Genomic DNA, 57545 nt, shown 5'->3' on the forward strand with positions numbered 1-57545 from the left:
AGCACGGCGACGAGCGGGGCTCAGAAGTTTCCCCGTGCGGCTTCCTTCAAGATGAGTTTGTCGAGCGTCAGGTCAGACACCGCACGCCTCAGCCGATCATTTTCTTTTTGGAGGCGTTTCAGTTCTTTCAGTTGATCTACACCCATTCCGCCGTATTGCTTGCGCCAGCGGTAATAGGTTTGTTCAACAACTCCAATCTGTCGGATCGCATCCAGACGCGGCATTCCTTGCCCCGTCAGAACTTCAACCTGTCGTAACTTTGAGACAATCTCTTCCGGCTTCAGTCGCTTGTTTGCCATTCTTAGTCCTCCGTTTCCTAACCTTAACGGTGGACCCATTCAGATGGGGAGGCTCATTAATGCAAATAGTGCAAACATTGGACGTTTCCTATCCCCCCTCAGCAACACTTGCAGAGTTTTGGGGCAAAAGTTTGCGGGAAGACCGGTGTGAATTGAACGCTGCGACAGGCAAAGCGAGCAATGTCGAGCCTACGAAAAAGCGTAATTGGTGTCCTAGTTTGGCACCCCAATCGTAAATCCGTGCTAGCCCTCAGGTTCCGGTGTGCTCCACATAATTTTCGAGACATACCCTGAAACGGAATGACTGCGTGCGCTTCGTAGCGACTCAGCGATGAACCAGAAGTTTCGAAATCCCCATCTCCCCAAAACTTAACTCCTGAACTTAAAACTCGGAATGGAAAGTTGAAAGAGTAAGTTACAGGTGCGTCATGGTTGCTCATCGATACGATGACCATGATTGGACTTTTAACAGCATGGCTAAACTGTACTCGACTAGTCGAAGCGTTTCTCCCGACGAGGGTAATTGCTTCAGAATTGGTTGGAGCTTCCTGTACTTCAGGGTTCAGATATGGGCCACTGGAAGTTCAGTAATCAGTGCCACCATTAGTTTGGGAAAAATGTACTTTCCCGTCATTTTCGACTTTCACGACTTTCCCCCTTTGGCACGTGACGTAGTCTTACACTCGGCCGCTGGCTCCAACATGTGCAGTTTCCCAGCCCGCCCAAAAAGGACGTGTCTTGTTCGATCGGCGATGCAGACCGAAGTACACGAAACTGGCTAAATCCAGCCTCAAAGCTAACCCACTTTTTGTGATTCAACGGTTGCCAAAGGATTGTTATTGGTTTGGTGTCAAGACGTTCGCCGTGCGCACCACCTGAGGAAAGCCCGACTTATATTTATCTTAACTCTTTTGCGCGCATGTTTGGAGTGGGCTAAAACTCTACTTCCCAAATCTTCCGATCTCCGGTTTCGATCAGCTATCCTACAGGGACTTTAACAAGTGGAGGACTCAGAGCCGGAGTAGAAACTGAAGCCTTTTCGTACGCTGTTCGTCGTATATGCGATTGTTAGGGCTAATTGTAGCGCTCCAAATTTCAATCTTGGGAGACAAATTTCGGTCAGTAGAACTATTATTCTCTTCATTGCATGGAGTATTTCCCTTTCTTGCTCTAACAATTCGCGGTCGGCAACTGCAGAGCATGTATGCAGTCCGTAGATTGCAGATATCTTAAAGTAGGTTGACCAAATGTCAGAATGTGTAGCGTTGATTTTGACTTCATGTTACGAAGCGATCATCGCCTCTTAAGAGGCTTCGACAATTGAGGACACAGCGCCAGCTCCAGCATCGATTGGAACGGTATATGCAGTTCTTCCTCCCCAAGTTGTCGAGTAGATTAGAGCCCGCTTCGACCGCACGGCTTGCGGAGGTGCTCACTTCGAAACTCGTTGACGGTATCTATGCGCGATTTCATTTTCTCAGCAGCAATAGTCCAAACGCCGCCCAAGACTTGTTCCAGTCAACAGAATCGGATCGGTTTGGAGCGGAGGCCGTTAAAATCAACAAGCACAGCGCAAGTTACGTGATCGTTCCTTCGTTCAGGCTTTGATTGAAGGCGGTACCTCTCTCCACAGCGACACTGGAATGTGCTGGATCTGGTGACGAGACTTTCTTAGCAATGCCTTCGCCTATTGAGCTGCCTGCAGATCCACATCCATGGCCGCAGCATGCTTCCGAACAATAACCAACGGGTTCATGACTTTGTGTAGTGGATCGGCGTTCGTATGCCAAATCGGTGCCGAGTTGTCAGCAATGGCTCTTTGGTCGATATCCTTGAAAGGCACCTTCCCGGCTTAGGCAAAACAAGCTGCTCAAGAGAAGAAAACCAGCGTCCGACTGACTATTACCTTTCAATTAGGCCTTGCCCGCTCCGAATGCTTCTTCGGGAATCGTTCACAATGTGTGGTTTGATTTCCACTCTTCTCGTCGGAGGCGTTCCCATTCTTTGATAGGTGCTCGGCCCTACCGTGCCAGCGCTTGCCATTGGATTGCTTCCTCACGGGCCACTTTGAGAGATACACCACGCTTTACGATTGGATCATGTCCACCAAAGCCCTTCTCGCGTCTACGTCCACAAACCGATACTCGGAGTACCCACTGCGTTCCGCCATCATCACGATTGAGGAGCCATAAACCGCCACCATCTGAATACTTTCCAAAAGCAGAATTCTTGATTGTGGCATGGGTACGCTTGTCCAATGTATTCAATTCTTATTCCCCAGTTATCTACCCTCAATATATGATATCAGACAAGACATATTGAAACAGATTGAAAAGGGAATATCCTTAAAAATTGCGCATTTTTCAAAAAATACGACACAGCCTGAGACTACCTGATATAGTAGTTCAATGCTGTGCTGATAGCACAATCTTACCCTCAAATTACCCACAATGAAACGCGCTACAAACAGCGCAAATTGTCTGTTTGTTTGCCCTTAATCTCCCCTGTCTAGTCATTCCCTGGTCTTAATTTCGCCTCACTGCCCCGCGATCATCATCTGAAATCGGGCCATTCGGTCCAGTGAATTCGGGTCTAGGCAAGAACATCCGCAACAGGAAATGCGAAAAAAGTAGGTGGGAACATGAACGCAACGACAAAATACAGTCTGGTCATTCCATTCATGAATGAAGAAGAGGTTCTGCCTCTGTTGATGGACCGTCTGGACGGCTTTATGGCCGATCTTGATGGCGCCGCCGAAGTGGTCTTTATTGATGACGGCAGCCGCGACAACAGCGCCGCACTTGTTGCGGAACGCGCCCGTCAGGACGGACGTTTCAAGATAATCCGTCTGTCGCGCAATTTCGGCCACCAGATCGCCGTGACCGCAGGCCTGAACGAAGCCTCGGGTGATGCGGTGATTATCATGGATGCTGACCTGCAGGATCCGCCAGAAGTGGCGCATGATCTGATTGCCAAGTGGCAAGAAGGCTATGAAATCGTCCACGCCCAGCGCCGCCGCCGCGATGGCGAGACCATGTTTAAGAAAATGTCGGCGAACCTCTACTATCGCATGCTGGCCAAACTCTCGTCGGTTGATATTCCGCGCGATGTTGGCGACTTCCGCCTTGTGGACGCCCGCGTGGTTCGGGCCATTCGCGCCATGCCCGAGCGCGACCGCTTTCTGCGTGGCATGTTCGCCTGGGTAGGATTCCGCCAATGCCTGGTTCAATTCGATCGTCCAGAGCGTCAGGCAGGGGAAACCAAGTATCCCCTGAAAAAGATGCTGCGCCTGGCGATGGATGGTGTCATCAGCTTTTCAGATGCCCCGCTGCGCATGGCCTTATGGCTGGGGGCATTGGTGTCGCTTGGCGCGATGCTCTATGGCGCCTACATTTTCTCGCTCGCGCTGTTCACAGACCGTCTCGTGGATGGCTGGGCCTCGACCATCGTGATCTTGTCTTTCCTGTCGGGCATGAACCTACTGATTTCTGGCGTGATTGGGCTGTTCGTCGGCCGCATTTATACCGAGGCCAAACAGCGGCCTTTGTACTTTGTGTCAGAAAGCATCGGCCTGACGGATGTTGTACGTTTGCCTGACCAGCGTCCCGAAACTCGTCACGTGTTTCGCACGCCCTATCAAGCACACGGCTAAGTTGCTACCTTAGGTTCAATCATAACAAACGGACGGTTCATCATGAGCAGTTTCGCACCTTTCGGACAAATCATACGCTTTGCCGGCGTCGGTGTTACGTGTTCGGTGATGTATTTCGTGCTGGCAACTGGCTTGAACAGCTTGCTTGGGCTGGACACAATCAGCGCCTCATTTCTAGCCTATTTGCTGTCGGCAATCTTTGGTTACACGGCACATCGCCGCGTGACCTTTGTGAGCGACGGCGCTGTGCACCAAGAGGTCACACGCTTCTTTGCCGCCACCGGCGTTGGAGTCACAATTTCGCTGATTGTACCGATGATGCTGCACAACCACACGCCTGTGTTGTCTTTCTTTATGGTGTTTCTGATCGTGCCCGCGTGCTCATTCGTGATGATGAAGTTCTTCGTATTCCGCACATGACAAAAGATCTGATTGCACCGCTGGCAATCCTTGTTGCCGGGGCCATCATGCTGAGCGGCACGATGCTGAACCACGACACCAGTTGGTACTTGATTTCGACCGGATGGTGGCTCGACGGGCTGCCGATCTATGAAGAGATCCTTGAACTGAACCCACCCTGGTCGTTCTATCTGGCGGCTCCGCCGGTTTGGGCCGCAAAAACGCTCGGCATCTCGGCAACCACAAGTTTTCAGATTTACACGTTGGCCTTGATCGTTGCGTCGATCTGGATGGCAGGTCATATTCTGCGCGGTGATGCCAGCATTCCCGATCTGACGCGCCGCATTTGGCTGGCTGCAGCCGCCGCCGCTCTGGTCTGGGTTCCAATGAAAGACTTCGCTGAACGCGAGCATCTTTTTGCAATTTTCTATTTGCCCTTTGTCGCCATGTCGATGAGCAGCACCCAGCGCACCCGCCGCCAGCGTGGCTGGATCAGCCTCTGGGCGACATTGGGTGTTGCGCTGAAACACTATTTTGTTTTGATGCCGCTCTTGCTGTTGATCTACCGCCTGATCGCTGAACGCAGTTGGCGTCCGATCCTGCGCATCGAAACCTTGCTGCCAGCAGCCTTGCTGATCGGCTATGTCGGCGCATCCTGGGTTGTGCACCCGGCCTATTTCGACAAGATCATTCCGCTGACACTCGCGGTCTATGGCACTTCGAGCCTGCCGATTGACATCCTCTTGGGCAAGGCTGCCCCGGTGCTGTTCTTGTTCCTCTGGCCTCTGATCATGGCCGGACTGGTCCATCCTGATCGCCGTGCAGCGCTGGTGGCGGTGCTGACCGCCCTTGGCGGGATTCTTGTGTTTTTCATCCAGGCCAAGGGGTGGAGCTATCACCGTGTCCCTGCAGACGTTTACACCGTTCTGGCGCTGGTCTGGGTTGGCACTTCTTTGGCGCGGACGCGACAACACTGGATGCCCGCCGCCCTTGCGGTACTGGGATCTCTGTCGATTTTGGTGCCAGCAATCGCAAGCGGGCCTTACGACATCAGCTTTGCCCAAAAGGTCGAACGCCACTTTGCTTGTGCGCCTGGAGAACGAAGCTTTCAGGCCTTTAGCTCGGTGGTTTCCTCGGGCTATCCGTTGGCCAACTATGCGCAGGCAACGCCGTCGAACCGCGCGCCGACCCTTTGGTTAATACCAGGGGCGACATACAATCTCAGCCAGGCCACCGACGACGCTCGCTCTAAGTATGAAGAGATTTTGGCCTATGCAAAAGACACAGTTCTGGCCGATTTTTTCCGGGCCCGGCCGCAACTGGTGTTGGTCGACGTAAGCAAGGAAAAATTCTATTTCGGCGACATTGACTTCGACTACATCGACTTTTTCAGCGAGGATGACGCTTTTCTTGAGGCTTGGCGCGACTATCAACAGGTCGGGCAGGTCGGCGACTTTGAAATCTACCACCGCCCGGGCTGCTAAGTCGGGTCAGAACAGCGCCGGACGCATCGTGTCCGCTGGCGTAACCTCGAGCCGTCTCAGCACCGTCGCGGCAATCCCGAGCTGGCTGAGTTCCTTGCCGTCTTCCGGCAAGCTCTCGGCCTCACCGAAGTAATAGAACGGCACCTCGCGCATGATCTTTTCCATGCCGCCGTGATGTTTTTCAGCGTTCATCCCATGATCTGCGGTCACAATCACCTCATACCCCAGATCGCGCCACGTGGGGATCGCACGGGACAAGGCGTTGTCGATCATCCAGACCTGCCAACGATATTCGGCGCTGTCTCCGCCAAAGGTATGACCCAATGTGTCGGCGGCACAGCTGTGCAACAAAAGATAGTCGGGCTGATGCGTCTCGGCCAGAATGGTCACCTGCGCACAGAGGTCGATCTCAGCTGGCGCCATCGCATTGACCGGGCCATAGCCCTCCATCGAATAAAACCGGGCGTGTTGAATATCCGTGTCCGGGTCACTGTGTTCGACCGATCGCAACCGATCCCACGGACGGTCGACATAAAGCTTGTGAAAGTACTCTTGCGCCACGGCCGCCGTGGTCTTTCCGGCCGCGCGGGCCACCGAAAAGATGTTGGCGCTGGTCGATGCGCGCATGCCTTCGTTCGACACGATGCCATGCTCATGCGGCCACAGGCCGGTATGGATGCTTTCGTACATCGGCCCCGACAGGCTGGGGGTCGCGGTGATCATTTTCCAACGACGGGCCTGCCCCAGTTCGACGGCCCCTTCCAGATATCCGCATTGCGACGTGGCCGCGTCATATCCGCTGCCGTCCATGATAACGAGAATGACTTTTTTGTTCATAACCCTGCCCTGATTAAGCTGTTGTCTGAAGATGCCGGATCACGAACGCGTAAATCTGGCCCAGACGCGGCGTGCAAATGTCGCGTTTGACAAACTCATGACGGTGACCAATCCGCGCGCTAAAGGTCTCGGTAAGGGGAATGGCGCATGGGTACAAAGGCGTCGACGATATCCATCACGGAATACACGAGCAGTGCCACAATCACCCAGCTGGTATATGACCCCGCCAAGACGCCAAAAGGGATCAAGCCAGACAGCCCCGAGACAAAGGCACCGGGCAGATCAGACATTCTGAAAGGACCGGGCGGGCCTTCGCCAATGCGCTTTTTGATCTGCTCTCGTACCAGACGCGCAAGCAAGCGACCCGCGACAGCAACCACGCCCATCAGCGCCCAGAACGTTCCGGTTTCAAGATACCTGTCGGCAATCAACCCAACCGACGCATAGATACAGATATAGTGGAACATACCGACGAGGTAATCCATATCGGCCCCAAACACGGAAGACCGCCCAGTGGCGCGGGCCAATGTCCCGTCTGCGCAATCCAGAATTTGAAACAGCGCGCCCAGAATGACAACGGACCAAACCGCCAAGGTCAATGGGAGCCAAACCGCAAGTGCAGGCATAATGAGTGACAAGACAAATCCCAGCCCTGTAACCATCAACGGTGTCCAACCAAGCCGCAGGAATACCCACACAAACAGCTGGCTTGGTACGCGGAACAGAAACGCAATAGCCCATTCACCCCGCCATTCCTCAAGCACGTGCTGATCTTTGAGGTCTTTTACGATTTCCCGAAGCGAAAGCTGGATCGCCATCTGTCTGTCCTGTCGTTATACCGCTTGCTTAGCACAGGATCGGGCGATGTCACGAGGACAAGTTCGTGGCGAACCAGAGCATTGCCTAACCTCGGCAACAGACGTTTTCCCTTGCAGCCAATGATGCGGGACGCGATGCTGGTCCGAACGTCAAATGACATGAGAAATGCCTGATGCAACCTTCGCTGTTTTCAGACCTGAAAGATCTGCGCGACAGCGAAACCGGCACCATAACACCGTTTAAAACCCAGCTCATCAAATGGGTTGGCAACAAGCAGCGTTATGCAGATCAGATCATTTCGCATTTCCCGCGCACTTATGGCACTTATTTTGAACCGTTCCTGGGATCCGCCGGCGTGCTGGCAAACCTTGCACCTGCGCGGGCCGTGGCCTCGGACGTTTTCCGTCCGTTGATGGACATCTGGCAATGTCTGGCCGACACCCCGGACGAACTAAAAGACTGGTACGCAACACGCTGGGAGTGGGTTCAAAAAGGCGACCCACTAGAGCGCTACGAGCAGATCAAAGCCACCTACAACGCCAATCCAAATGGCGCCGACCTCTTGTATCTGAGCCGTGCTTGCTATGGCGGGGTTGTGCGGTTTCGCAAAAAAGACGGCCTGATGTCGACTCCAATGGGCAGCCACCCTGTCATCAAGCCCGAGAAATTCGCGCGGCGGGTCGAAATGTGGAAGCCCCGCGTCGCGGGCACCCGGTTTGAATGCCTCGACTATCTTCAGGCATTTGATCAGGCTCAGGCCGGTGATCTGGTTTATTGCGACCCGCCTTATGCCCATTCTCAAAGCATTCTCTATGGCGCTCAGCGCTTCCGGTTAGAGCATCTGATGCAGGCCATAGCCGAGGCCAAAAACCGCGGTGTCTATGTCGCACTTAGCATTGACGGCACAAAAAAGTCAGGGAACACCTATTGCGACATTCCTTACCCGAAAAATCTTTTCGAAAGTGAGCATTTCGTCAATATCGGACGGTCGATGCTGAAGCGGTTTCAGATGGATGGTCAAACCCTCGAAACCGAGGTTGTACGCGACCGTTTGATGCTGACGTATTAGCCACATTCCCGTCACATTTGACCGATTTGGACGGCAGATTAAGACATACATGCCATACGCACGAATCAATTTGTTCCGAAGCTGGGGACATTTATCGGTTCTCGGCATGACTGTTTCCCGAATAGCAATAACCTCGGGATTATTGTTGCCACAGAAGGCTGACGTAAGGTCAAGGATTAATGGTTCCGGATTGGAAACGTTGCACGACTTAAAAGTCGCCCGCTCACCACTTGTAAACAGGTGAAGCAACCCTTCAACCAAATTTCTTCACTTAAATCCAGATGGTTACTCCTCTTCTTTTTTCCAAATTCGGAAACAATGCCACGATTCAGATTGATCGAGATCTCTCTTGGACAGATCAAAAGTAGATCATTAAGTACAAAAAAAGGCGAAATGTGGCATCTTTGGGTTTTGTTAAAGGCGCGATTGAAGCATGTTTAGGTCACGCCTAACTGGGGGGCGACATGTGGCTCGGGGCGGCCAACCAAAAATTTGATGCATCTGCGTGGTGCAATCGTACGAATTGCGAGCTGCGGACACCTTGTCCGTCGGTTTTGCGGGTGCGCCGAATGCGGCACGCGCTTGAGAAGAGGTTACTATGGCTGATCTTAGTGGTCCTGGTGTTGTCGCGGGCACTGAGAACGACGATACCATCAACGGCGGATACACCGATGGTGATGGTGATTCCGTAACAAGCGGAAATGATGTTGTTTTTGGCCTTGGTGGAGATGATTCCATCGAAGCTGGAGACGGTAACGATACCATTCATGGTGACAGCGGGGCCTCTGGGTCGGGCTCTTCGACCAAAGTAATCGACTTCAACGACCTCGCTGCGGGCACTCTGGTGTCTGATCAGTATGCTGGCGTTTCGATCGAATCCTACCACTCCGGCACGCCGACGATGATCTTTGACACGTCGAACCCGACTGGCGGCGACACAGATCTGGCCACAAACAATCTGGGCGGAGTTTTGATCCTGTCAGAAGACGGCGACAGCTCGGATCCGGATGACAATTCTGATGGCGGCAAGATGGTTTTCAATTTCGACGATCCGGTCGACGTGAACCAGCTGACCTTCCTCGACATCGACGAAGACTATGTAAAGGTTAAGTTTTACGACGCCAACGGCGACAAAATCGGCGAAGTCAAAACTTACGGTGGCGACGACAATTCCCAGATCATCCAAGACTATGACATGACGGGTGTCAGCAAAATGGTCGTTGAGATGAAAAGCTCGGGAGCGATCGACAACCTGACATACACCAGCGATGCGCCCTCGGGCCCAGGTGATTTCGGTGACGACGTGATCTTTGGCGAAGGCGGCGAAGACCTGATCTATGGTGAGGGCGGCAGCGATACCATCGACGGCGGAACCGGTGACGATACGATCTATGGTGGTTACGGCGACCAGGAAGCTGGCGGAACACGCGAAAGCTTCAATTGGAGCGAACTGACCGAAGGTGGTTCAACGGTTTCAGATGGGGATGATCCGACCAGCGGTCAGACTCAGGATACAGGCTCCGTCGAGGTCACATATACTGTCCTTGAATACGATCACGGGAAACCTCGTTTCGAAGACGACACACAGAACGTCGGCGGAATTGACGACGGATCCGAAACCATTGATTCCTCTAGCTCATTGGAATCGCGGACAGATGATGACGGTGACAAAGACGTTGTTCAGCTTGAGTTTTCTAGTGCAGTTTCGAACGTCGACTTCCGTGTGAACGACATCGACCACGACTCTGTGGTCACCATTCTGGCGTTTGACGCGGACGGGAATGCAATTCCGGTCACATTGACCGCAAGCGGCAACACCGACCTTGATCTGGAAGATACAGATAGCGTTGCAGGAGACGATACAGCGCGCGCAACAGGCAATTCTGGCTCAAACACCGAGGACGACAACTCCATCCTGGTTGAAATTGCCGGACCAGTCGCGACCATCCAGATCATTCACGAAAATGATGGTGGCGATAATAGCAACGTCAATATCACCGACGTCTTCTATGACACGCCGGTTGTGTCTCTTGATGGGTTGGACGAAGGGGATCTGATCCTCGGCGGCGAAGGCGACGACTTGATCTTTGGCGAAGAGGGTGATGACACCATCTATGGCCAAGACGGATCTGACACTGTCGAAGGTCAAGACGGTGATGACATCATCTATGGCGGCAGCGGCGACGGCATCCCGACAACCTCTCATGAGATCTTTGAGTGGTCAGAGGAAACCGACTTTGCCGATGGTCAGGATGTGTCGGGCTTTACCCAAGACACTGGCAGCGCCAATATCACGTTCTCAACCGTGAGCCAAAGCTCTGGCGTTGACACCGAATACGACACCTCCACGCAGGACGTAAGCGAGCTTGACGCCGAAGTTGGCGCCAACTCTTCCTTGGTGTCCGTTCTGAATGATGATGCAAATTCAGCGACTTACGCTTGGGCATCTGACACTCCCATCGAGAATGTTGAATTCCGCATCAACGACATCGACGGCGATGGCCGGGTTGTTGTGCGTGCATGGGACGAGAACGACAACCCAATCGAAGTCGTGCTTACTGACGCGGGTTCTGGCCTTGCACTTTCGGATGCCGATGGCGTTGCCGGAGCGGAAACCGCTACCAGCATCGACAACGACTATACCGATAACGACAACCCCGAGCATTCGGTCCTTGTGACCATTCCTGGCCCGGTTTCCCGTTGGGAAGTTCAGCACGAACAGGACGGCGGAAACAATTCCGGCGTCACCGTGACGGACATCACCTTTGACGTGACAACAATTGTGACCGACACCGATGACGGCGCAGGTGACTCGCTGGTTGGCGGTGATGGCGATGACTCGATCTACGGCGAAGGCGGAGACGACACCATTGAAGGTGGCGACGGCTCTGACTCGATTGAAGGCGGCGAAGGCAATGATCTCATCGAGTCGGGAACGGGCGATCTTGCGGATCAACTGCCCGACCTCGGTTTCCCGGGTTACGGTCCTGTCCCGCCAATTGCAGCGGACAGTGATCCCGATGATGACCGCGATTATGTCGACGGCGGCGCTGGCAATGACACCATCTCGACCGGTGATGATGCCGACACAATTCTGGGCGGCACCGGCAACGATGAGATCGATGGCGGCGTTGACGCCGATGATATCGACGGCGGTGAAGGCGACGACACCATCATTGGTGGCGAAGGTTCAGACACCATCGACGGCGGCGACGACGACGACCTGATCTATGGCGGTCTCGACCCCATCTTCCCTGACTCGTTGAACATCAAAGATGACGACGATACCTTTGGACCCGATCCCGAGCCTGACAATGGCCGCGACCTGATCGACGGTGGCGCCGGTAACGACACCATCTTTGGTCAGGACGACGATGACACCATCTTTGGTGGCACCGGCAATGACTGGATCGATGCGGGTATCGACGACGACAGTGTCGATGGCGGCTCGGGCGTTGATATCATTTCTGGCGACCACGGCGACGACACCCTGTCCGGCGGCGACGACACCGACCTTGTCCTTGGTGGTATCGGCGACGACGACATCAGCGGTGACGCCGGTCGTGACATCCTTGGTGGTGGCGAAGGCAGCGACACCGTCGACGCCGGTACGGACAGCGACTTTGTCTACGGCGGCGACGGCGCGGACAGCGTAATTGGTGGCGACGGCAGCGATGTTGTTGCTGGCGGCGAAGGTGACGACGAGATCTATGGCGACGGCACCACGGACGAAGGCAACACCGCTGGCGGCGCAGCTGACCTCTTGTTCGGTGGCGAAGGCGAAGATACCCTCGTCGGTGGCTCGGGCGACGACATCCTTGTTGGCGGCGCTGACGCCGATGACATGAGCGGTGGCGATGATCGCGACGTCTTTGTCGAAGTTGGCGTGGGCGACCATGTGGACGGCGGCGAAGGTGGTGACGACTACGACACGCTGGTCATCAACGGCAACGCGATCATCGAATATGATGAGAGCGATCCGACCTGGGATGGCGTTACCAGCGAAAGCGGCACGATCACCTACTTTGATCTGACGACGTTGATTACGATTGGATCTTCGACCTTTGAGAATGTCGAGAATGTCATCTACGTCGAAGACCTTCCGAACCCGGAAGAGTTCCTGCAGTCTCTGACGTCTGGCGACGATGTCCCCACGGTTCTCGCAACCTCTGCTTCAGATGTGTTTGAACCCACCAGCGGCCCCGGCGTTGTCGAAGGCACCCCTGGACCTGACCTGATTGACGAGTTCTACGCCGGCGATCCGGATGGAGATGTCGTTGGCCCAGGCGACGACACGATCTTGGGTTTCGACGGCAATGACACCATCGAGGGTCTGGCAGGCGATGATGATATCATTGCAGGCGATGGTGACGACGTGGTCGATGGCGGCGACGACAACGACATTATCCGTGGCGAAGGGGGCAACGACAGCCTCGAAGGCGGTGATGGTTTCGACCAGATCTCGGGTGGCGACGACAACGACACTATTGATGGTGGCGCCGACTCGGATGTTCTGGACGGCGGCGACGGCGACGACTCGATCACCGGCGGCACCGGCAATGATGGTCTTTACGGCAATACCGGCGATGACTTCCTGGATGGCGGCGATGGCAGCGATCTGGTCGTTGGTGGCGCGGGTGACGATACCATCGAGCTTGGTGGTGACGATGGCGACATCGACCTGGCCTTTGGTAACAATGACCAGGACACTTTCCAGAACCTTGGCGGTGGCGACACTGTTATAGGTGGCGAAGGTGGCGATGACTTTGACACGATCAATCTGGACGGCTCAATCCCGCCGGGTGGGTCTTACGTCGTAAACTACGACGCGGGCGACCCGACCTTTGATCCGGTCACTGGCAAGAGTGAAAGCGGCACGATCACGCTGCTCGATTCGAACGGCGATCCCGCTGGCACGATCACCTTTGGCCAGATCGAGAATATCGTCTGCTTCACCCCCGGCACTGTGATCCTGACCACGTCGGGCGAAGTTCCGGTGGAACAGCTCAAGGCAGGTGATCAGGTTGTGACCCGCGACAACGGCCTGCAGACCATCCGTTGGGTAGGCAGCAAGGCCCTGTCAGGCCGCAACTTGCTTCAGCGTCCAAATCTGCGTCCGGTGATGATCCGCAAAGGCTCGCTGGGACCGAACCTGCCAGAGCGCGACATGATGGTCTCGCCCAACCACCGCATGCTGATGGTCAGCCATCAGGCACAGCTTTTGTTTGCAGAAAGCGAAGTCCTGACGGCGGCCAAGCACATGACCCACTTGGATGGTGTGCATCAGGTGCAGGTTGGTGGTGTTGAGTACGTCCACTTCCTCTGTGACAACCACGAGGTCGTGCTGGCCAACGGCACATGGAGCGAAAGCTTCCAGCCCGGCGCCTTCTCGATGGGCAGCATGGATGACGCGCAACGCTCGGAAATCTATGACCTGTTCCCCGAGTTGCAGGATCACAAGGGCCTCGACAACTACACCTCGGCCCGCCTGACGCTGAAAGCGCACGAGGCGAAGCTTCTGGGCTAAAGTCCACATCGATTAATACAAAAGGGCGGTCCATTGGGCCGCCCTTTTTGTTGGCGGGAACGCCGGATGCTTAAAGGCTCCAGCTAAACCCCGTGTCCTTTTCCGACCGCTCCCACAACTTCTGCATGACCATCTTATCATGGGCATACGGTTCCAGAGTTCCCTTCCCAACCGGTCCAACCATTTCCATGCGCCCGGTCGGGCCATAAATGGCCCTTTGCTCCAATGCATTCTCAGTCGCGCACATGACCTCAGGGTAGGCCCCCTTTTCAGCTGACTGTGCGATCGGCAATTTGGCCATGAACCAGAACATGACGCGCGTAATCAGGTTGCCACTCGTCTTGACCAGCGACGTCCTGGAGGCACCGGGATGGCAGACATAAACCTCAACGTTTTTACCGGCCGCTTTAACCCGGTCCTGCAATTCATAGGCAAACATCATCTGCGCCAGCTTGCTATGGCAATAGGTGCGGTTCTGGTGGTAATTCGCGTCCCAGTTCATATCCTCGAACTGTATCGTCTTCAGCCCCATTTTGTAGCCCAGGCTCGCGACGACAACGATCCTGCCCTGCGTTTCCTCGATGCGATTAAAAAGCGCACCGCACAAAACAAAATGGCCGTAGTGATTGGTCCCTAGCTGGCTTTCAAATCCGTCAACTGTAAGCACCTGTTTCGGCACCTGCGCAATGGCAGCATTGCAGATGAGCCCGTCAATACGCGGCACCGTTTTCAGCACCTCTGCCGCTGCCTCTCGGACGCTCGCCAGCACGGCAAGATCCATCAATACAAAACTCACATCCGCGCCGGCGCCAAACTCTTTTGTCAGCAGGTTAATAGCCGCCGCCGATTTGTCGGCATTACGGTTCAGCATCACGACCCTTGCCCCTTTTGATAAAAGGATACGACTGGCTTCAAATCCTGCCCCTGCAGTGGTTCCGGTGATGACATAAGTTTTGCCCTTCAACGAGCCAAGTCGTGCAGGCGTCCAACCTTGCTGCCCAAGTGTTTCGCGTACCAATTCTATGCTCCTTTACTCCGCCTACCTGCATCATTCGGTGCTCTTGGCGGCCAACTTGAAATGACAAATATCTCTCAAAGCCACCACAAAACAGATGAATTTCTGGCAAATACTTGCCTATTCATATCAATAGAGTACAAATTGCATTCATTATCTCTGGAACTCGGCATGAGCAAACAACAAATCCTGCACCTTATCGAAAGCAGGATGCACAACGATGGCATGATCGAAACCGGTATCAGCGGTATTCAGATTTTCCGGATGACGGAGCCCGTACGCTGCGCGCCGGCAGTCTATGACCCCTGCGTTATCGCCATCGTTAGCGGTACGAAAGAGGCGCTCTTGGACGGGCAGCGATACAAGTATGACAGCCAAAAGTACTTGTGTTGTCCAATGTCCATGCCAGTCGAGGCTGGCACGCCCAAGGCTTCTCCCGATAACCCCTTGCTGGGTGTATATATCTCGCTCGATACGCGCGCGATAACCGAACTCGCCATCGAAATGGACATTGATGCCGGTATAGCGCGACAGCCCAGAGTTGGTCGGCGCCCGCAAGCGTTGTCTTTAGCCCGATGGAGCGATGATTTTACCGACGCCCTCCTGAGACTGTTGCAGGTAAGCGAAAATGCCACCGATGCCGCCGTTCTTGGCAGGGGCAGGCTGAAAGAGTTGCACTATGCAATCCTCAAGGGCGAAGCAGGTCTCGCCGCGCGACGCGCCTTTGGTACCAGTAACGATATCGCCCGCACGATCGACCTTCTGTCCTCCCGGCTCGATGAAACGATCTCTATTGACGAAATGGCAGCCCAAGTCGGCATGAGTCGTGCTGTTTTTCACCGCAGGTTCAAAGAGGCAACCACCATGTCACCAATCCAGTTTGTGAAATCCATGCGCCTCAACAAGGCGGCAATGAAAATCGCCAGCGGCTTGACAGTGACCCAGGCCGCAATGGACGTTGGATATGTCAGCACCTCTCAGTTCAGCCGCGAGTTCAAACGTATGTATGGCAAATCCCCCCGGCAATGGTTCGATGCGCAACAATTTCTTGCCGAGCGGGCGCGACTTTGAAGGCCGGAGTTTGTGAGCTTTGTATAGGGGTCTCGCACATGACCCTTTTTTGAACGCTTGCTTAAGTTACACAAAATGATTAACATGTTATCTAATTAAAGCGCGAAACAGAGGAGTGCGACAATGCCAGTCCCAGCCCCGAACCTTTATCCCGACTTCAACATCGTGCGGCTCAGCCATGTGGAGTATCGCGTGACCGACCTTGCGCGCAGCCGGGCCTTTTATGTCGACACGCTGGGTTTGCAGGTCACTTTCGAGGATGACAGCCACATCTATCTGCGCGCGATGGAAGAGCGCGGACACCATTGTATTGTACTGGTTCAGGCAGAGACCGCCGAAGTGGGCGTGCTGGGCTTTAAACTTTTTGATGAGCCGGACCTCGACAAGGCGGCGGAGTGGTTTGCAGCCCGCGATCTGCCAGTTGAATGGGTAGACCGTCCCCATATGGGTCGCACCCTGCGCACCCGCGACCCTTGGGGCATTCCGCTCGAGTTCTACGTCAAGATGGACCGCCTCGCGCCGATCCATCAGGAATACAAACGCTACAACGGCGTCAAACCCCTGCGCATCGACCATTTCAACATGTTTTCGGCGGACGTCGACGCCAGCGTCGCCTTTTATAACAGCATGGGCTTTCGCGCGACCGAGTACACCGAAGACGCAGAAACTGGCCGGGTCTGGGCAGCATGGATGCACCGCAAGGGCGGCGTGCACGATGTGGCCTTCACCAATGGACATGGCCCCCGCTTGCACCACACCGCCTTTTGGGTGCCGACGCCTTTGAACATCATCGACCTGCTTGATCTCATGGCCACCACCGGTTGGGTCGACAACATCGAACGCGGCCCCGGTCGCCACGGCATCTCTAACGCCTTCTTCCTCTATGTCCTCGACCCCGACGGCCACCGGATTGAGATTTACTGCTCGGACTACCAGACCGTCGACCCAGACCTTGAACCGATCAAGTGGGATCTCAAAGACCCGCAGCGCCAAACCCTCTGGGGGGCCGCCGCACCCCGCAGCTGGTTTGAACACGGCTCAACCTTTGAAGGGGCCAAAACCCGCGACAGCGATCTCAAGTCGCAACCGATCATCGCCCCCTGACCCTCTGGACAAACGCCCGGTCCGGCGATTTGATGCGCCGGAAAACAGACGAAAGACACCCCCATGCCCGCACCCCACAACTCATTCAAAGCCGCCCTCGCCGCGAAGCAGCCTCAAATCGGCCTCTGGGTCTCAAACGGCGAAGCTGCTGTGACCGAAATGATTGCAACCGCCGATTTCGACTGGCTGGTGCTGGATGGTGAACATGCCCCGAACGACCTGCGCTCTTTGCGCGATCAGTTGATGGTGGTGGAACCCGCCTCGGCCCACGGCGTGGTGCGCATACCCTTTGGCGAAGCATGGATGGTCAAACAGGCGCTGGATGCCGGCGCCCAGACAATCCTTGTCCCCATGGTCGACACCGCGGATCAGGCGCGGGACATGGCCAGCGCCATGCGCTACCCGCCCTTGGGCATTCGCGGCATGGGCGCCAGCGGCGGGCGTGTCTCGCATTTTGGCAAGATGGCCGACTATGTGCAGACCGCCAACGATCAAGTCTGCCTTCTGGTTCAGGCCGAGAGCCGCGCCGCGTTGAGTAATCTCGAAGAGATGCTGACCGTGGACGGTGTCGACGGCGTATTTATTGGCCCCGCTGACCTCTCCGCCGACATGGGCTACCCCGGCAACGCCGGTGCACCTGAAGTGCAAGAGACCATCGCCGCCACGATCAAAAAGATCGCCGCCAGCGACAAAGCCGCGGGCATCCTCGTGCAGGACCTCGGGTCAGCTCAGAAATACCTCGACATGGGCGCAACATTCGTCGCCGTAGGGATCGACACAGTGATCTTCGCCAAGGCCATCCGCCAACTCGCCACCGACGCCAAGGGCTTGCTCTAGTTTCCACTCCGGCGGATAAAGAGCGCATGGCAGGCCAGACCGACACCATCATCGACGCCATCCTTGGCGACATCGAAAGCGGCACGCTCAATCCCGGCGACGGGATTGACGAAACTGCGCTGGCCACCCGCCTCGGCGTCTCGCGCACGCCCTTGCGCGAGGCCATGATCCAACTGGAAACCGCTGGCCTTATCACCCGCCAACCCCGCAAGGGTGCTGTGGTCTTCAAACCTTCGCTGGAAGAGTTCCTCGCCATCCTCGAAGTCCACGCCAAGCTCGAAGGTCAGGCCGCAGGCCTCGCGGCGCGCCGCCTTTCGACCGATCACGCCAAGGAACTGGAACGCATCGTCGTAGCCTGCGAACACCACGCCGCCACCAAGGGCGACGCCGACCCCGACGGCTATTACCAGCTGAACCTCGACTTTCACCGCATCATCGCCATCGCCGCCGGAAATCCGTTCTTGCTCGAAATGATCAAGACAAACGCCCGCAAGCTCATGGCCTACTACCGCGCCCGCTATCAATATGTCGGCGCCATCGCCGACAGCGCCAAAGACCATCGCGAGATCGCCACGCTGATCACCGCCCGCGACGCCGAGGCCGCCGAACAGCGCATGGCCCGCCACGTGCAGTTCGATCAGGTCACGGCAATGGATTTGCTGGCGGTGTTGAGTTGACGCCCAAAGTCCCCGGGATGGGCACAACCCAGCTTCACAGCATCACCCCCTACTTCACGGTGAAGGACGCAGATCTTCTAATCGCTTTTCTGACGCAGGCATTCAATGCGCGCATCATCAGGGAAAACCGCTATGAGGACGGGCACGTGCAACATGCTCGCCTGCAAATGGGAGACTCGGTGCTGATGCTGAACCAAAGCTCGTCAGATTATCCGCCCAACACGTCCCAGATGCACCTCTATGTCGACGACGTAGACACCACACACGCCACCGCATTGGCGCTTGGCGCAACCTCGATCATGCAGCCCAACGACAGACCTCACGGGGATCGCATGGCCGGGCTGACAGACCCCTGCTGCAACCTTTGGTGGGTCGCCGCGCCGATCATCGCTTGAATTCGCAAAGCGCGTCTTTGAACGCTTTTCACCAAATCTGTGATGCTTTTTATGCTAATGAAGCATCGAAAATGGCCTTTCGCGACTACGCTCACCAAGTATCCGATAGGATAAACCCGCTTGGGAATGGGTCGCTTGGGTCCAGACCAATTTGCGAAACACCGTAAATCCAACATTGACCTGAAACGCGAACGCGGCTGCCCTGATGGTCCCCAACTTGAGCCTCTCCCAACAGTTCGGCCTTAAACTCACCGCCGATGATCGAGCGGGTGATAAGCGTGTCTCCGGGACGGAGTTCACCTTGCGCATGTAAGACTGCGACGGTCGAGTTGGTGCCAGTACCGCAAGGAGAGCGATCGGCGCGTGCTGGCTTGAGCGTCGTGCAATGGCGCATTGCACCATCATCGTCACGGGATCGGAACATAACATAGGCCAGCCCATGCACCTGCGGGATCTCTGGATGCGTGATGTCGGTTTGAGCGGCAATCAAGTCGCGCAGCACGACACCCTTATCCGCCAGTTCACGGGCATTTTCCGGAGCGATTTTCAGGTCAATCTGATCGACATCCACCAACGCATAAAACACACCGCCATAGCACAGATCATAGGTCACTTCTCCCCAATCGATCGTTTCGATCGTGCCACCCGAGAGTGCCACAAAGGATGGAGGCATATCCAGGCTAACGCTGGTGACCTTACCGTCCTTGCAGGTCGCGCAGGCGCGTACGAGGCCCGAGGCCGTATCAAGGGTGACCACTGTTTCCGGCTCGACCATTTCCATCATGCCGGTTTCCAGAATTGCGGTGACGGCACACATTGAGTTTGAGCCTGACATGGCGTGAGCCTGATCGGTCTGCAGCACGATCATGCCAAAGTCGGCGTCTGGATGACAGGCTGGTGGGATCAGCACGAACGAATGGTTTGCAGCGCCGCGTGGTTCGGAGCAAAGCCAGCGGCGCAGGCTGTCGTCCACCTCGTTGATATGAGCCAGCTTGGCCGCCATCGTATCACCTGGGATATCGAGCACCCCACCGGTGATGACCCGGCCGATCTCGCCGGCGCAATGCACGTCAACGGTTTGCAAGGTGCGTTTCCAGCGCATCGTTCAACTCCTCAAAATCGGTCAACACGATAGGGTTTCATGTCGACAGCTGGTTCGCCACCAATGATAAGATCCCCCATCAGATGGGCGCAGGTCGCGGCATAGGTCAGACCCAGATGGCCGTGTCCGGTAGCATAAAACACACCAGGTGTTTTGGCTGAGGCTGACATGACAGGGATGGTGTCAGGGAAAGCAGGGCGGTGTCCCATCCATTCGGAGGAATCTGCGACTTTCAGATTTGGCAATGCCTCTAAGGCGCGGCGCACTGTGATCTTGGCGCGCCGGTAATCCGGGGTGGCGTCCAAGCCTGCCATTTCAACTGTGCCACCCACGCGAATGCCGCCCGCCGTGGGGCTGACCATGAATGCCTTAGCTGGCCAAATGATCGAATGGGCCAACGAGATACCAGGTGCCGCAATCTGAGTATGATAGCCGCGTTCAGTTTCAAGCGGCATGGGTTCGTCCAGCTGTTGGGAGAGCCGTGCCGTGTAAGCCCCGGCGCACAGGACCACATCGTCGGCCTGAAGTACCTCATCATTGTTTAGTCGAACCACGGAGATTCGATCAGAACGGGAGAACCCGGTTACATTGGCCCGGCGAACACTTCCGCCCAGAGCTAAAAACCGGTCAACCAGACGCAACACGAACTGCTCTGGATCGGCTAGGGTGCGGTTGTCAGGCAGCAAAACCGCCTTGGTGATGTCCTTGGTGATTTCCGGCTCAAGCCTACGGATGGCGGCGGTGTCCAACACGTCGTAGTCAAATCCGAACCGATCCAGCATGTCGATGCGTTCCCGGTCGGCTTGGAACTCGACTTCGTTGGCGTAAAGCGACAAGCAGCCTGTCTTTGAGAGTTGTTCACCAATACCGATTTCATTCATCAAGGCCTTCGTGTCGGCTAGCGCGCGGTCGCAAAGCGCTGCGCCCGCGGTTTCCAATCGGCGCACGACCGATGGGCGGCTGGCAGCCAGAAATCGTGCAAACCAAGGAACCAAGCGGGGCATGTAACGCGGGCTGACCCGGATTGGTCCTTCGGGGTCCATCATCCAGCCGGGAATCTGCTTCCATGTTGATGGGCGCGCAACAGGCATAAACTCGGTCACTGCAATCGAGGCCATGTTGCCAAAAGACGCCCCTGATCCAGGGGCATCACGGTCGATCAACGTCACTGAACGCCCACGCTTTTGCAGCTCATGGGCGATAGCGGCCCCTATTGCTCCGGCACCGATCACAACAGTGGATGTGGGAGACGATGCGCTCACAGTTCGCCCCTTACGGCAAGGAAGCCGGAGACAGTCAAAGCCCCGGCCTCATAGGTTACATGGCCAGGATCGGGGCCATCGCGTCTTTCAGGTCGGCTTTTTCGGCATCGGTCAGCGGACCAAGCGGCGCCCGGCATTCGCCCACCGGCAGGCCCTGCAACTCACAGCCATACTTAATCTTCTGCACGAACTTGCCTGATTCAAGGATGTTCATTGCCCGGTAGAGCTTGGTCATGATGTCCTTGGCCTTGACCAATTCCCCGGCTTTGTAAGCCCGATCCAGATCACAACAAGCCTTGGCCAGGAAATTTGATGGTCCGCAAATCCAGCTTTCCGCGCCCCAGAACATGAAATCCAAGGCGATGTCATCCGAGCCGGAAATCAGCTGGATTTTGCCCTCGTATCGGGTGGAGATATCGACCGCGCGTTGCAACACGCCCGAGCTTTCCTTAATCCCGATCACACGTGGGTTGTCGGCGAAATGGTCCATCAATTCGAAAGAAATGTCCGCACCATCCTTGGCCGGATAGCTGTAGAGCACCAGGTTCACATCAACCGCATCCAGAACGGTTTCGTAGTGCTTTATCAACTCGTCCTGCGTGGGCCGGGTGTAAACTGGCGGCGCCAGCAGCACGTTGTCATAACCAATCTCCTTGGCGATGGCGCTCTGTTCGATCACTTCGCGGGTTGCCATGGCGTTGGTACCAGCGATCAGGATTTCATCGTCGTTGGCAAAATCCTTGACGAACTCCAGAACCGCGCGGCGCTCCTCGGTTGATTGCGAGAAATACTCACCTGTTGATCCGTTTGGCACCCAGCCGGTCACGCCAGCCTCACGGAAATGGGTCAACAGCTTTTCAAATGCATTGAAGTCGATCTTGTCGTTCGCATCAAAAGGCGTAACAAGAGCTGGCATGACGCCGGAGAGTTTCACATTGTAACTCATTTTGATGATCCTAGTGTTGGAGGGAAACGGAAACCGGGGCTTCCGGAAAACAGTCAGATAACAGCCCGTTCAATAACGCGCTCGCCCTTGGCAAAACGCTCATACAGGAACGGTGACAGGTCCATCGAGCGAAACTCGCCATAGATGATCTGCTCGGCCACGCCACGCCCAACGGCCGGGCCCTGTTGTGAGCCATGACCCGAAGAACCGTTGGTGAAGTGAAAATTCGACACCTCGTCATGCGGGCCAATCACCACGTTGAAATCAAAGGTGTTGAAGTCGTAGTGTCCAATCCAAAAGTCGATGATCTCGACATCTTTGAACTGTGGAATGCGGTTGGCGATGATTGGGTGGACCTTGTCTTCCCAGATGGTTTCCTCGGCTGAGAAATCATCGACATCGACCGTTGCGTCCTCACCCAGCGGCGGGCAGCCGACAAGGTAATCATCACCGAACTGGCGGAAATGAACACCCGTCGGGTCGATCGTCAACGGCAGATCGCGGTCAAGTGGTTCCTTGGCGCGGAAGATGAAAGTATAGCGCCGCTTGGATTGAATATCGAGTTTGAGGCCGGCCATGTCGGCGACAATCCCGGCCCGGGTGCCCGAGGCATTGACGATGGCGCCGGCCTCGATGGTTTCGCCCGAAGCAAGGGTCACACTGGTCACCTTGTCGCCATCGCGACCAATCGCCGTGACCGTATTTTGAACATAGTCGACACCGTTTGCGATCGATTTCTTAATCAGCCATTCAACCATCAAGGGCGCGTTGTAATAGCCCTCATCAACCGTGTTGAGGCTGCCCGCTTCGATGTCATCGAGTTTGTAGAACGGATAGGCCGCGGCGATTTCCTTGGATGTCACCATCTTGGTGCCCGCGCCACAGTCTTCCTGCACGCTCTGGTCCCGGTGCAGAACCTTGGTCAGTTCGGCGTTATCGGACAGATAGAGATACCCAAAGTTGCGAATATCTAGGTTCGGCACCTCTGGGTCACCACCCAGGTTGTTGCGGAAGTCCCCAATGAACTCTGCTGCATATTGGCCGATCTTGACGTTGATCGGGTTGGCAAATTGCTGGCGCATGCAGTTGTTGGACGCGCCAGTCTGCGCCTTGGCGAAGGTCGGATCGGGCTCGACCACCAGCACTTTGCCTTTGAAGTCAGGGTTCGATGCAAGGAACCATGCGGTGCAGGCCCCCATGGTGGCGCCGCCGATAATCACGACATCATAAGCGCCGTGCTTTGGCTTTGCGGAAAACCCGGGGAGATCCATTTCCCAAGAGGAGTCTTTGGATGTCGGTTTCATGATGTCGTCTCTTCTTCTACTAAACTCAGGATCAGACCGAGCGGGTGATGCCACCGTCAACACGAATGTTCTGACCGGTGATATAGGCGCCACCTTCAGAGGCGAGGAAGCCGACTGTGGCTGCAATCTCGTCAAAGGACTTGCCGTAGCGCTCCATCGGGATCTTGGCCATAAAGTCCGGGTTTTCCGGCAGGCTGTCGATAAAGCCGGGCAGCACATTGTTCATACGCACGTTGTCAGAGGCATAGTTGTCTGCAAACAGCTTGCTATAGGCCGCCAGACCGGCCCGCATCACACCCGAAGTCGGGAAGACCGGATCCGGCTCAAAGGCGGCGAAGGTCGAAATATTGATGATCGTGCCAGATTTCTGTTTGATCATGATCGGCGCAACGATGCGCGTGGCGCGCACGGCATTGAGGAAGTACACCTCCATACCTTCGTGCCAATCGTCATCGCTGATCTCAAGGATCGGAGCGCGTGGACCATGGCCCGCCGAATTGACCAGAACATCCACGCGGCCCCATTTTTTCAAAACCGCATCGACAAGCTTTTGCATGTCGTCGCTGGATTTATTGGTGCCGGTCATACCGATGCCGCCTAGTTCATTGGCCAATGCCTCTCCCTTGCCGGATGAGGACAGAATGGCGACATTGAACCCGTCTGCAGCCAGACGGCGCGCACTGTCTGCGCCCATACCACTGCCACCACCCATGATGATTGCCACTTTTTTGTCAGCCATTGTTCGTCTCCCTGCAGTCGTCGGATTTCCTTTGAAATCAACATGGCGCTTAGTACGCGGTTTGACTAATCAGTATTTCTGCCATAACACTGTAGAAAATCTATTACCTTGCGGGGAATTCCATTGCGAAACCTGCCGCCATTGAACTCTCTCAAGGCCTTTGAGGCTTCGGGGCGACACTTGAACTTCAGGATTGCCGCCGAAGAATTGGGGGTCACTCAAGGCGCTGTTGCACAGCAAGTGCGGGCGTTAGAGGCCCTTTTGAAAGTCAAACTTTTCCGCCGGCACGCGCGAGGACTTGAGCTGTCAGACGAGGGGCGCAGGTATCTTCCGCCAATCCGACGCGCCTTTGACATGATCGCCGAAGCAAGTGAGAACCTTGCACCCAAAGATGTCGTAGCAACCATTAGTTCTACACCGTCGTTCGCTACGCGGTGGCTGGTTCCCAGGCTTGGTGCTTTTGCGAAAGATCACCCCGAGGTTCGGTTGCGCCTTGACGCCTCAAACGCTCTTTCTAACTTCCAATCGGATGGTGTTGATGTTGCAATCCGACAGGGCAAACCACCTTTTGGGCCCGGTCTGACTGCAGAACCGCTGTTTGCGTCTGAGTTGATCGCGGTCTGCCATCCGGAATTGGCAATCGGCAAAACGCCAATCTCATCTCCCGGCGATTTGCTGAACCACGTTCTGCTTGAAGATGCCCACGGCCAATGGCCCCTATTTCTGGAAAGCGCTCTGGGCGGCGGGCAAATCTCTGACATGCGAACGATGAATTTCAGCCAAACTTCTTTGGCCATAGATGCAGCCGTCGCGCGCCAGGGCGTCGCGCTGACCATTCGGGCATTCGTAGAGGAAGATCTTGCATCCAACCGCCTCTGCCAGCCTTTCCCTTTTTCGGTCACTGCCGAGGAAGGTTACTTTGTGGTCGCGCCAAGAGAACCACGTAACGCCAGAGTGGTTTCTGTCTTGCGCAGATGGCTCGTTGAGCAAACGTGAGTAGAATGGTGCTCATTTCTAAAAAGCATTTTTTCGTAGCTTTTTTGAAATTTGTCTTCGTGCTCTTTTCATCACCGCACACGAACGAACGGCGATTTACATGAACGACGAGGAATCCGCTGCATTTTCTCTATGAGGAAGCTTCTATCTCATGAAGTCCAATGACCGAACTCACCGGGATCGCATGGCCGCGCTGACAGAACCCTATGGCAAAACCTGGTGGACCGCCCCACAGATCAGTGCGTAATCGCCAGAAACGACAGCTTGCTGACCAAAGGAGACAATCTGGATGGACCAATTTCAGAAAGCACAAAGGTCTGTACCAAAACCTTGCTCGCCGACAAGATGGCACAAAACTCGAACATGTTCAATTCGTGCGCTTTATGCTTATTTTCAGAAAAACCCTTGCTACATTTTTTGCTGATTTGAAATGCATAGCTTTCTTTCTACCCTCTGGCTTTGGCCCAAAACGCGACAAGTGAAACGAACATAAGCAAACCTTTTTTGCTATGATGCATGGAACGTTTCAGTGGACCAGCCAGCATTGGCCCCTAAGCGTGCTTCTTAGGGACGAAGGTATGAAGTTGTTCGAGTTAACTCCCGTAGGCCTAGGTGACGTAGAACGCTTGAAGACTAGCCTTCTTGCCGAGGCCAAAAAGGATGATGTACCTGAAGTGGTTGAGAAAAGGGGAGATGGTTGGCCTATTCCAAAGAACGGGCTTCGCAAGGCGTTGCAAACAATGAGACTACATCCATTTTAGTCCTAAGCTGTACGGCAGACCTTTCCAAAGGGAACACCGAACTTTCAGATTACCATTGTCGTAGCTATCGATAACAACCCATTCCTTCAGTAAAAGCTCCATGTCGAGGCTCCTGCCCGCGTCGAAAAACGCGGAAGGGCTCTGCTCGCGGTCGAAGGCCAGCATCAGTTGATGGAAGTAAGTACGACAAAGGAAATCGTTGCTGATGTTTTGTTAGAGATCGCTCGTAACTAACAATGCGATGAGTGTGTGCTTCGTAAGCGTAGCAGACGCCTCCTTTACCCCACCGCCCACTCAAAAAACTCTACAATCTGTCGCCCAAACGCATCCCGATCAGCGCGGCTCTTTAAGGACTCCCGCGCCGCTGCCGTGACTTCATACCCCACATAGTCCGCGGTGAACTCCACAAGGTCCGCGATAAACGCATCCGTCATCTCCGGATGATACTGCGTCGTGAAGATGTGGCGGCCTTTCATATAACCACCGACGGCACACCCTGGCCCCGAGGCCACAATCTCGGTCCCCTCCGGCAGCTTCGTAACCTGCTCAATGTGGCTCGCGTAGAGCCCCACCTGCGCGGGCCGATCTCCAAACGGCAACTCCCCGACCGAATCGGTCATCGCAAACCCATGCACCCAGCCTTCCGGATTGCGCTCCACGGCACCGCCCAGCGCCTTGGCAATTGCCTGATGCCCGAAGCATGCTGCAAAAACCGGCATCTCTGCCGCATCCATCTCTCGGATCAGGTCAAACAGCCGCTGGACCCACGCTTCATCATCATGCACCGAGGCCGGGCTTCCGGTGATCATCACCCCGTCAAACGACTGAATATTTTCAGGAAATTCATCATCCTTTACCGAGAACACTTCGCAGGACCACTCCAGGCGCTGCTCTTGCACCAGCACAGTGAATTTCTCCCCATCCTTGGGTCGGGCATTGGCGAAATCACTCTCATCCGTATTGGTCATCAGGATCGCAAGTTTCATTTTTCTGGTCCGCGCATTTTTCGTTTTGCATATTTATGAGTTCCATATATATACATAACAAAGCAAGTAAACAAGCCAGAAAGGGAGGCGGCTCGTATGACTGTCTGGACACCCAAGGACGACGGATTTGCCGATCTGACCAACCACGACACATTCGCCAACGGCGCGCCACACAACACCTTCAAGCGCCTGCGCGATGAAGACCCGATCAGCTGGACCGATTACGATCAGGGCGAGGGCTTCTGGTCGATCACCCGCAACCAAGACATCACCGAGATGAACCGGAACTTCAAAGTGTTCTCCTCGGCCCGCGGCATCCGCATGGAAGACCAGTCTTACGAGGAATACCTCGCGCGGCGCACCTTTCAGGAAATCGACCCGCCCGAACACATGCACACCCGCGTGAAACTGGCCAAAGCATTTTCCAAACCCGTGGTCGCCCAGTTCGAAGAAGACATCCGCGATCTCTGTGCCGAAATCCTTGATCAGGCGCTGGCCAACGACAGCTTTGACGCCACCAAGGACATCGCCCGACAGCTGCCCATGCGCATGCTTGGCCGCATCCTTGGCTTGCCGGACAAGGACCTGCCCTGGCTTGTCGAAAAGGGTGACGCGTTGATTGCCAACACCGACCCGGACTTTACTGACCACGTGTTGGACAAGATGGAGACCGATGAGTACCGTAAGATGCCCTTCAACTCCCCGGCGGGCGCCGATCTCGCGGATTACGCAAAAACCCTGATGGCGGAAAAAGACGCGTCGGGCGACACCTCGGGTATCCTGCATTTGATTCGAGCGCCGGGTAAAGACGGCAGCGTGATCTCGGACGAAGAATTCCGTAACTTCTTCTGTCTCGCCGTCGCCGCAGGCAACGACACCACCCGCTATTCCATTGCGGCTGGCATTCAGGCTATGTGCCATCAACCCGAACTCTTGGGTCAGATGCAGACCGGAGATGATGCTTTTTGGGATCTGGCGCCGGATGAAATCATCCGCTGGGCCACGCCTGCGCTCTATTTCCGCCGCACGCTGACGCAGGATTTCGAAGCACATGGCAAGCAGATGAAAGAGGGCGACAAGGTGCTGTTCTGGTGGGCGTCGGCCAACCGCGACGAGACCGTCATCGACGACCCTTTCCGGGTAAACCTCACGCGCTCGCCCAACAAACACATGTCCTTTGGCCAATCCGGTCCCCACGTCTGCCTTGGCATGTGGCTGGCGCGTCTGGAAGTGCGTGTCTTGTTCCAAGAGCTTTCCAAACGGCTGAAAAAGATAGAACCTAACGGTGCGCACAAATTCCTGCGCTCGAACTTTGTCGGCGGCATCAAAGAACTGCCCGTCCGCGTACACCTGCAATAAGGAGGGCTAGCAATGAGAGACCGTCTGCGCGCCGTATACTGTGACCACCTGTCGATCATGCGAGGCAAGTACCTGCCCGGCTCGAAACTGGCCGACAGTGAAACCCGTTTTTGCCGTTCCACCTTTGGAGTGCATTACGACAAAGACCTTCTGCCTGCCCCCGGCGCGATGATGATGGAAGGCCTGCCCGATATGGAGCTGCGCTGGAAACATGACGACATCCGCGACAGCTGGGATCCTCATACCAAGATCGTTCTAGGCGATCTCTACGACGACGCGGGTGTTCCGCTGGAGCTCTGCCCCCGCGGCACCCTGAAACGTGCCGTCGCCAAATGGGAGGCCAAGGGCCTGACCCCCAAGGTGGGAATTGAGCTCGAAGCCTTTGCGCTGCAGGCCGACGCCGATGGCAACCTGCGCCCCTACGACACGCCGGGCGCGGTGGTCTACGGCACTGGCCCCATGACCGACCCGATGCGCTTTAACGATGCGATCTGGGAAAAAGCGGACGAGTTGGGCTTTCGCCTCGACATGATCACCGCCGAGTTTGACGCGCCCCAATTCGAATACACGCTGACCTTCGACAACGCGGTGCAGGCCGTGGATGACATCGTTTTGTTCCGCCTCATGGCGAAAGAGATCGCGCTGGAATACGGCATCATCCTGTCCTTTATGCCGAAACCCATTGCCGGAGCTGGCGGGTCTGGCATGCACATCAACTTTTCCTTTTCTGATGTCTCGGGCGGCAACGCGCTCTCTTCCGGCGAACGCAATCACCCCGACACGATCAACGATCTATCCAAAGGGTGCCTCGCAGGTTTGTTGCATCACCACAAAGCCTTGGCTGGGCTGATCGCCCCCACCGCCAACAGCTACCAGCGCCTGCAACCTGGCTCTCTCAGTGGTTTTTGGAAGAACTGGGGCGGTGACCACCGCAATGTGACCACCCGTATCAGCTCGGAAGGTGGACCGAAATCGCGGCTTGAACACCGCATGGCTGACGGCACCGCCAACCCCTATACCGCCGTGGCCGCCGTCTTGAGCGCCTCGCTTCTGGGTGTCGAAAACAACTATCCTCTGCAACCGATTGAGACCGGCGACGGTTTTGAAAAAAACGACGCCAAGGAAAGCACTGCGATGGACCTCAAGGGTGCCGTGGCTGACCTCAAGGCCGACACCGTCCTTGGTGACGCTGTGGGTCGCCTGCTCGTCGACAACCATATTTTCATGAAGGAAAAAGAGGTCAGGAAAACCAAAGACCTCGAAGGCGACGCCCTGCGCGACTTCTACGTCTACTTCGTCTGACCCCGCTTTTCGTATTGCCAGAAATACTCCCGCCGGAGGCATCCCACGGGGCCTCCGAACGGAACAGCCGAACAAGGAACTCATCCCATGAAAGCCACCTGGAAACTCGCCGACGGATCAGAGATTACGGCCGACATCACCAATGGCACCAACATGATGCAAGCTGCGGTCGACAACAACGTCCCAGGCGTTATTGGCGAGTGCGGCGGATGCCTCAGCTGCGCCACCTGCCATGTTTATGTAGACGCGGACTGGGTCGGCAAAACCGGCACTGCGGATGATTTCGAAGACGCCATGCTGGACGTGGCCGAAGCTGAACGCACCGACTCCTCGCGCCTTTCCTGCCAGATCGAGGCCAGCGACGCTTTGGATGGTCTGGTACTGATAGTACCGCAGCCCTAAGCGCCCCATTAGGAATCTTCACGGTTTCGTGATAGCCTTTGTTCATCGCGAACAGGGGGAATGCTTCATGAAAGCCTTTTTTACGGCCGTGCTTATGCTCGGCCTTGCAACCATTACGTCCGCAGAAGTCTCGGTCGAGCGTGGCGAATATCTGGTTCGCGGCCCGGCGGGCTGCGGCAACTGCCATACACCCATGGGGCCAAACGGCCCTGATATGGCCAACGAGTTTGGTGGGTTCATGGTCGAAAAGAACCCACAATTCGAAGCCTGGGCCGTCAACATAACGCCCGCCAGTCGCGTGGCCGACTGGTCTGACGCGGAACTGGCGCGGGCCATTCGGGAAGGCATCCGGCCAGACGGCACGGTCATTGGGCCACCGATGCCCATCAGCCTCTATCGCGGTCTTGGTGATGACGATCTGATGTCCATCGTTGCCTTTCTGCGCACGGTGGCACCCAGCGACAACACCACGCCGTTTTCCACCTACAACATCCCGCTACCGCCCGCTTACGGCCCGCCTGTCGACAGTGTCACCGCTCCTCCGCGTGGCGTGACAGTCGATTATGGGGCCTACCTCGCCGGGCCGGTCGCACACTGCACCGAGTGCCACACCACGTTTGGCCCCAAGGGTCCGATGTTCGACACGCATCTCGGCGCAGGAGGTTTTGAGTTTCACGGCCCTTGGGGTGTATCAGTGGCACCTAACATAACCTCGCACGAAGATGGTCTTGCGGGATATTCAGATGCCGATTTGAAACAGATGATCACCACGGGCACCCGGCCTGATGGCAATCGCATGTTGCCTCCCATGGGCTACCACCACTATGCGGCCACCAACGAAGACGACATCGACGCGATCATCCTTTACCTTCGCACGATCCCACCTCTGCCGGACGCCGGCTGACAAGGCTTAACAAAAATAAGCGCCCGCCCCGATCTCCGAGGCGGGCGTTGATCTTTTTGTCGACGGACAAAGCGTCTCGCCAGCTTGCTCGATCTTCCCTATTGCGACACGCCGCCTTCCGAGGACACCTGCTCTTCCACGTGGGCCTGATTGGTCAGCGCCTTGCCGCGTGGTGGGAACTCCTGGAACGTCGCCAGATGCCCCTGGATTAGACGCGCGGCAGGACCAAACGCCCACATCTTGGTGCCCATCCAACGGACATACATGCCGCTTTCATCCGCGGCTTTCTCATAGGGATCGCGACGCAGGTTATACAGAAGCGGCGCAGTCAGCTCTTCTTTCGGGCCGGACCAGCCGTGGTTCTGAACAACAAAATGCGCTTTCCAGTCGTTGTAACGCACAGCCTGAAGATCCGTCCCCTGATAATAGATCAGCTCTTTACGGCTGCTCTTGTCAGCCGCGCCGGTCAGATAGGGCAACTGGTTGTACCCATCCAGATGCACCTTGAACCCTTCGTAGCCTGCCAACAGCTGTGATGGCAGATCCTCGGGACCGCCCGCAGCTGCCACAAAGGTCGGCATCCAGTCCATGCCGCTGAAAATACCGTTCAGCACCTGTCCCTCGGCAACCTTTCCCGGCCAGCGGATGATCGCGGGAACCCGAAATCCACCTTCCCAGGTCGTGCCCTTTTCACCGTGAAACGGAGTGGTGCCACCATCAGGCCATGTCATGGTTTCGGGACCATTGTCCGAGGTGAACATTACGATCGTGTTGTCCGCCACCCCCAGCGCGTCAAGATGCGCCAGCACCTTGCCGACATTGTCGTCCAGCTCTTTCATGATCACGTCCTGAAGACCGCGCCCATTGCCCAGCATCGCTTCGTATTCGGGGCTGAGGTGAGTCCAAACATGCGCCCGCGCCGGTGCCATCCACACGAAAAACGGCGTCTCGGACTCGACGGCCCGCGACATGAAATCCGTGGTGTGGGCCGTGACCTCGTTGTCGAGGGTCTTCTGCCGTTCCGGAGGGGCCGGACCATCGTCGACAATGCGCTGCTTGCCCACTTTGCCCCAACGGGGATCGACGGTCTCGTCCTCTTCTTCGGTCGCAAACGCGTGGATGATGTTGCGCGGGCCAAAGGTGGCCTCGAACTCGGGATCATCCGGCCAATCCGGGTCCGACGTATATTCCATGGCGTTCAGGTGATAAAGCCATCCCCAATACTCGTCAAAACCCTTTGCGGTGGGTAGAAACTGGTTCAGGTCGCCCAGGTGGTTCTTGCCAAACTGGCCGGTCGTATAGCCCATGGACTTCAATAGCATCGGAAGCGTCGGATCATCCGGGTGCAAGCCAACCGGGTCGCCGGGCAACCCAACGGTATGCATCCCGGTCCTGATCGGCATCTGCCCGGTCATAAAGGCGGACCGGCCCGCGGTGCAGCTGGGCTCGGCATAATAATCCGTCAGCCGCGCGCCCTGCGCAGCCAGCGCATCCAGGTTTGGTGTTTCAATGCTTTTGACACCGCCGTGGTAGCTCCCCAGACTTGCCCAACCCACGTCATCCGCCATGATGACAAGGATGTTTGGTCGTTCAATGTCTTGTGCCATGGCCGCCGAAACCACAAGGCTTAGCCCAGTTGCCAATAATAAACTGATCTTCAAAGTGTGTCCTTTCCTTTTACCCAACTGGTACAGTTGAGAAGTTTCTTATTCCTGAATATGTATTGAATTTAGATGTTTGGTCCAGAACAATCAAAGTGACGTAAGGGTCCGGAATCGCAATGCTTTTAACGGGCTGGCCCGCGTCCCGGCACGGCCTTGGTTTTCAGGCTGGTCCGGGCCTTTCTGGCTGCCCACCAGGCACTCGGACCGGTCTGGTCAACGGGAAAGTTCCGCTCAGGCCCTATTTGCCGCCCCCCAGACACACCAACGCCCGCCCCGTTAATCCCGGGACGGGCGTGCTGAACACACGGTACGGCACCGACGCAATACCGACGTTATACCGAGCGCGGTTTGGCCTTGTTTTTTTGGCCCTTAACCCACGAATCGCGCGGAACCGGTCAAATCACACCGTACGCTGCCTTTACGAAACCGCAGCAAACCCCGCGTCCAGCGACGACAGGATCACCTGCACATCCTCCGAAGTTAGCACCAGCGGAGGCGACAGGATGATATTGTTGCCTGAGACCCGCACCATTGCGCCGGACTTATAGGCCACCTCTTGGATAGTGCCGATGGATTGCTTGTCGATTGGCGCTTTGGTTTCACGGTCGCTGACCAGTTCGATGGCGTTCATCAGCCCATGACCACCGCGCACATCGCCAATGCTCTCGTACTTTTCCTGCAAGGCCAACAAACCCGCCATCATCTCGGCACCACGGGCGGCAGCGTTGTCCTTTACGTTCAGTCGCAGGGTTTCCTCGACACAGGCCAACGCGGCAGCCGCCCCCACCGGATGACCCGAGTAGGTGTAACCATGCCCGATCGCGCCTTTGCCCGAAGTGTCTTTCTCAAAGGTCTCGGTCATATGGTCCGCAATCATCACCGCGCCAAACGGGAAATACCCATTGGTGATCGCCTTGGCGGTGGCCATCATGTCGGGCTGCACGCCCCAATGGCGTGACCCAGTCCAGCTACCAGTTCGCCCAAAGGCTGTGATAACCTCGTCCGCAATCAGCAAGATCCCGTTTTTGCTACAGATCTCACGCACACCGGGCATAAAGCTCTCATGCGGCGGGATCACGCCACCAGCCCCGAGGATCGGCTCCATGATCATTGCGGCAATCGTGCCTGCTCCTTGAAAGGCGATCTCTGCTTCAAGCGCTTCCAGACACAGACCCGCCAGCTTTTCCGGGTCGGTTTCATTGAACGGATTGCGATAGGTATAGGGTGCAGGGATGTGGAAACAGCCCGGCAACAGCGGCTCATACATAGTGCGGAAATTGGCATTGCCATTGACCGAGGCGCCGCCTGTGTGGGTTCCGTGATAGCCTTTTTTCAGGCTCAAATACTTGGTGCGCCCTTCCTCACCACGGATCTTGTGATACTGCCGCGCCAAGCGTAGCGCCGACTCCACCGAATCTGATCCGCCCGAGGTGTAGAACGCCCGGCTTAGCCCGTCGGGCGCGTAAAAGTCGCGCAATACTTCCGAAAGCTCGATGATCGCGTCATTCGTCGTACCCCGAAAAATTGAGTAGTAAGGAAGCACGTCCAGTTGCTTGGCAATCGCGTCCTTTACCGGTTGGCACGAGAATCCGAGGTTCACATTCCACAAACCGCCAACCCCGTCGACAACCTCGTGCCCGTCGATGTCGCTGATCCGCACGCCTTGTGCGCCGGTCACGATAACCGGTGGGTTGGCCAGATGGTCCGCCGGATGCGCCATCGGATGCCACAAGGATTTGGCGTTTTTCTCTTTCAGGAAATTGCTGTCTTTCATCGGTTCGGACCTTTCGACATTGGAGTCAGTCGGGCTCTGCCAGCAGAGCCTCAGATTTTAGTTTGAATTCATCAGGAACAAATCCGCCCAATAGGCGGGTCATATGTAACGAGGCGCGCGTGACTTCGCGGCGAATGGTACTGCGCAGCTCGGGAGTCATGCGGGCAACGGGGGCGGCGACGGCCACTGCCCCGAAACAAGACTGACGGGCATCAAAGACCGGGCAGGCGTGGGAATGCACATCTTCCTCAAACCCGCTGACCACCTCGGCCAGGCCAAGTTGGCGGGTTTGAGCCACCTGCTGGCGAATAATGTCCGGATTGGTTTCCGTTTGGGGCGTGCGCCGCTCCAGCGGCTCTGAGAGCACGCGATCCACAAGTTCCGCGCCATTGAAGGCCAGCACAACCAACCCTGAACTGGTCGAATGAAAGTTGATCTGTTCGGCGTCTTCCATGGTCACCCGGGTACCGTGCTGAACGCTGTACACATAGGCCAAGGTCGACAGAACCTGCCCCTGCAGCACCGACATATGGGCCGTTTCTCCGGTTGCCTCGCTCAGATCTTTCAGCACTTTTTGTGCCACCTCACGGGTTGGAACCGCCGCTTCGCGCAGCGCTGCGAGACGCAGATAGATGGGTCCAAGCCGGTATTGTCGACCACTTCCAAGCTGTTCAACGAATCCCTGTTCCGCCAATTCTGTCATCAAGCGGTACACAGTCGCCTTGTTCAGGCCGGACAACCTGGTCATTTCACTCAAGCCAATCTCCGGTGTAGTGCGAGAGAAAAAACTTAATAAAGACAGTGCTTTCGATACAGTTCCCATAGGTGCGGCGCAGGCTTCTCGTCTAAAAATTAGGCGTGACAGACGAATGGTTCGCCTGTCTTCTGTTAAAAGTGTTGACAGAAATATACTTAACCTGTCAATCTATTTTCGAACCTTTGGTTTAAATAATGAACCGTTCGCTTTATTAGGGAGAAAGCAACATGAATTCCAAAATGATCCTGGGCAGCGCACTTGCCCTTTCCTTGTCGGCCATTTCCGGTGCTGCTCTGGCCGAGTATCCGGAAAAGCCTGTCAGCTTCATCGTGCCTTGGCCTCCGGGCGACCTCGAAGACGTTCTGACCCGCATGATCGCAGAAGATTTTCAAAAGGCCTACGGAGTGTCGGCGGCCGTTGTTAACAAACCTGGTGGCGGCGGTGGCCCCTTCCCCGGTGCCATCGACGTAGCAACTGCTCCGGCTGACGGCTACACCATCGGCTCGTTCGTGCCTGCCGTGCCAGTGATCGGTCACGAGATCGGCATCGACGAACTGGCGGACGAAGTGTTCGAACCAATTGGCATCTTCCTCACCTACCCCTTTGTCATCGCGACCTCGGGCGATGCGCCTTACTCTTCGATGGCTGAATTGGCAGAACACGCCAAGTCCAACGACGTGGCGCTTGGTCACTTCGGTCAGGTTCTGACACCAACACAGGTCACCATGGCTTATGCGGCGAACGCGGGTTTTGAGTGGGGCTCTGATGCGGCCTTTGACGCGTTGGACTGCAACACGCTGGCCTCGGGTGATGCCGATGTCATCAACACCACCCTTCAGCTGATCCTGCCCTGCCTCGACAGCGTCAAGGTTCTGGCCTCGATCACCGGTGACCGCATTTCGCTGACACCCGACACGCCGACCATCGGCGAGTTGGACTCCTCGCTCGACATCGCGCTGTGGAACGGTCTGTTTGTGCACAAGGACACACCGGCAGATGTCCGCGAGAAAATCGCTGCTGTGGCCATGAAAACAGTGATGAGCGACCGCGCTCAGGCAATTGCCGCGGAAACCGGCGCTCAAGTCTATTGGGCAGACGCTGCAGCCTCGGCGGAGATCATCGCCAAGGACAAGGCCACTGGCGCCGTCATCTCGGGTATCCTCGAGTAATCTGCACTCAATAATCGGGCCGGAGGTGCACAAACCCCCGGCCCGTTCTCTATCCAGAGCGAGGCACAGATGAGTTCTCTTGAAGAAAAACGGTTCCCCGGCCCCCTGCGCGGCCAGATCCTGTTTGCCATCGTCTTTCTCGTGGCTGCTGTTCTTCTGCTCTCGCAGCTCGGCGAGCAAACCAAGTGGATGAAGCGCACCAAATTCTTCGCCCAACCCCGTTTCTGGCCGATGGTCTCTATTGCAGGCATGGTCCTGTTCGGCGGGCTACACCTTTGGAAACTTCCTCGGCGCAAGTTCGTGCGTGCCGATGTTGTCGAGTGGAAGGTTTGGTTCTTCGCCATCGAATGGGTACTGTGGTTCCTGCTCTATGTGATCCTTGTGCCCATCATAGGATACCTGCCCGTCACTATGATCTTCATGCCCATCCTCGTGTGGCGCATGGGCTATCGCGACAAGCTGATAATGTGGGTTTCCGTGGCCTTTGGCGTCGCCGTCGTCTTGTTTTTCAAGGCTTTCCTCGACGTGAAGATTCCCGGCGCCGCAATTTATGAATACCTGCCGGGCAGCTTGCGCAGTTTCTTCATCCTGAACTTCTAAGGGGCGTCCAATGGACCTCATTTTCTCTTCCATCGAGATCCTCGCCCGCTGGGATGTACTGCTCGCCCTGCTGGCCGGGTCCATCGGCGGCGTACTCATTGGGGCCATCCCCGGGGTTGGTCCCGCCGTGGCCATCGCGATCCTCTTGCCCGCCACCTTTTCGATGGATCCGATTGTCGGCCTGACCGTGCTCCTGGGCATTTACGGCTCGTCCATGTACGGCGGCTCGATCCCCGCGATCCTCATCAACACGCCGGGTACTGCGGTGAACGCGCTGACCACCTATGACGGCTACCCGATGACCACGCGGGGCGAGGCTCGGCGCGCCCTGTCTCTGGCTTATTCCGCGTCCTTTTTTGGCGGCATCTTTTCGGTGGTCTGCCTGATCCTCTTTGCACCGATCCTTGCCAAGATCGCGCCCATGTTCGGCAGCCGAGAGATTTTCCTTGCCGCCCTTCTGGGCCTGATCCTTGTCGTGGTCGCCCATCGCGGCCAGGCGCTCATCGCCGCGGCACTGGCCTGTTTCGGCATTTTCCTCAACACCGTCGGCCTTGAGCCGGTGAAATACACCAAGCGTTTCACCTTTGACCAAAGCTGGCTTTCGGGTGGCGTGAATTTGATCGTCGTCGTGTTGGGCCTCTTTGCTCTGTCTCAAGCCTTCTATCTGCTCACCGGCGAAGACGAAAAAGTCCGCATGACCAAACTCCGCGGTGGCCTCTTTCAGGGCTTGCGCGAGCTGGCCCGCCACCCCCGTGTGGCCGGGGTATCCGGCACCTTTGGCGTCCTGATGGGCATGATCCCCGGCGTCGGCGAATTCACCGCCCAGTTCCTCAGCTACACCTATGCGCAGAAGACGTCGAAACGCCCGCAGGATTTTGGCCACGGCTCTTCCGAAGGCCTAATTGCCGCAGAAACTGCCAACAACGCCGTGCCCGCCGCCGCAATGGTGCCGCTCCTCGCGCTCGGCATCCCGGGCGAAGCGCTGACAGCCATGATGCTCTCGGTCTTTTATGTGCACAACGTCGTGCCCGGCCCGCAGCTCTTTCAGAACGACATGGACTTTGTCGTCGCGCTGTACCTCGCGCTATTGTTGTTGAATATTCTGGTTCTGGTCTTCCTCTTGTTCGCCACCAACCAGCTCATCAAAGTGGTCAAGATCCCAAACCGATTCCTCGGCGCGGCGATCCTCGTCCTCTCTTTCGTCGGCGTCTACAGCTTGCGCAATTCCTTCACCGACTGCCTGATCGCCGCCTGTTTCGGCATCTTCGGCTTCGTTCTGAAACGGCTTTCCATCCCCGCCGTCCCGATCATCCTTGGCATGGTCCTTGGCGGCATTATGGAAGTCAAACTGCGCGCCGGTATGGCGCGGGTGAAATCTTTCCCCGACTTCTTCATCGATGGCCGGGGTGACACCAACAGTATTCGCCCGATTGCCGTGATCCTGTTCATCATGATTATCGGTGTCCTGCTCATCCATTTCCGCCGCGTCTGGCTGGATCGCAAAGAACTCAAGGAGGCCAAATGGTCGACCAAACACGCGTCAACGAACTTCGGAATGCACCTGTCCCGCCGCAAGGATTATTTATTGAGGGAGCGTGGTCGCAAGGTTCGGGGGAAACACTTGACGTACAATCCCCGATCGACGGGCAAACGCTAACCACGATCCCGCGTGCGACCCCTGCGGACGCAGAGCGTGCCATTGCCTCGGCCCGTGCGGCCTTTGACGATGGTCGCTGGAGCCGCATGGCACCTGCAGGTCGCAAAAAGGTTCTGCACAAGCTGGCCGATCTGATCGAAAAACACGCGCTGGAACTGGCGGTGCTTGGCGTGCGCGACAACGGCACCGAGTTGGGCATGGCGATCAAGGCTGAAAGCGGCTCGGCAGCCGGCACCTTCCGCTACTACGCCGAGGCGCTGGATAAGGTGTATGGTGAGGTCGCCCCCACCGACCCCAATTTCCTCGGCCTGATCCACAAGGAACCTGTCGGCGTGGTCGGCGCCATCGTGCCATGGAACTTCCCGCTGATGATCGGCTCTTGGAAGCTCGCGCCCGCGCTGGCCATGGGCAACTCGGTGGTACTAAAGCCAGCAGAAACTGCCTCTCTCTCCCTGCTGAAACTGGCGGAACTCGCGTCTGAGGCTGGCCTGCCCGATGGCGTTCTGAACGTCGTCACCGGGCAAGGGTCCGTCGTCGGCGAAGCCATCGCACTGTCGATGGATGTAGACGTGCTGGTCTTCACCGGCTCCGGCGGCGTCGGTCGTCGTCTCTTGGAATACTCCGCGCGTTCCAACATGAAACGCTGCTATCTGGAACTCGGCGGCAAATCCGCAAACCTTGTCTTTGCCGACGCTCCCAACCTTGATGAAGCTGCCAAGGTCTCGGCCATGGGCATCTTCCGCAACTCCGGTCAGGTCTGTGTCTCCGGCTCACGCCTGCTGGTCGAAGACAGCATCCACGATGACTTTGTTGCCCAAGTCGCCAAATACGCCGCCGAGCTCAAGGTCGGCGACCCCCTAGACCTATCCAACGATGTCGGCGCGGTAAACTCCCTCACCCAGTTGCAGGGCAACCTTGGCTTTGTCGACAGCGCCCGCGCCGACGGCAACACCATTTATCTCGGCGGCAATCGTATTCTCGAGGACACCGGCGGCTTCTACATGGAGCCCACCATCGTGACGGACGTGAAACCAAGTGACAGACTAGCTCAAGAAGAGGTCTTTGGCCCCGTCCTTGGTGTTCTGCCGTTCAAATCCGATGACGAGGCCATCGCGCTAGCCAATAACTCGATCTACGGGCTGGCGGGCGGTGTCTGGACCTCGAACCTCAGCCGCGCGCACAAGATGATCCGGGGCATCAGAACCGGCGTCGTGCATGTCAACACCTATGGCGGACCTGACAATACGGTGCCGTTGGGTGGGGTCAAACAGTCCGGCAACGGTCACGACAAATCCCTGCACGCGCTTGAAAAATACGTCGACCTCAAAACCGCCTGGATCAAGCTGTGACCAATACTCAAACTCTGATCGACCGGCGAGCCCAACTGCTCGGCCCCAATGTCTCGACCTTCTACGAGGACCCGATCCATATGGTGAAGGGTGATGGCGTCTGGGTCTGGGACGCGGACGGACGCAAGTACCTCGACTGCTATAACAATGTTCCGCACGTCGGCCATTGCCACCCCAAAGTAGTCGAGGCCATCTGCAAGCAGGCCGCAACACTCAACACCCACACACGCTACCTGCACGAAGGCATCCTGAACTATGTTGAGGCGCTGACCGACACATTTTCCAGTCCGCTGAACACAGCGATCATGACCTGCACAGGATCCGAGGCTAACGACATCGCCCTACGCATGGCACAAGCGGTAACTGGCAATACCGGCGTCATCGCGACAGACCACACCTATCACGGCAACACCATGGCCGTGTCACAACTCAGCTGCACCAACCCACCGCCCAACCGTTGGGATAACACCGCCTATGTCCCCGCTCCTGACAGTTATCGACCCTTAGGCGGAGAAAGCGGTGCGGCTCATGCACAGGCTTTTGCTGCCGCGGTGGACCAGGCCATCACAGAGTTGGCAGAACGTGGCCACGGCCTCTCTGCCCTCATCATCTGCCCCTACTTCGCTAACGAAGGTTTCCCCACCCTCGAAAAAGGCTTCCTGCAACCTGCCATCGATGCCGTGCGCAAAGCCGGAGGCATCATCATCGCCGACGAGGTGCAACCCGGCTTTGGCCGCCTCGGGACCGACTTCTGGGGCCATCAAAAAGCAGGTTTCCTGCCGGATATCGTGACCATCGGCAAACCCATGGCCAACGGCCACCCGGTCGGCGGTGTTGTCACCAGCCTCGACACCATGACAGCCTTCCGCAAAGACTTCCGCTACTTCAACACCTTCGGCGGCAACCCCGTTTCGGCCGCTGCTGCCCTTGCCACACTAAAGGTGGTGCAAGACGAAGGCCTGATGGAAAACGCCCGCATCACAGGGGACTATGCCCGCGAAGGGTTGCGCCAGCTGGCACAGACCCACAGCTGTTTCGGCGACGTGCGCGGCTCGGGCCTGTTCTTTGGTGCCGAAATGGTGCTGGATCAAAATGCCAAAACCCCCGCGTCTACCTTTACCAAGAAGATCGCCAACGCCATGCGCCAAAAAGGCGTTTTGCTGAACTTTCTCGGCATCCATTACAACGCTTTAAAGATACGCCCACCGCTACCGTTTTCCCGCGAGAACGCCGATATGATGCTCGAACGCCTTGATGAGGCCCTGACAGAAACCCCGCTGGAACCCTGATGGAGTCCCGCGTCGCACAGGCTCTGTCTCTTTGGAGCATGACAGGGGCAACGGCCTCACTCGTCGCCCAACGTGAAAACCATGTCTATCGCGTGGACCATGGCCCGCGAACCTACGCACTGCGTTTCCACCGCCCCGGCTATCGCACCGAGGCCGAGCTGCGCTCTGAGCTGGACTGGTGCCATTACCTCGCCGGGCATGGCCTGCATGTTCCGCGCCCCGAACCGGATTGCGCCGCCAATTCTCTGCCAAAGGTCGGCGACACCTATGTCAGCCTTCTGCCGTGGTTGTCCGGCACGCCAATCGGCGAGGGAACCGAGATCACCAGAGACGCAAATGCGATGACCTTTCGCGTGGGGCACGAGATGGCGCGCCTGCATGACCTCACGGACCAATGGCAACGCCCTCCCACATTTACCCGGCCCGACTGGACGTGCGAGGCACTGGTTGGCGACACGCCGCTTTGGGGTCCTTTCTGGGAACACCCGGACCTGTCGCCTGACGAGGTTGCGCTGCTGCAAGACGCTCGCACCGCCGCGCGCCGCGACATGGCGCTGGTGTCAGAAGACACCGGCCTTATTCACGCCGACATACTTGCCGAGAACCTGCTGCTGGACGGGGATCACCTGCGCCTGCTTGACTTCGATGACAGCGCGACCGGTTACCGTGCCTTTGAACTCGCCACTTTCCTCCTGCGCTACAGCGAACGAGCGGACTTTGTTGACCTCTGCGCCGCCTTGACCGATGGCTACGCCAAACGCAGGCGTATTGAACACGACGAACTCACCCTCGCCCTCTTGCTGCGCGCACTGACTTACGTGGGGTGGATCATCCCCCGCCGCAGTGAACCCGGCGGAGTCACCCGATCCAAACGCATGATTGCGCGCGCCACCCGGCTGGCGCGAACCTATCTGAACCGGAGACCCCTATGACACAGGACAAAACCATCCTCGTCGTTGGCACTTATGACACCAAGGACGATGAACTGAACTACATGCGTGACAGCATTTGCGGACAGGGCGGCAAGGTCCTCTCGATGGATATCAGCGTGCTGGGGGATCCTTCGGAACCCACCGACTATTCCAAACACGCAGTCGCCGAAGAGGGCGGGTCGTCCATTCAGGAAGCCATTGACAGCGGTGACGAAAACCACGCCATGCAGATCATGGCACAGGGGGGCGCCCGGCTGGCCTTGCGCCTTTATCGTGAAGGCAAAATTGACGGTGTTGTCGTTCTTGGCGGAACCATGGGCACTGACGTGGCTCTGGATATCTGTCAGGCGCTACCGCTCGGCGTGCCAAAGTACATTGTCTCGACCGTTTCCTTTTCGCACCTTCTGCCACCTGAACGCCTCGCTGCGGACATCCAGATGATCCTCTGGGCGGGGGGTCTCTACGGGTTGAACTCGGTCTGTAAATCCTCCCTCAGCCAAGCCGCAGGTGCCGTGCTTGGCGCGGCCCGCGCGGTCGAAAAGCCCGCCAAGGACAAACCGCTGATCGGTATGACCTCCTTTGGCAAGACCATCTTGCACTATATGGTCACGCTTAAGCCTGCACTCGAAGAGCGCGGCTTTGAAGTCGCCGTCTTCCACGCGACCGGCATGGGCGGTCGGGCTTTCGAGAGCCTTGCCGCCGAAGGCGCCTTTGCCTGCGTGATGGACTTCGCCACGCAAGAGGTCGGCAACCACCTCATGGGCGGCCTCAGCGCGGGCGCGGATCGCCTCACCAACGCAGGCGCTACGGCCACACCTCAAATCGTTGCGCCCGCCTGCTATGACCTTGTCGATTTTGTCGGTTGGAAATCCTTGCCCGAGCGCATGGGGGACAATCCCGCACATGACCACAATCGCCTGTTAAAGTCTGTGGTCCTGGATGCAGATGAACGTCGGGAAGTGGCTCGCGCCCATGCCGAAAAGCTAAGCCAAGCCAAAGGCCCAACGACCTTCGTCATGCCCAAGGGCGGCTGCAACGAATGGGACCGGCCCGGCGCGCCCTTGCATGACGCGGATGGCCTCGCGGCCTTCATTGACGAAATGGCAAACACCATCCCCGCCAACGTCGACTACCGCCCGATCGACTGCCACATCAACGATGCCGAATTCTGCGAGACAATACTCGCGATCTTCGATGGCTGGGTCGCAGAAGGCACGGTCAAAACCTAATGCAAAAGGGGCAGGCCACTGCCCGCCCCTTCATTTGGCGAAAATACTCGGGGTGAATTGGCGGCTTGCAGCTAAGAGGCGTCGCGCCCCTCCGTCCCCTCAGTGCATTAACTCTTCGGCTCAGATTTCCCATCAAACCGACGCTGCCATTCCTTCAAGATTGCCTTGCGGTTGTTGGCAGCAAACTCAAAGTCATTGTCGATCATCGCCTCTTGCAGCCCTTCGGGGAAATGCGGCACGGGCTTGGCCACCGACGGGATCGCCAAAACGGCGTAGCCGCCATTGTACAAACCGTTGGCCTCTTCGGTGACCGCGAAATCAACCAGCTTCTTGGCTGCGTCCAGTTTGTCCGTCCCCGCGACAATGCCCGTCGCTTCCATGTCCCAGCCCACGCCTTCGCTTGGCAGGATAATCTCCAGCGGCGCGCCGGCAGCTTTCGATTTGGCGCCCCGGAAAGCAAAGGAAATACCAATCGGAATTTCACCCGCCGCGGCCAGCTTGCAAGGCTTGGACCCAGAGTGCGTATAGCGAGCAATGTTCTGATGCAGCCCGTCCATGTACTCCCAGCCTTCCTCTTCGCCAAACATCTGCAACCAACTCGACACGTCGAGGAAGCCGGTGCCGGAGGAATTCGGGTTCGGCATGATCAGATGGCCCTTGTACTGCGCATCCAATAGATCCTTCCACGAGGTCGGTGGCGTCAGGCCCAGTTTTTCCGCTTCCACAGTGTTGTAGCAGATCGACGCGACCCAGGCGTCCATGCCGGTCCAATGCGGAGGGGTGTCGGCATCCACAAATTTTGGATCCAATTTTTCCAACCCAGGAGGCGCATAGGGTTCCAACATGCCTTCGGATTTCAGCAGCAAGAGCGATGTTGCCGCGAGACCCCACACGACGTCAGCTTGTGGGTTGTTCTTTTCTGCCAGCAACTTGGCGGTAATGATCCCAGTGGAATCCCGCACCCAGTTGATTTGAATGTCGGGGTGGTGGGCCTGAAATGCCGCAGCATATCGCGTCAGATCTTCAGCTTCGATCGCTGAATAAACTGTCAACGCGGTCTGAGCCTGCGCCGTCCCAAATCCAAGTGCCGCAGCACATACAGCAAGAATGCCAGTCAGTTTCATTAGATCACCCCACCTAGTGATAATTTGTCCATTTGGAAGTAATTGTTTTTAAGCAAAATAATCAGATTAGGCTATTTTTCAAAGAAACAATGCGGCACACCATTCCAGCACAGCTTGCAAACCGCAGGACAGCACAGAATACTGTCGCCAGATAACCATCGTTTGAGGCCGGCCGTGACACTTTTGCACCAATTGATATGGGGGTCCATTTTTCTTGGGCTGTGTTCGTTAGTGCACGTATTGCTGATCGGCTTTTGTGCAAACAGCATGATCTGGGCCAACAATTCCCTGTACAGGCACGGTCGCTTTGCCCGCGTGTTTGGCCTTGTGAGTGTCGGCTTTGGAATCATTACCTTCTCTCACACTGTTCAAGTATGGATCTGGGCCATCGCCTTTTTGGGGATGGGTGTGATTTCGGACATGAACAGCTCGCTCTACTTCGCCCTCGCGACCTATTCCACGGTCGGTTACGGCGACCTGACACTTGGGCCCGGCACCCGAATTTTTGGCACCTTCGCCGGGGTCAGTGGTGTCCTCAGCCTTGGCGTGAGCACGGCCATGCTGGTGGCCATGCTCAGTCGGTTTCTGGCGAAAGAACCAAAGGACATCCCTCAGGGTTCAGAAGATCAAGAGAAGCCATGACCAAAATCGCCTATACTATGACCGAAGGCAAAGGCGAGCTGGATCGCCTGCTCGCTGACTTTGCCGACACGCTGGCGACTCGCGGCGTGCGCACGTGTGGGATCGTCCAGATCAACACGGATTGTGACAGCGGCTATCGCTGCGACATGGACGTACAGGTCCTGCCCGATGGCGCTCGAATCCGGATCTCGCAACAGCTGGGCCGTGATTCAACTGGATGCCGGCTGGACGCATCCGCCCTGACTCAGGCCGTCGCGGATGTCGCCGTGCAAATGCAAAGCGACTTTGACATTTTCATTCTGAACAAGTTCGGCAAGCAAGAGGCAGATGGCGGCGGGTTCCGTGACCTGATCGCGGCTGCCCTTGATCAGGGTGCTGCCGTGATCGCCGGGACAAACGGACTCAACACACAACGTTTTGAAGCGTTTTCTGGCGGCCTTGCTGAGCGAGTTGACCCAACACCCGAGGCTTTGCTGGCGTGGTTTGAAGCCCCCGAAGGCGACTAGCCGGTCAGGTCTAGGGTGTGCCTTCAGCGTCCTCGTCTGCCACATCCCCAGTGTTCGTCAAGAGGATCGCTATTGGACGGGTTGCCGGGAAAAGGCCCATAACTGTCATGACACCTGACGTCAGAATTACCGACAAGATCGCCCCGACTAGACCCCAGATAGATGTCCAAAGTGCCAGCGATAACATGATCACGACCGGGCTGACGTTCAACGTGCGCCCCATCAGGCGAGGCTCCCAAAAATAGCCGATCGTCATCTGAGCGGCACAGAGCGCCAAGGCAATCAGCAACACGTCGTAGCTCAGCCCAAACTGGCCCAGCGCAAACAGCATCGGCAGCGCCATCGCCACCCAGCTCCCGACATAGGGTATGTAATTGAAGATCGCGGTCAGTACGGCAAAGAACGCGGCGAACTCTAGTCCGAAGACCAGAAATATCGCGTAGCAGATGCCACCCAGAACAGCGTTGATCATGGTCTTTGTGGTAAAATAGGTGCCGATCTGGGAAATTATCGATTCAATCGCCACCCAGACATTCGCGCGTTTCTGTTCGTCGGGCACCAGAGCCGCAACTTTGCGATGCATCGTGGCTTTTTCGAACAAGAACAGGATCGCATAGATGAACACCAAGATCATATACCCTGCCGAATAGCTCAGCGAATTGAGTGAGTATCGGATGACATCCTGAAGGCTGATCGAGTTTGCAATCAGGTTATTAACGGAATGCCACGTTAGCTCGACCTCTACGTCAAACTGTCGGGCAACATCTGAAACAATGACGGAAAAGGTCTCGATGTATTGCGGCAAGGCCCGCACAACCGCGTCCAGGTTCCGTGCAAAGAACCCGACCCCCAGCAACAGAATTGCAAAAAGAACGATGCAGGTCATGGCCAGCCGCATCCAAGGCGGCACGATGCGGGCATAGAACGGAATACGTGACAGCTCGCGCGAAATCCCATCCATGAGAAACGCCAACAAGGCCCCCAAAACAACAGGCACCAACAGCGCTTCGGCTGCTGCAAACAGCCATCCCACCGCTATTGTCGCAACAATCACGAGGCATACTGAGATTGTTCTGAGATAATTCTCTGTATCCATTGGCTTTTTACCTATCGAGGCCCCAAACACAAAAACCCGTTCCAGTCTCCACTGTCAAATGCTTTGCAACACTCTGACAGGTGCCTCTGACGGTGCAGGAGGTATGACACTATGAAAAGAAACTTCATAGGAGTCATTTAATTCGACACTCGCATTAAATGCCGATATGGTCTCTTGGAACACAAAGGGGGTTGCGATGGGTCACCCGCAGGACTGCGGGCACATGTTCCAACGCGAGTCACGCACGCACTGATAGGGATGGACCATATGTTCCTTTTGACGGACACCGGGGGCACAAATACACGTATTGCACTTGGCGATGAGTCCGGCGTGCAAAGGGGGACGGCTCAGAGTTTTCGAAATGCCGACTTTGACAGCTTCGATTCTGTGGTCAGCCGGTATTTGTCAAACCAGCCGCATCAATCCATTCGCGCCTGCGCGTTTGCCTTCGCCGGCCCCTTAAGCGGGCGATCACCACGGCTTACGAATCTGGATTGGGCCATTGATGCCGACAAACTCCAGCAAAAAATCGGCGCGCCTGTTCGGTTGCTGAATGACCTCGAAGCCATGGGGCGCGCATTGCCGGTTCTGGCGGCTGCTGATGTTCTGAACCTGACAACCGCCACCGGCACGAGTAATGGGCAGATGCTGGCCGTGGGCGTTGGCACCGGCATGAACGCCTGCGCCGTTAAAGCAGTTGAAGGATCTGACGTCGCGGTTTGGTCGTGCGAATACGGCCACTCGCCTCTTTCGGCCTCACTCATGGGCGCCCTTCAAAAACAAGGCCTGTCGCCATCGAATTTCACAAGCGTTGAACATCTTTTTAGCGGTCGTGGCTTTGCGGAATGCCGGGATCAAGGCGTTGAAGAAGCCACTTTTGCGAATTGGCTGGGGCAACTCTGTGCCGCCCTTTCGATGCAATTCCTGCCGCTTGGCGGCTTGTACCTCGCAGGCGGAGTGGCACGAGCAGTTCTGACGATGGACAGCGGAGCGGCTTTTAACGATGGTCTCTCTCAAGCACTGCCACAGAGCGCCGTGTATCCCCCTGTGTCACTGATCACAGCCGATGACGCAGCGCTTCAAGGGTGCCTCTCGGTTCTGACGGACTAACCGACAATGCCTTTGCGAACGATGTTGAGCGCAGCGACACAGAGAACGATCAACGTGACCTTACGAAACGTGGCCTGATCGATCCGATCCTGAATACGCCCACCAATCCACATGCCCACCAGAGCCGGGATCAACAAAGCCATGGTCAGCGGCACAGTCTTTGCATTCAGAATGCCCGAACCGATATGTGCGCCAACCAAAGTCAAAGCGCCCAGACCATAGATCACGCCCTGCACGCGGATCTGCTCGGTCTTTTCGGTACCCAGCGACGTTAGATACATCACCGTCGGCGGCCCCCACATGCCAGAGAGCCCACCGATTGCTCCAGCAAAGGCTCCAATCGCAGCCTCCAACCGGAAACTGGGGCGTGGCAGGCGCAACTCGTATCCGACAAGTTGGATCAGGGCAAAACTGGCAACGGGGATGCCAATGATCAACAGGAATACGTCCTGCGGAATGACTCGCACCAATTGCGCTGACAAGACCATCGTGCAAAAGCCGGCAATCAGGAACACGCGAAACTGTTTGACCGAAGCGAGAGCGGCACTAGGTCCGTTACGTGTGGCTTGCATAAGATTGCTCCCTACAGTGGGGGCAATCAATCCAGCCAAGGCCAGTTCAGGCGACAAGAACGTTGTCAGCCCCGAAATCAGGATCATCGGCATGCCAAACCCGACAATACCTTTCACGACTCCTGACAAAACGGCCACGGCAATAGCTACGGCAAAAAGCGACGGGCTGAGGATCGAGAACAGGGAGTCCATGCCAGAGTGATAGGGGTATTGGCGGGCGGTGGCAAAGGTTGGTCGCGCAACAAACGAACAAATGATATTCTGCACAAGCATTATAGTTGCGCTGCAGGTGCAAAAGAATTATGTCACAATGCAGCAAAAGACAGGATATGATTCATGGCCCACGACGGACAGGACCTGACAATGACACACACCGTTATTCTCCCCGATCTGCTTTCTCTGACCGGGGCGGCCTTGCCCCCGCTTGAGGCGCTTCTGGACACAGCCAAAACCTCTGTGCGCGACATGGTCAGCGTCGACGGACGCGTTTCCGGCGGAAAGCTGGAAGAGAATCAAACCGCTGCACATGGGTTGTCGTGGCTTGCCACCTACGTCGAAGCCCTGCGCCAAATGCAGAACTGGGCCACCCGCATGCAGGACGAAGGCAAGTTCGGCGAGATGGAGCAGTTGATCCACCAGATCGCCTTTGGCGAATACCTCTGGCAGGTCTATGGCGGCATTCCGATGTCCCAAAACGAGATGATGCGCCTGCAAGACCTTGGCCTGAGCCAGGACGACATGCGCGGCCTGTTGGAGCCTGCTGTGATGGCCCTGACACAGTCGGGCAACACACAAGCGGCTCGCACGCGCCTGATTGAACTGATGCAGGACAACGCGGGCCACGCTACTTTTGGCACCTCGGGGCTGGATGAAGAGCTTGAGATGATCCGCGAACAATTCCGCCGGTACGCGGACGAGCGGGTCGTGCCGAACGCACACGAGTGGCACCTTAAAGATGACTACATCCCCATGGAAATCCTCGAAGAGCTTGGTGAAATGGGCGTCTTTGGCCTGACCATTCCCGAGGAATACGGCGGATTGGGCCTCAGCAAAGCCTCGATGGTCGTGGTGTCCGAAGAATTGTCGCGTGGTTACATCGGCGTTGGGTCCCTTGGCACCCGCTCCGAGATTGCTGCTGAACTGATTCTGGCAGGCGGCACAGACGAGCAAAAAGAACAGTGGCTGCCCAAGATTTCATCCGCTGAAATCCTGCCGACGGCTGTGTTTACAGAACCGAACACGGGCTCTGACCTAGGTTCATTGCGCACCCGCGCGGTCAAGAACGCGGATGGTGACTGGGAGATTACCGGCAACAAAACCTGGATCACCCACGCCGCCCGGACGCATGTCATGACCCTGTTGGCCCGCACCAACCCGGACACCACAGATCACCGTGGCCTGTCGATGTTCTTGGCCGAGAAAACCCCTGGTGATGACGAGAACCCCTTCCCCACCGAAGGCATGACCGGCGGCGAGATTGAAGTGCTCGGCTATCGCGGCATGAAAGAGTTTGAGCTGGGCTTTGACGGTTTCAAAGTCAAAGGTGAAAACCTGCTGGGTGGCGAAGAAGGTCAGGGTTTTAAGCAACTGATGAAGACCTTTGAAGCGGCCCGCATTCAGACCGCCGCCCGTGCCATTGGTGTCGCGCAAAACGCGCTTGAGGTCGGCATGCAATATGCCGAAGACCGCAAGCAGTTTGGCAAATCCCTGATCAACTTCCCGCGTGTCTCGGGCAAGCTGGCGATGATGGCGGTAGAGATCATGGTCGCCCGTCAGCTGACCTACTTCTCGGCATGGGAAAAAGACCACGACCAGCGCTGCGACCTTGAGGCAGGCATGGCCAAACTCCTTGGCGCGCGTGTTGCCTGGGCCTCGGCTGACAACGCGTTGCAAATCCACGGCGGCAACGGTTTTGCAATCGAGTATCAGGTCAGCCGTATCCTGTGCGACGCCCGCATCCTCAACATCTTTGAAGGCGCCGCAGAGATCCAAGCTCAGGTGATCGCACGCCGCCTGCTGGGCTAAGCGCAAAATCAACCAAACCTGCAAAGCCCCGATGCGCACCGCGCCTCGGGGCTTTTCAATTTACCTGCCCTCGCTTTTGAGCTGATGTTTCAATCCGCGCACAGCGGCCCATAACAGAACGCGGGAATATAACTTGTGCACCCCCATGAACGCGCGAAACCCCAAGGCAATCTGCGGCGGCGCGTCGCCCTTTGCAGGTTCCGGCACAATCGCCGTCCCGAACCACAGATGCGCATCGCTTCCGGGCCTCGGTTCCACCATCAGCCACGTTCGCACTGCGCCGCGCCGCACCTCCAATAACAGCTCATGCCCGTTGCGCTGCAGTGTCGACCACAGCGCCATGGTCTGGCCCTCGCCAGCCGCCAGCGCCGCCACTTCTTCTGCAGAACTCGACTTTTTCCCAAACGCTGCCAGAACCATCCGCTCAGCCCGAAAGACCGGCGAGTCAAACATAGCGCGGATGTAATCTGCAAGCTCGGTCGCCGCGTCCGCAGGCACCGCAAAGGCATCCGCATGACACCCCGGCATCTCGACAAACTGTTGCAACAGGCTGGCCCGAGGCACCTCGCGTTCCCGAATGCGTTTCATCTGTCTTCACCCTTTTCCAAATGTGCCGCCACCAGCCTGTCAAAGGTGGCTGATACGGCAATGCTGCGCTCGATCGGCTCCCCTTGCCAGACCATCTGCGTCCCGACAAAAGCCGCATATTCCAACTCTGCAAAGGCCCGCGCCTCTGTGGCCTCCAGAGCGCCCGACTTGCCATAAAGCCAGGCCAGAAACCCGATCCGCTTTTCGTCAACCTCGGCCAGCTTGGCCGCGACAACGGGGTTCTGGAATCCATACAGCCGCATGGCGACTTCGATCCGGTGATCCAGCCTGCGCACAATCGAGGCCAGCTGATCTGCCTTGGCCCCCGAAGCCGCCATCACATCATCGGTATAGGTTTTTTCCCAATGCGCGATCAGGTCCTTCACAAACCCAGCATGATCCGTGAAATGCGCATAAAAGGCCCCCGTTGTGCGTCCTTGCACCTTGCACAGATGCGCCAACTTGAGGCCATCCGGCCCCAGACGTGCCAACTGCGTCAAACCTGCCTGCAGCCAGTCCTCTTTGCTCAGCCGCCCTACCATCAGAACAGGCTGCCCCAAAAGCCGAGCGACGCGATCGGTACAAAGAACCACCCTTGCGGCAGGTCGGAGAGCGTCAGCCCCGCGCGCGAAAAATGCCACAACCCAATGCCCCAGATGGCGAAACCCGCTGCCATCAGACTGCCCATCACCGCCAGGTCATTCGCCCCACCCCACAGTGCGGGCCACAGAAACAAAAGGCACATCAAACACAGGCAGATCGACACCAAATGCCAGCAGTAATAGGCGATGTACTTCGGCTGTTTCTCCAGATCCTGCGCCTCCAAAAGCGGTGCCGCCACCTCTGTCCCGCCCATGAAGATATGCGCAAGCGCGGCAAGGGCTGAAAGACCTCCGGCGACAAATAAGGGATCGAACATGGGAACCTCATATGCACTGTTGATTCTACGTAACATAACATATGTTATTGAAACTGTCCAGAGACCGCCCTTCCTCTTCCGCCCATCCAAGCACCTTCAAATGGTGCCGCAGGGCGTATCGCTTGCGGCACCCCTTGCACGCCTCTTGATCGCGCATATATTTAACAAATATGTTAAACAGGAGTGCCCCATGCGCAGCATCACCATCACCTACGAATACGCCGGACCCGACGCCCCGTGGCGCGCCTTGGTTGAGTCCTTTATCGCGGCCCTCGACTCGGACGACGGGATTCCCGGAAGTTTCTCCTATCAAGTCGCGGTTGCCGACAATGGAACCACCCGCATCCACTGGGGTCGCTGGGACAGCGCCGAAACCCTCGCCCACGTGCAGGCGCAGGACTATTTCAAATCCTTTGCAGGCGCCCTCAAGGACTTGGCGGGCGACACACTCTCTCCAACCGGAACCAACGTGATGGCACGCACGGCAAACTGGTAGGGCTTATTCGTTGACGCGGTATCATATTACCGCGTTGAAATTGTACAAAACAATCAATCCGCCCAAAAATTGATGTACAAAAAGGTCTTTTTACCACTTTCTGTCGTTTTCGCTGCACTGCGGCATTGCGGCTCTTGCATGGAATCAATCCCACCCCTAACTCTTCAGTCATGACCACGACTCGCCTCTCTCCCGACAGCTGGATCGAAGCCGGCTTTGACGCCCTGATCGCGCAGGGGCCTTCTGCCCTGAAGGCCGAAGCGTTGGCGCGGGGCTTGAAGACCACCAAGGGATCGTTTTACTGGCATTTCAAAGACGTTCCTGCCTTTCACGAGGCCTTGCTGGAACGCTGGGAAGAATGCAGCCGCAGCCGCTTTCAGAACGCTCTGACAATCGACGACACGCCGGTACAGCGTCTGCGTCACGTCGCGCAAGTTGTTGAAAAAGAAGAAAGTACCGATCCCGTCCATGCGCTTGAGCCCGCTATTCGCGCTTGGGCACATGGCAATGAAAAGGTGTCGGACGCCGTGCAACGGGTCGATGCCCTTCGCATGGAAGAGTTGACTCGCCTGCTTGAGGAGCTGGGACTGTCAAACCCAGAGCTGTCCCGCATCATTTATGCCGCCAATCTAGGAATGGCAGAGTTGTCCGGGCGAGATCGCCAAGACAATGAAGATGCTTTGGGAACACTGGTCGATCTGGTCCTCGCGCTCTATTCTTAAGACAATGAAACACTTTGCTCTGATATGTATGACTCTGCTGGCCGTAAGCGGCTGCAAGAAGGATGAGACCGTGGCGGGCTATGATGGTGGCAAAACCTGGTCTCTGATCGAGCTGGACGGCCAAGCCTTTGACGCGCGCGCAACACTTGTGTTTGGCGATGACGGCAAAATAACGGGGCAAGCCCCCTGCAACAACTATTTCGCCACCCAGACCGAACCCTATCCGTGGATAAACATCAGTGCGATCGGCTCAACGCGCATGGCATGCCCGGAGCTTGAGAAAGAAACACAGTTCTTCACTGCGCTCGAAGACATGACGTTGGCTGAAGTCACCGGAGATGTCTTGTTGTTAAGCAACGACGCAGGCCGCGAGATGGCGTTCACACCTGTGAAAGACGCCGACTAAGCATATCCACCAGACGACCACGCGCCGTAGGCAAAGGCTTGTTCCCCAGTTCCGGCGCGAGCTTATGCTCCATAAAATACCCGGTTGTTGAAAGCGCCACGAGGACGTCTTCATCCGATGCTTCACCCTGTCCGACAAGGCAGGGTGGTAACGGAAGCAGACGGTCTTCCCACTCACCGGCCCCAGCCTTGGACACAGCCCGACCACTGCGAGGCGAGACATAGATCAACCCCTCACGTGCACCCGTTACAGCACATTGGCTAAGGTCCAACCCAAACCCCAAGTCTTCCAGCAATGCCAGTTCCCATCTCAGATAGGCCAAAGGCCAGAGATCGTTTTGGCCCAAAAGATCCAGCAGTTGCTCACTTCGCTGATAAAGCGCCGGATGTGGCTCGCGTTCTGGAAGGGCAAAGGACAACAAGGCCGTCACCGCATTCAAACCCGACAGAGAAAACCGATCTGACAATGCGGCCGCGCGACTGCGCACTGGCTCAACAACGAAACTGCCGATGTGGTCCTCTAACCTTGCCCGCCACGTCACATCCACTTGCCCACCGGGCTGCAGGATCGGTGTCATCTTACGGCTTGTACCGCCACGTACCACCCCGGCATGACGCCCACGCACCGGGGAGAAAACCTCAAGGATCACAGAGGTTTCCCCGTGCTTTCGTGTGCTCAGCACAATGCCTTGATCTCGCCAGTCCATGGGCAGAGACTAGTGGGTTTTTGGCGATTGCCAAGGCTTGTCCTGAGGCGCGTTAGGATGCCTCCGGCCGGAGTATTTTGGGCAATACGAAGTTGGGGGTCAGTCGGATAGGCCGGGTTCGTCCAGCAAGTGGCGACCTTGGCGATCTTCGACTTCGATCACCCAGAGGTCAGGATCAAAACTGCGTTGTTTGGCAATGGCTGCGTCCACATCAGCTTCGGCACCTTCGGCCAGAATGATCCATTTGCGAGCACCACTCATCAAATCGAAACTGCGTTGAAACGCAGTCGCCTGTCCATCAAGTGTCGCGAGTTTAATCAGAACAGCACCTGCGATGTCATCCCCATGTGCGACGACAAATGCAGGTATTCCCTTAAGTTCAAGACGGGTTCTGTACGCGTGAACCCAAAACTTAGCCGTCAGTCTGGTCATTTGTTCCCGTCGCGGAAATCGAGCCCCATTTCGGAATAGCGCTCTTTCTCCTCCAGCCAGTTTGGCCGCACTTTGACTTGGATAAACAGGTGCACGCGGCGGCCCAGAAACTCTTCCAGTTCGAGCCTTGCGGCTTTGGACACCGCCTTGATCGTCTCACCTTTGTTGCCAAGTACAATGCCCTTGTGGCCATCCCGCATGACGTAAACCAACTGGTCAATCCGGGCAGAGCCATCCTTGCGCTCTTCCCAGTTCTCGGTCTCGACCGTCAGCTGGTAAGGTAGCTCCTGGTGCAGACGCAGAGTCAGCTTCTCGCGGGTCATTTCGGCCGCAATCATCCGCATGGGCAGGTCGGCAATTTGATCTTCGGGGTAGAGCCACGGTCCCTCGGGCAGTTCATTGGCCAGCCACGTCTTGAGATGTTCTGCGCCATGACCCTTTTCAGCAGAGATCATAAATGTCTCTACGAAAGGAAAGCTGTCGTTCAGTTTTTTGGACAGCCCCAGCAGCACATCAGATTTGACCTTGTCGATTTTGTTGATCGCCAGAGCAATTTTGCGGCCCTTGCCGATGTCTTCCAACCCTTCAAGAATGCGTTCTACACCCTCGGTGACACCGCGATGGGCCTCGACCAGCAGAACGATGATATCTGCATCTGCAGCACCACCCCATGCGGCCGCAACCATCGCACGATCCAAGCGGCGGCGTGGGCGAAACAGACCGGGCGTGTCGACAAAAACAAGCTGGCTGTCGCCCTCCAACGCCACGCCACGGATACGGGCGCGGGTGGTCTGGACCTTGTGTGTCACGATCGACACTTTGGCCCCAACCATGCGATTGGTCAGGGTCGATTTCCCTGCGTTCGGCTCTCCGATAAGAGCGACGAATCCGGCGCGGCTGGTCATGGGGTATCCTTTGCGGTTGCAGGCCCGTGCTCTACAGGAGTTTAGCGTGTTGGGCCAGTCGGGATTTTGCCGCCGGATCTCATCAGCGTGAAAAGTCCGCTGCCAACAATCAACACGGCGCCTGCCAATGTGAGCATGTCCGGGCGCTCGTGAAACCAAACCACCGCAAACCCCAAAGCGAAGAGCAGGCGCGAATAGCGAAATGGTGTGACAACAGCGATGTCTCCGGTGCGCATTGCAACGGTCAGAGCGTTGTAGGCAACCACGCCGACAAGTGCTGCGATGACCACAGCCGCCAACGGCTTCCAACCGGGCATGTGATCAGGCAGTCCGTAGAACGGGATCAGCACGACGCCGGCCACGACGAGGACCATGAAACCAAGGTTTCCCAACTGTCGGCCCGACATGGTCCGAGGGCTTATGCTGGTGGCGAGATCACGACCAGCAAAGCCAAGGGTCGCCAGTAGTGCAAAGATAGACGTGGCTTCAAAACTCTCCGGTGTCGGGCGCAGGATCAGCAAGACACCAAGGAACCCGACCAGCATGGCAAGCCAGCGCCTTGGCCCAACACGTGCGCCAAGAAAGATTACAGCGCCAAGTGTCACAACCAGCGGCGCAGACTGCAGGATCGCCGATGTACTGGAAAGCGGCGTAAAGGCCAGCGCCAACGCAAAAAACAAACGGCCGCCCAGCTCAAAGACCGACCGCAAGATCATTGCGCGTATCAGGATGGCTGGGTGAAACACGGATTCCCGCGCATGTACCGAGAGGCCGATAAAGACCAAAAGTCCAAACACACCAAACAGCAAGAGTGCCACGCTTACAGGCATTTCGGAGGTGGCAAACTAAAAGAAGGCGTCCTCAACCGCAAAGGCCGCCATGGCAAGGATCATTGCAAGGCTGCCACGCAGGTTGTCCGACATCAGAAGGTCAGCTTTCCAGCCGTGCCATCAGCGCCTTAGCTGCGGCCTGTTCGGCCTTGCGCTTGGAATTGTCCGTGGCCTCTGCAGCCTCACCACTTTCAAGCTTGGCGGCCACTGTAAACACCGGTGCATGGTCCGGTCCGCTGCGCGAGACGACCTCATAATTTGGAGGTTTTTGACCACGCGCTTGTGCCCATTCCTGCAGGCTGGTTTTTGGGTCGCGCGCATCATCTTCTACCTTGTGGACACGGTCCCCCCACAGACGTATCACCAGATCCTTGGCGGTTTCGAAACCAGCGTCCAAATAGACCGCTGCGATCACCGCTTCCATCGCATCACCCAAGAGGGCCTGTTTGCGGCGGCCTCCGGACAGCATTTCAGATCGGCCAAGCTTCAAAGCGTCACCAAGCGAGATTTGCACGGCAACGTCGGCGCAGGCTTCTTTGCGTACGAGAGCATTAAAGCGGGGGGCCAGCTGGCCTTCGGTCGCCTTGCGGTCCTGCGCCAAAAGGGCCTCTGCCATGACGAGGCCCAAGACGCGATCGCCGAGAAATTCCAGCCGCTGATTGTCGTCCCGCGTCGGAGATGACATAGAAGAATGCGTCACAGCGCGCACCAGTAATTCAGGGCGGGAAAACTCATACCCCATCCGCGCTTGCAGCGCTTTTAGTTCACTCGAGAGCTTCAATTCACCGCCTTGAAGAA

At 56.7% G+C, this 57545-nt stretch carries 54 protein-coding genes and 1 pseudogene (1 of these 55 running past the window's edge); 29 read left to right on the plus strand and 26 right to left on the minus strand.

Features of this window, described 5'->3' with window-relative positions:
• Positions 1 to 299 (minus strand): annotated as a pseudogene (locus Q0932_RS00005) (transposase); the annotation flags it as partial.
• Positions 300 to 2320: 2021 nt separating this feature from the next.
• Complete coding sequence (locus tag Q0932_RS20515) at positions 2321 to 2566, minus strand: Arm DNA-binding domain-containing protein (protein WP_366141369.1); 246 nt, start codon at positions 2564 to 2566, stop codon at positions 2321 to 2323.
• 374 nt (positions 2567 to 2940) lie between these two features.
• Here Q0932_RS20515 and Q0932_RS00015 point away from each other — a divergent pair, with 374 nt between their 5' ends.
• Genes Q0932_RS00015 through Q0932_RS00025 form a run of 3 tightly spaced genes read left to right on the plus strand, consistent with a single transcriptional unit; the run spans position 2941 to position 5834 of the window.
• Complete coding sequence (locus tag Q0932_RS00015) at positions 2941 to 3951, plus strand: glycosyltransferase family 2 protein (protein ID WP_299348157.1); 1011 nt, start codon at positions 2941 to 2943, stop codon at positions 3949 to 3951.
• A gap of 42 nt (positions 3952 to 3993) precedes the next feature.
• Entirely contained in the window at positions 3994 to 4371 is a 378-nt protein-coding gene (locus Q0932_RS00020) for a GtrA family protein (protein ID WP_299348160.1), read from the plus strand.
• Positions 4368 to 5834, plus strand: coding sequence for a hypothetical protein (locus tag Q0932_RS00025; protein ID WP_299348163.1), 1467 nt, complete (start codon positions 4368 to 4370; stop codon positions 5832 to 5834). The genes Q0932_RS00020 and Q0932_RS00025 overlap by 4 nt, the downstream gene beginning before the upstream one ends.
• Before the next feature lie 6 nt (positions 5835 to 5840).
• On the opposite strand, the gene Q0932_RS00030 is transcribed toward Q0932_RS00025, so the two are convergent.
• Both Q0932_RS00030 and Q0932_RS00035 read right to left on the minus strand, forming a co-directional pair.
• Positions 5841 to 6671 carry an alkaline phosphatase family protein gene (locus Q0932_RS00030; protein WP_299348166.1) on the minus strand — a complete coding sequence of 277 codons (831 nt, stop codon included), beginning with the start codon at positions 6669 to 6671 and terminating at the stop codon, positions 5841 to 5843.
• A gap of 119 nt (positions 6672 to 6790) precedes the next feature.
• Complete coding sequence (locus tag Q0932_RS00035; RefSeq protein ID WP_299348170.1) at positions 6791 to 7489, minus strand: CDP-alcohol phosphatidyltransferase family protein; 699 nt, start codon at positions 7487 to 7489, stop codon at positions 6791 to 6793.
• Positions 7490 to 7662: 173 nt separating this feature from the next.
• On the opposite strand from Q0932_RS00035, the gene Q0932_RS00040 reads away from it, so the two are divergent.
• Positions 7663 to 8559 carry a Dam family site-specific DNA-(adenine-N6)-methyltransferase gene (locus tag Q0932_RS00040; protein ID WP_299348173.1) on the plus strand — a complete coding sequence of 299 codons (897 nt, stop codon included), beginning with the start codon at positions 7663 to 7665 and terminating at the stop codon, positions 8557 to 8559.
• 598 nt (positions 8560 to 9157) lie between these two features.
• Complete coding sequence (locus Q0932_RS00045; protein WP_299348176.1) at positions 9158 to 14086, plus strand: Hint domain-containing protein; 4929 nt, start codon at positions 9158 to 9160, stop codon at positions 14084 to 14086.
• Positions 14087 to 14156: 70 nt separating this feature from the next.
• On the opposite strand, the gene Q0932_RS00050 is transcribed toward Q0932_RS00045, so the two are convergent.
• Positions 14157 to 15104 (minus strand): SDR family oxidoreductase, encoded by a 948-nt coding sequence (locus tag Q0932_RS00050; RefSeq protein ID WP_299348179.1) that lies wholly within the window; start codon positions 15102 to 15104, stop codon positions 14157 to 14159.
• Between the two features lie 60 nt (positions 15105 to 15164).
• Here Q0932_RS00050 and Q0932_RS00055 point away from each other — a divergent pair, with 60 nt between their 5' ends.
• The 5 genes from Q0932_RS00055 (at position 15165) to Q0932_RS00075 (ending at position 19185) form a co-directional block, all read left to right on the plus strand.
• The gene (locus Q0932_RS00055; protein ID WP_299348182.1) at positions 15165 to 16172 is read left to right on the plus strand and encodes an AraC family transcriptional regulator; all 1008 of its coding nucleotides are present in this window, start codon (positions 15165 to 15167) and stop codon (positions 16170 to 16172) included.
• 123 nt (positions 16173 to 16295) lie between these two features.
• Complete coding sequence (gene hpaD, locus Q0932_RS00060) at positions 16296 to 17276, plus strand: 3,4-dihydroxyphenylacetate 2,3-dioxygenase (RefSeq protein ID WP_299348185.1); 981 nt, start codon at positions 16296 to 16298, stop codon at positions 17274 to 17276.
• 63 nt (positions 17277 to 17339) lie between these two features.
• Complete coding sequence (locus tag Q0932_RS00065; protein ID WP_299348188.1) at positions 17340 to 18113, plus strand: HpcH/HpaI aldolase/citrate lyase family protein; 774 nt, start codon at positions 17340 to 17342, stop codon at positions 18111 to 18113.
• A gap of 26 nt (positions 18114 to 18139) precedes the next feature.
• On the plus strand, positions 18140 to 18790 hold the full coding sequence (locus tag Q0932_RS00070) for a GntR family transcriptional regulator (protein WP_299348191.1): 651 nt from the start codon (positions 18140 to 18142) through the stop codon (positions 18788 to 18790).
• Positions 18787 to 19185: a VOC family protein gene (locus Q0932_RS00075; RefSeq protein ID WP_299348194.1), complete on the plus strand. Its 399-nt coding sequence runs from the start codon at positions 18787 to 18789 to the stop codon at positions 19183 to 19185. Before Q0932_RS00070 ends, Q0932_RS00075 begins: the two co-directional genes overlap by 4 nt.
• A gap of 91 nt (positions 19186 to 19276) precedes the next feature.
• On the opposite strand, the gene Q0932_RS00080 is transcribed toward Q0932_RS00075, so the two are convergent.
• From Q0932_RS00080 to Q0932_RS00100, 5 genes are read right to left on the minus strand one after another with little or no spacing between them, the layout of a single operon-like run.
• Positions 19277 to 20287: a proline racemase family protein gene (locus tag Q0932_RS00080; protein ID WP_299348196.1), complete on the minus strand. Its 1011-nt coding sequence runs from the start codon at positions 20285 to 20287 to the stop codon at positions 19277 to 19279.
• 11 nt (positions 20288 to 20298) lie between these two features.
• Complete coding sequence (locus Q0932_RS00085) at positions 20299 to 21549, minus strand: FAD-binding oxidoreductase (protein ID WP_299348198.1); 1251 nt, start codon at positions 21547 to 21549, stop codon at positions 20299 to 20301.
• Between the two features lie 55 nt (positions 21550 to 21604).
• Entirely contained in the window at positions 21605 to 22495 is an 891-nt protein-coding gene (gene dapA, locus Q0932_RS00090; protein WP_299348199.1) for a 4-hydroxy-tetrahydrodipicolinate synthase, read from the minus strand.
• Between the two features lie 53 nt (positions 22496 to 22548).
• The gene (locus Q0932_RS00095; RefSeq protein ID WP_299348201.1) at positions 22549 to 23799 is read right to left on the minus strand and encodes an FAD-binding oxidoreductase; all 1251 of its coding nucleotides are present in this window, start codon (positions 23797 to 23799) and stop codon (positions 22549 to 22551) included.
• A 31-nt stretch (positions 23800 to 23830) separates the two neighbouring features.
• Positions 23831 to 24538, minus strand: a complete 708-nt coding sequence (locus tag Q0932_RS00100) for an SDR family oxidoreductase (protein WP_299348204.1) — start codon at positions 24536 to 24538, stop codon at positions 23831 to 23833.
• Between the two features lie 123 nt (positions 24539 to 24661).
• On the opposite strand from Q0932_RS00100, the gene Q0932_RS00105 reads away from it, so the two are divergent.
• Positions 24662 to 25534, plus strand: a complete 873-nt coding sequence (locus tag Q0932_RS00105; protein WP_299348207.1) for a LysR substrate-binding domain-containing protein — start codon at positions 24662 to 24664, stop codon at positions 25532 to 25534.
• A gap of 1039 nt (positions 25535 to 26573) precedes the next feature.
• Here Q0932_RS00105 and Q0932_RS00110 read toward each other — a convergent pair.
• Positions 26574 to 27281 (minus strand): type 1 glutamine amidotransferase, encoded by a 708-nt coding sequence (locus Q0932_RS00110; RefSeq protein WP_299348209.1) that lies wholly within the window; start codon positions 27279 to 27281, stop codon positions 26574 to 26576.
• Between the two features lie 96 nt (positions 27282 to 27377).
• Here Q0932_RS00110 and Q0932_RS00115 point away from each other — a divergent pair, with 96 nt between their 5' ends.
• From Q0932_RS00115 to Q0932_RS00130, 4 genes are all read left to right on the plus strand, one after another.
• Positions 27378 to 28640, plus strand: a complete 1263-nt coding sequence (locus Q0932_RS00115; protein ID WP_299348211.1) for a cytochrome P450 — start codon at positions 27378 to 27380, stop codon at positions 28638 to 28640.
• Positions 28641 to 28652: 12 nt separating this feature from the next.
• Positions 28653 to 29942 (plus strand): glutamine synthetase family protein, encoded by a 1290-nt coding sequence (locus Q0932_RS00120; RefSeq protein ID WP_299348213.1) that lies wholly within the window; start codon positions 28653 to 28655, stop codon positions 29940 to 29942.
• An 87-nt stretch (positions 29943 to 30029) separates the two neighbouring features.
• Positions 30030 to 30344, plus strand: coding sequence for a 2Fe-2S iron-sulfur cluster-binding protein (locus Q0932_RS00125; RefSeq protein WP_299348216.1), 315 nt, complete (start codon positions 30030 to 30032; stop codon positions 30342 to 30344).
• Between the two features lie 67 nt (positions 30345 to 30411).
• Entirely contained in the window at positions 30412 to 31248 is an 837-nt protein-coding gene (locus Q0932_RS00130) for a cytochrome C (RefSeq protein WP_299348219.1), read from the plus strand.
• Between the two features lie 98 nt (positions 31249 to 31346).
• Here the strand turns inward: Q0932_RS00130 and Q0932_RS00135 are convergent, their stop codons facing one another.
• The 3 genes from Q0932_RS00135 to Q0932_RS00145 all read right to left on the minus strand — a co-directional run bounded on the left by Q0932_RS00135 (position 31347) and on the right by Q0932_RS00145 (position 35509).
• Positions 31347 to 32909: an arylsulfatase gene (locus Q0932_RS00135; RefSeq protein ID WP_299348222.1), complete on the minus strand. Its 1563-nt coding sequence runs from the start codon at positions 32907 to 32909 to the stop codon at positions 31347 to 31349.
• A 421-nt stretch (positions 32910 to 33330) separates the two neighbouring features.
• Positions 33331 to 34686: an aspartate aminotransferase family protein gene (locus Q0932_RS00140; protein WP_299348225.1), complete on the minus strand. Its 1356-nt coding sequence runs from the start codon at positions 34684 to 34686 to the stop codon at positions 33331 to 33333.
• Between the two features lie 25 nt (positions 34687 to 34711).
• Positions 34712 to 35509, minus strand: a complete 798-nt coding sequence (locus Q0932_RS00145; protein ID WP_299348229.1) for an IclR family transcriptional regulator — start codon at positions 35507 to 35509, stop codon at positions 34712 to 34714.
• A gap of 161 nt (positions 35510 to 35670) precedes the next feature.
• Between Q0932_RS00145 and Q0932_RS00150 the strand changes: the two genes are divergently transcribed.
• From Q0932_RS00150 to Q0932_RS00180, 7 genes are all read left to right on the plus strand, one after another.
• A complete protein-coding gene (locus tag Q0932_RS00150; RefSeq protein WP_299348232.1) occupies positions 35671 to 36612 on the plus strand; it encodes a tripartite tricarboxylate transporter substrate-binding protein in 942 nt (313 codons plus the stop codon).
• Positions 36613 to 36681: 69 nt separating this feature from the next.
• On the plus strand, positions 36682 to 37212 hold the full coding sequence (locus tag Q0932_RS00155; protein WP_299348235.1) for a tripartite tricarboxylate transporter TctB family protein: 531 nt from the start codon (positions 36682 to 36684) through the stop codon (positions 37210 to 37212).
• Between the two features lie 10 nt (positions 37213 to 37222).
• The gene (locus tag Q0932_RS00160; protein WP_299348237.1) at positions 37223 to 38869 is read left to right on the plus strand and encodes a tripartite tricarboxylate transporter permease; all 1647 of its coding nucleotides are present in this window, start codon (positions 37223 to 37225) and stop codon (positions 38867 to 38869) included.
• Entirely contained in the window at positions 38851 to 40218 is a 1368-nt protein-coding gene (locus tag Q0932_RS00165) for an aldehyde dehydrogenase (RefSeq protein WP_299349627.1), read from the plus strand. Before Q0932_RS00160 ends, Q0932_RS00165 begins: the two co-directional genes overlap by 19 nt.
• Positions 40215 to 41507: an aspartate aminotransferase family protein gene (locus tag Q0932_RS00170; RefSeq protein WP_299348238.1), complete on the plus strand. Its 1293-nt coding sequence runs from the start codon at positions 40215 to 40217 to the stop codon at positions 41505 to 41507. Before Q0932_RS00165 ends, Q0932_RS00170 begins: the two co-directional genes overlap by 4 nt.
• Positions 41507 to 42439: a phosphotransferase gene (locus Q0932_RS00175; protein ID WP_299348241.1), complete on the plus strand. Its 933-nt coding sequence runs from the start codon at positions 41507 to 41509 to the stop codon at positions 42437 to 42439. Before Q0932_RS00170 ends, Q0932_RS00175 begins: the two co-directional genes overlap by 1 nt.
• Complete coding sequence (locus tag Q0932_RS00180; RefSeq protein ID WP_299348244.1) at positions 42436 to 43668, plus strand: Tm-1-like ATP-binding domain-containing protein; 1233 nt, start codon at positions 42436 to 42438, stop codon at positions 43666 to 43668. Before Q0932_RS00175 ends, Q0932_RS00180 begins: the two co-directional genes overlap by 4 nt.
• 107 nt (positions 43669 to 43775) lie before the next feature.
• Here the strand turns inward: Q0932_RS00180 and Q0932_RS00185 are convergent, their stop codons facing one another.
• The gene (locus tag Q0932_RS00185; protein WP_299348246.1) at positions 43776 to 44792 is read right to left on the minus strand and encodes a putative 2-aminoethylphosphonate ABC transporter substrate-binding protein; all 1017 of its coding nucleotides are present in this window, start codon (positions 44790 to 44792) and stop codon (positions 43776 to 43778) included.
• Between the two features lie 267 nt (positions 44793 to 45059).
• On the opposite strand from Q0932_RS00185, the gene Q0932_RS00190 reads away from it, so the two are divergent.
• On the plus strand, positions 45060 to 45434 hold the full coding sequence (locus Q0932_RS00190; RefSeq protein WP_299348249.1) for a potassium channel family protein: 375 nt from the start codon (positions 45060 to 45062) through the stop codon (positions 45432 to 45434).
• Positions 45431 to 45940 carry a DUF2478 domain-containing protein gene (locus Q0932_RS00195; RefSeq protein ID WP_299348252.1) on the plus strand — a complete coding sequence of 170 codons (510 nt, stop codon included), beginning with the start codon at positions 45431 to 45433 and terminating at the stop codon, positions 45938 to 45940. Before Q0932_RS00190 ends, Q0932_RS00195 begins: the two co-directional genes overlap by 4 nt.
• A 10-nt stretch (positions 45941 to 45950) precedes the next feature.
• Here Q0932_RS00195 and Q0932_RS00200 read toward each other — a convergent pair whose 3' ends face one another.
• Complete coding sequence (locus tag Q0932_RS00200) at positions 45951 to 47036, minus strand: AI-2E family transporter (protein ID WP_299348255.1); 1086 nt, start codon at positions 47034 to 47036, stop codon at positions 45951 to 45953.
• A 267-nt stretch (positions 47037 to 47303) separates the two neighbouring features.
• On the opposite strand from Q0932_RS00200, the gene Q0932_RS00205 reads away from it, so the two are divergent.
• Complete coding sequence (locus tag Q0932_RS00205; protein WP_299348257.1) at positions 47304 to 48146, plus strand: glucokinase; 843 nt, start codon at positions 47304 to 47306, stop codon at positions 48144 to 48146.
• Here the strand turns inward: Q0932_RS00205 and Q0932_RS00210 are convergent.
• Positions 48143 to 48910 (minus strand): sulfite exporter TauE/SafE family protein, encoded by a 768-nt coding sequence (locus Q0932_RS00210; RefSeq protein WP_299349628.1) that lies wholly within the window; start codon positions 48908 to 48910, stop codon positions 48143 to 48145. The two genes, Q0932_RS00205 and Q0932_RS00210, sit on opposite strands and share 4 nt — an antisense overlap.
• A 144-nt stretch (positions 48911 to 49054) precedes the next feature.
• Here Q0932_RS00210 and Q0932_RS00215 point away from each other — a divergent pair, with 144 nt between their 5' ends.
• Positions 49055 to 50743 carry an acyl-CoA dehydrogenase family protein gene (locus tag Q0932_RS00215; RefSeq protein ID WP_299348259.1) on the plus strand — a complete coding sequence of 563 codons (1689 nt, stop codon included), beginning with the start codon at positions 49055 to 49057 and terminating at the stop codon, positions 50741 to 50743.
• Between the two features lie 60 nt (positions 50744 to 50803).
• Here Q0932_RS00215 and Q0932_RS00220 read toward each other — a convergent pair whose 3' ends face one another.
• From Q0932_RS00220 to Q0932_RS00230, 3 genes are read right to left on the minus strand one after another with little or no spacing between them, the layout of a single operon-like run.
• On the minus strand, positions 50804 to 51331 hold the full coding sequence (locus tag Q0932_RS00220) for a hypothetical protein (protein WP_299348261.1): 528 nt from the start codon (positions 51329 to 51331) through the stop codon (positions 50804 to 50806).
• Complete coding sequence (locus tag Q0932_RS00225; RefSeq protein ID WP_299348264.1) at positions 51328 to 51873, minus strand: TetR/AcrR family transcriptional regulator; 546 nt, start codon at positions 51871 to 51873, stop codon at positions 51328 to 51330. The genes Q0932_RS00220 and Q0932_RS00225 overlap by 4 nt, the downstream gene beginning before the upstream one ends.
• The gene (locus tag Q0932_RS00230) at positions 51873 to 52250 is read right to left on the minus strand and encodes a hypothetical protein (RefSeq protein WP_299348267.1); all 378 of its coding nucleotides are present in this window, start codon (positions 52248 to 52250) and stop codon (positions 51873 to 51875) included. Before Q0932_RS00230 ends, Q0932_RS00225 begins: the two co-directional genes overlap by 1 nt.
• Before the next feature lie 190 nt (positions 52251 to 52440).
• Here Q0932_RS00230 and Q0932_RS00235 point away from each other — a divergent pair, with 190 nt between their 5' ends.
• From Q0932_RS00235 to Q0932_RS00245, 3 genes are all read left to right on the plus strand, one after another.
• Positions 52441 to 52746, plus strand: a complete 306-nt coding sequence (locus Q0932_RS00235; RefSeq protein WP_299348270.1) for a hypothetical protein — start codon at positions 52441 to 52443, stop codon at positions 52744 to 52746.
• Between the two features lie 170 nt (positions 52747 to 52916).
• Positions 52917 to 53468, plus strand: coding sequence for a TetR/AcrR family transcriptional regulator (locus tag Q0932_RS00240; RefSeq protein WP_299348273.1), 552 nt, complete (start codon positions 52917 to 52919; stop codon positions 53466 to 53468).
• Positions 53469 to 53472: 4 nt separating this feature from the next.
• Positions 53473 to 53874: an META domain-containing protein gene (locus Q0932_RS00245; RefSeq protein WP_299348276.1), complete on the plus strand. Its 402-nt coding sequence runs from the start codon at positions 53473 to 53475 to the stop codon at positions 53872 to 53874.
• On the opposite strand, the gene recO is transcribed toward Q0932_RS00245, so the two are convergent.
• From recO to lepB, 6 genes are all read right to left on the minus strand, one after another.
• Positions 53849 to 54580 (minus strand): DNA repair protein RecO, encoded by a 732-nt coding sequence (recO, locus tag Q0932_RS00250; RefSeq protein WP_299348279.1) that lies wholly within the window; start codon positions 54578 to 54580, stop codon positions 53849 to 53851. The genes Q0932_RS00245 and recO overlap by 26 nt on opposite strands.
• A gap of 99 nt (positions 54581 to 54679) precedes the next feature.
• The gene (locus Q0932_RS00255) at positions 54680 to 55012 is read right to left on the minus strand and encodes a DUF1491 family protein (RefSeq protein ID WP_299348281.1); all 333 of its coding nucleotides are present in this window, start codon (positions 55010 to 55012) and stop codon (positions 54680 to 54682) included.
• Entirely contained in the window at positions 55009 to 55917 is a 909-nt protein-coding gene (gene era, locus Q0932_RS00260; protein ID WP_299348284.1) for a GTPase Era, read from the minus strand. The genes Q0932_RS00255 and era overlap by 4 nt, the downstream gene beginning before the upstream one ends.
• A gap of 41 nt (positions 55918 to 55958) precedes the next feature.
• Positions 55959 to 56735 carry a DMT family transporter gene (locus tag Q0932_RS00265; RefSeq protein WP_366141370.1) on the minus strand — a complete coding sequence of 259 codons (777 nt, stop codon included), beginning with the start codon at positions 56733 to 56735 and terminating at the stop codon, positions 55959 to 55961.
• A gap of 112 nt (positions 56736 to 56847) precedes the next feature.
• A complete protein-coding gene (rnc, locus tag Q0932_RS00270; RefSeq protein ID WP_299348287.1) occupies positions 56848 to 57528 on the minus strand; it encodes a ribonuclease III in 681 nt (226 codons plus the stop codon).
• Positions 57525 to 57545: the final stretch of a signal peptidase I gene (lepB, locus tag Q0932_RS00275; protein ID WP_299348289.1), read on the minus strand. It continues 816 nt past the right edge of the window; the window shows 21 of its 837 coding nt (coding positions 817-837); its start codon lies off the right edge, out of view — the gene reads right to left on this strand; the stop codon is at positions 57525 to 57527. The genes rnc and lepB overlap by 4 nt, the downstream gene beginning before the upstream one ends.

This window comes from uncultured Shimia sp. (assembly GCF_947498095.1).
Taxonomy (GTDB): Bacteria; Pseudomonadota; Alphaproteobacteria; order Rhodobacterales; family Rhodobacteraceae; genus Shimia.

Bases quoted from the DNA above. Each gene is read 5' to 3' on its own strand.
- Q0932_RS00180 (WP_299348244.1), top strand. From the start codon at position 42,436: ATGACACAGGACAAAACCATCCTCGTCGTTGGCACTTATGACACCAAG.
- Q0932_RS00070 (WP_299348191.1), top strand. From the start codon at position 18,140: ATGGCAGGCCAGACCGACACCATCATCGACGCCATCCTTGGCGACATC.
- Q0932_RS00230 (WP_299348267.1), bottom strand. From the start codon at position 52,250: ATGTTCGATCCCTTATTTGTCGCCGGAGGTCTTTCAGCCCTTGCCGCG.
- hpaD (WP_299348185.1), top strand. From the start codon at position 16,296: ATGCCAGTCCCAGCCCCGAACCTTTATCCCGACTTCAACATCGTGCGG.
- Q0932_RS00065 (WP_299348188.1), top strand. From the start codon at position 17,340: ATGCCCGCACCCCACAACTCATTCAAAGCCGCCCTCGCCGCGAAGCAG.
- Q0932_RS00145 (WP_299348229.1), bottom strand. From the start codon at position 35,509: ATGGGAACTGTATCGAAAGCACTGTCTTTATTAAGTTTTTTCTCTCGC.
- Q0932_RS00120 (WP_299348213.1), top strand. From the start codon at position 28,653: ATGAGAGACCGTCTGCGCGCCGTATACTGTGACCACCTGTCGATCATG.
- Q0932_RS00055 (WP_299348182.1), top strand. From the start codon at position 15,165: ATGACAAATATCTCTCAAAGCCACCACAAAACAGATGAATTTCTGGCA.
- Q0932_RS00025 (WP_299348163.1), top strand. From the start codon at position 4,368: ATGACAAAAGATCTGATTGCACCGCTGGCAATCCTTGTTGCCGGGGCC.
- Q0932_RS00235 (WP_299348270.1), top strand. From the start codon at position 52,441: ATGCGCAGCATCACCATCACCTACGAATACGCCGGACCCGACGCCCCG.
- Q0932_RS00175 (WP_299348241.1), top strand. From the start codon at position 41,507: ATGGAGTCCCGCGTCGCACAGGCTCTGTCTCTTTGGAGCATGACAGGG.
- Q0932_RS00195 (WP_299348252.1), top strand. From the start codon at position 45,431: ATGACCAAAATCGCCTATACTATGACCGAAGGCAAAGGCGAGCTGGAT.
- Q0932_RS00100 (WP_299348204.1), bottom strand. From the start codon at position 24,538: ATGGCTGACAAAAAAGTGGCAATCATCATGGGTGGTGGCAGTGGTATG.
- Q0932_RS00095 (WP_299348201.1), bottom strand. From the start codon at position 23,799: ATGAAACCGACATCCAAAGACTCCTCTTGGGAAATGGATCTCCCCGGG.
- Q0932_RS00130 (WP_299348219.1), top strand. From the start codon at position 30,412: ATGAAAGCCTTTTTTACGGCCGTGCTTATGCTCGGCCTTGCAACCATT.
- Q0932_RS00150 (WP_299348232.1), top strand. From the start codon at position 35,671: ATGAATTCCAAAATGATCCTGGGCAGCGCACTTGCCCTTTCCTTGTCG.
- Q0932_RS00205 (WP_299348257.1), top strand. From the start codon at position 47,304: ATGTTCCTTTTGACGGACACCGGGGGCACAAATACACGTATTGCACTT.
- Q0932_RS00020 (WP_299348160.1), top strand. From the start codon at position 3,994: ATGAGCAGTTTCGCACCTTTCGGACAAATCATACGCTTTGCCGGCGTC.
- Q0932_RS00245 (WP_299348276.1), top strand. From the start codon at position 53,473: ATGAAACACTTTGCTCTGATATGTATGACTCTGCTGGCCGTAAGCGGC.
- Q0932_RS00015 (WP_299348157.1), top strand. From the start codon at position 2,941: ATGAACGCAACGACAAAATACAGTCTGGTCATTCCATTCATGAATGAA.
- Q0932_RS00030 (WP_299348166.1), bottom strand. From the start codon at position 6,671: ATGAACAAAAAAGTCATTCTCGTTATCATGGACGGCAGCGGATATGAC.
- Q0932_RS00255 (WP_299348281.1), bottom strand. From the start codon at position 55,012: ATGACCAGACTGACGGCTAAGTTTTGGGTTCACGCGTACAGAACCCGT.
- recO (WP_299348279.1), bottom strand. From the start codon at position 54,580: ATGGACTGGCGAGATCAAGGCATTGTGCTGAGCACACGAAAGCACGGG.
- Q0932_RS00215 (WP_299348259.1), top strand. From the start codon at position 49,055: ATGGCCCACGACGGACAGGACCTGACAATGACACACACCGTTATTCTC.
- Q0932_RS00045 (WP_299348176.1), top strand. From the start codon at position 9,158: ATGGCTGATCTTAGTGGTCCTGGTGTTGTCGCGGGCACTGAGAACGAC.
- Q0932_RS00240 (WP_299348273.1), top strand. From the start codon at position 52,917: ATGACCACGACTCGCCTCTCTCCCGACAGCTGGATCGAAGCCGGCTTT.
- Q0932_RS00225 (WP_299348264.1), bottom strand. From the start codon at position 51,873: ATGGTAGGGCGGCTGAGCAAAGAGGACTGGCTGCAGGCAGGTTTGACG.
- Q0932_RS00080 (WP_299348196.1), bottom strand. From the start codon at position 20,287: ATGCGCTGGAAACGCACCTTGCAAACCGTTGACGTGCATTGCGCCGGC.
- Q0932_RS00140 (WP_299348225.1), bottom strand. From the start codon at position 34,686: ATGAAAGACAGCAATTTCCTGAAAGAGAAAAACGCCAAATCCTTGTGG.
- Q0932_RS00220 (WP_299348261.1), bottom strand. From the start codon at position 51,331: ATGAAACGCATTCGGGAACGCGAGGTGCCTCGGGCCAGCCTGTTGCAA.
- Q0932_RS00110 (WP_299348209.1), bottom strand. From the start codon at position 27,281: ATGAAACTTGCGATCCTGATGACCAATACGGATGAGAGTGATTTCGCC.
- Q0932_RS00190 (WP_299348249.1), top strand. From the start codon at position 45,060: ATGATCTGGGCCAACAATTCCCTGTACAGGCACGGTCGCTTTGCCCGC.
- dapA (WP_299348199.1), bottom strand. From the start codon at position 22,495: ATGAGTTACAATGTGAAACTCTCCGGCGTCATGCCAGCTCTTGTTACG.
- Q0932_RS00115 (WP_299348211.1), top strand. From the start codon at position 27,378: ATGACTGTCTGGACACCCAAGGACGACGGATTTGCCGATCTGACCAAC.
- Q0932_RS00035 (WP_299348170.1), bottom strand. From the start codon at position 7,489: ATGGCGATCCAGCTTTCGCTTCGGGAAATCGTAAAAGACCTCAAAGAT.
- era (WP_299348284.1), bottom strand. From the start codon at position 55,917: ATGACCAGCCGCGCCGGATTCGTCGCTCTTATCGGAGAGCCGAACGCA.
- Q0932_RS00200 (WP_299348255.1), bottom strand. From the start codon at position 47,036: ATGGATACAGAGAATTATCTCAGAACAATCTCAGTATGCCTCGTGATT.
- Q0932_RS00125 (WP_299348216.1), top strand. From the start codon at position 30,030: ATGAAAGCCACCTGGAAACTCGCCGACGGATCAGAGATTACGGCCGAC.
- Q0932_RS00210 (WP_299349628.1), bottom strand. From the start codon at position 48,910: ATGGACTCCCTGTTCTCGATCCTCAGCCCGTCGCTTTTTGCCGTAGCT.
- Q0932_RS00040 (WP_299348173.1), top strand. From the start codon at position 7,663: ATGCAACCTTCGCTGTTTTCAGACCTGAAAGATCTGCGCGACAGCGAA.
- Q0932_RS00155 (WP_299348235.1), top strand. From the start codon at position 36,682: ATGAGTTCTCTTGAAGAAAAACGGTTCCCCGGCCCCCTGCGCGGCCAG.
- Q0932_RS00160 (WP_299348237.1), top strand. From the start codon at position 37,223: ATGGACCTCATTTTCTCTTCCATCGAGATCCTCGCCCGCTGGGATGTA.
- Q0932_RS00185 (WP_299348246.1), bottom strand. From the start codon at position 44,792: ATGAAACTGACTGGCATTCTTGCTGTATGTGCTGCGGCACTTGGATTT.